Raw genomic sequence first — 42,463 nt, forward strand, 5'->3', positions numbered from 1 at the left:
GTGGTGTTTTTTGGGTTGGTTGGGGGGGGGTTGGTTGGTGTTTTTTTGTTTGGGTTTTTGGTTTCTTGTATTTGGTTTTGGGGGGGGGGGGGGTGGAAATATGTTTTTTTTGGTTTTGTGGGGTTGTGGGGGCGGGGGGCCGGCCCCCGCCCGGGGGGCGGCCCGCCCGCGGCCCACCAACCATCCCCCCCGCGGGGGGGGGGGGGCCCCCAAAAACCCCCGTTGGGGTTGGTGGGGGGGGGGCGCGCCGCGGGCCGGCCACTACCAGGATCAGGCCATGCCTCGCTGCAGGTTCACCGAAGCGCCGGCCAGCGGCCGGCACTACCGAACGCGCCCCCCGCCTTTCCGGCCAGGGGCGCAGGCGGATCAGTCGACGCTGATCCCGGCCAGGCGCTGCAGCGCCTCGGCGTACTTGGCGCGGGTGCGCTCGATGATGTCGGCCGGGATGTTCGGACCCGGGGCGGTCTTGCCCCAGTCCAGCGTCTCCAGGTAATCGCGCACGAACTGCTTGTCGTAGCTCGGCGGGCTGGTGCCCACTTCGTACTCGTCGGCCGGCCAGTAACGCGAGGAATCCGGCGTCAGCATCTCGTCCATGATGTACAGCCGGCCATCGGCGTCGGTACCGAACTCGAACTTGGTGTCGGCCAGGAGGATGCCGCGCTCGCGGGCGTAATCGGCGGCGAACTTGTAGATGCGCAGGGTGGCGTCGCGCACCCGCTCGGCCAGTTCCGCACCGACCTGCTTCACCATCGCGTCGAAATCGATGTTCTCGTCATGGTCGCCGACTGCGGCCTTGGTCGAGGGTGTGAAGATCGGCTCGGGCAGCTGTTCGGCCTGGCGCAGGCCGTCGGGCAGGTCGATGCCGCTGACCTTGCCGGTGCGCTGGTAATCCTTCCAGCCGCTGCCGATCAGGTAGCCGCGGGCGATCGCTTCCACCGGCACCGGCTTCAGCTTGCGGGTGACCACCGCGCGCTTGGCGTACAGCGCCGGATCCACGCCTTCGGGCAGCACGCTGGCCACGTCGATGCCGGTCAGGTGGTTGGGCATCAGGTGCGCGGTCTTGGCGAACCAGAAGTTGGAGACCTGGCAGAGCATCTCGCCCTTGCCCGGGATCGGGTCGGGCAGGACCACGTCGAACGCCGACAGGCGATCGGTGGCCACCATCAGCAGGTAGTCGCCCGGCGGGGTCCCTGCAGGCAGCCGCTCGCGCGGGATATCGAACACATCACGCACCTTGCCGCGATGGCGCAAGGGCAGGCCGGGGAGATCGGATTGCAACAGCGTGGTTGGCACGGGCACTCCTGGGGCGTTGTCGATACGGCTGCTGCCCAACGGACCCGGCGGGCCCGCTGACCAGCGGGCGGCCTAGTGTAAAGCCGTCCGGGCCCGCTGTGACGTAAAATGAGCGTCCATTTCGTCGGTCGACCCCGGAGCGCCATGCGCTGGTACGGAAAACTGCTCGGATTCATCGCCGGCGCCCTGCTGTTCCGGCCCAATCCGCTGTTCGGCGCGGTGGTCGGCCTGCTGATTGGCCACGCCTTCGACAGCGACTGGTTCCGCCTGAACAAGGAAAACCCGTACCGGGAGCTGGGGCTGACCTCCGAGGCCACCGACGCCGAGATCGAGCGCGCCTACCGCAAGCTGATCTCGCAGTACCACCCCGACAAGCTTGGCGGCGCCGCCCCCGAGCTGCAGCAGCAGGCCGAGCAGAAGTCGCGGCGGATCAATGCCGCCTACGACCGCATCAAGACCCTGCGCAAGCGCTGACCCACTTTCCCCTCGTTGCAAGGCCCGGCCATGTCCCACTGCCTCATCGCCCCCTCCATCCTGTCCGCCAACTTCGCCCGCCTCGGCGAGGAAGTCGACAATGTCCTCGCTGCCGGTGCGGACTGGGTCCACTTCGACGTGATGGACAACCACTACGTGCCGAACCTGACCATCGGCCCGATGGTCTGCCAGGCCTTGCGCAAGCACGGCGTCACCGCGCCGATCGACGTGCACCTGATGGTTGAGCCGGTGGACCGCATCATCCCGGACTTCGCCGAAGCCGGTGCCACCTACATCAGCTTCCACCCGGAGGCCAGTCGCCACGTGCACCGCACCATCCAGCTGATCCGCTCGCTGGGCTGCAAGCCGGGCATTGTGCTCAATCCGGCCACCCCGGTGGACATCCTCGACTGGGTGCTGGATGACCTGGACCTGGTGCTGCTGATGTCGGTCAACCCGGGTTTCGGTGGCCAGGCCTTCATCCCCTCGGCGCTGGACAAGCTGCGCGTGGTGCGCCAGAAGATCGATGCCAGCGGCAAGGACATCCGCCTGGAGATCGACGGTGGCGTGAAGGCCGACAACATCGGTGAGATCGCTGCCGCCGGCGCCGACACCTTCGTGGCCGGCTCGGCCATCTTCAACGCCAGGACCAGCTACCAGGACGTGATCGCGCAGATGCGCGCCAACGTCGCTGCGGCACGGGGCTGAGCCATGGGTACGGTGGCCGTGTTGAACATTCGTCCGGCCACCGCGGCCGATGCTGGCCTGATCCTGCATTTCATCCGCGAGCTGGCGATCTACGAGAAGGCCGAGCATTCGGTGCAGACCGATGAGATCGGCATCGCCGAGAGCCTGTTCGGCGCCGACGCGACCGCACGCGCGTTGATCTGCGAAGCCGACGGTGAGGCCATCGGCTATGCGGTGTACTTCTACAACTACTCCACCTGGCTGGGCCGCAAGGGCATCTACCTGGAAGACCTGTACGTCAGCCAGGAAAAGCGCGGTGCCGGTGCCGGCAAAGCGTTGCTGAAGTACATCGCACGCCAGGCCGTGGCCGAAGGCTGCGGCCGTTTCGAATGGTCGGTGCTGGACTGGAACACTCCGGCCATCGAGTTCTACACCGCCGCCGGTGCCAAGCCGCAGGACGAGTGGACCGTGTACCGGCTGCAGGGGCAGGCGCTGCACGATTTCGCCAACGGTTGACGTGAAATGCATCCACGCATGGCGTGGATCTACTGCCGGCAAAAAAAAGGCCACGCCAATCATTGGCGTGGCCTCGCTGCATGCGTGGGAGGCTGATCCTGCCTCCATCCGTCGTCCCTGCTATGGCCTTCCATTCTCCAGCAGCTGAATGACATCTGCGTGACATTCACCGCGGGCAAACAGCGCATTGCTAGCCTGTGCCACCGCATCCCTGGAAGCTCTGCATGACCACCCCGCGCTGGCGCCTGATCCTCAACGGCAAATCCGCCGGCAACGATGAGTTGCGCGACGCCGTCGGCCATTGGCGCGGACAGGGCGTGCAGCTGGAAGTGCGGGTGACCTGGGAGGACGGTGACGCCGAGCGCTATGTCGCCGAGGCGATCGATCATGGCGTGGATGTGATCGTGGCGGCCGGTGGCGATGGCACGCTCAGCGCGGTGGCCGAGACGTTGGCCCATCGTGAGGAACCGGCAGAAGTGCTGCCTTCGCTGGCGTTGATTCCGATGGGGACCGCCAACGACTTCGCCACGTCGGCAGGCATTCCCACCGAGCCCGCCGATGCCCTCGCGCTGATCGGCCAGGTGCCGGCACGGCCCATCGACCTGTTGCGCGTGGATGCCGATGGCACGCCCTGGTGGTGCGCCAACCTCGCCAGTGGTGGCTTCGGCACGCAGGTGACGGTGGAGACCGATGCCGGCTTGAAGAAGATGCTCGGTGGGCTGGCCTACGTGATCACCGGCATCGCCAAGCTGGGCCGCATCGAGCCGATCGCCGCGCGGCTGTCCGGCCCGGACTTCGCCTGGGAAGGTGACTTCATCGCGCTCGGCATCGGCAATGGCCGGCAGGCCGGCGGTGGCCAGCAGCTGTGCCCGCAGGCACTGATCGATGATGGGCTGCTGGATGTGACCGTGCTTCCGGAACTGGAAGGGGAGGTCACCGCCACCCTTGGCCAGATGCTGAAGGCGGGCACCCAGGCCGCACTGGAACAACTCGCCACGCGCGCGCGGTTGCCGTGGCTGCAGATGGAGTCCGAGCGTCCGTTGACGCTCAACCTGGACGGCGAACCGGTGCAGGCCCGTCACTTCCGCGTCGAGTGCGTGCCGGGCAGGGTGCGGATGCACCTGCCGGTCGGTTGCCCGTTGCTGGACGGGCAGGGGTAGAGTCATCGGTCCCCGTGGCCGCTGCGGGCGTCCCGTGGTTCAGTCTCCTGGGGTTCCCCTGCCGCGCAAGCTGCGATACAGTCGAGGGGTGTCCAGCCTGACGACCCCGCATACTCTTTCTTCCGCACGCCGTTGGTGGCGATGGTGGCCCGTTGCCGTCGTCCGCCCCCATAACGCTGTGTCCCGGAAGGAAAGTCGTCTTGAACTCGCACGCTCAGTTTCAGCAGCAGGCCGCTGAAGGCCACACCCACATTCCCGTCGTCCGCGAAGTGCTGTCCGACCTGGACACGCCGCTCTCGGTCTATCTGAAGCTCGCCGACGGCCCCAATACCTACCTGTTTGAATCCGTCGAAGGCGGCGAGCGCTTCGGTCGTTACTCGATCATCGGCCTGCCGGCGCGCCGCGTGTATGCCTTCCACGGCCACACGCTGACCGTGCGCGAAGACGGCCAGGTGGTGGACACCCGCGAGGTAGCCGATCCCTTCGCCGAAGTCGAGGCGCTGCGCAGCGCCCACTCGGTGCCCAAGCTGGACGGCCTGCCGGGCTTCACCGGCGGCCTGGTCGGCTGGTTCGGCTTCGAATGCATCGGCTACATCGAGCCGCGCCTGGCCCCGCCGGCTGGCCGTGATGAGCTGGGCACGCCGGACATCCTGCTGCTGGACTCCAACGAGCTGGCGGTATTCGACAATCTCAAGGGCCGGCTGTACCTGATCGTGCACGCCGACCCGCGTATCGACGGTGCCTTCGAACAGGCGCAGGCGCGCCTGGACGCACTGACTGCGAAGCTGCGTGCGCCGGGTGCCGGCTATCCGGCGCCGCTCAACAGCGACGTGCTGGACGAATCGGATTTCGTCTCCGGCTTCACCCGCGAAGGCTTCGTCGATGCGGTCCAGCGCAGCAAGGAATACATCCGCGCCGGTGACATCTTCCAGGTAGTGCTCAGCCAGCGCCTGAGCGTGCCGTTCAAGGCGCGCCCGGTGGATGTGTACCGCGCGCTGCGCGCGTTGAATCCCTCGCCGTACATGTATTTCCTCGATGTCGGCGACCTGCAGGTGGTCGGTTCCTCGCCGGAGATCCTGGTACGCCTTCAGGATGGCGAAGTCACCGTGCGCCCGATCGCCGGCACCCGCCCGCGTGGCGCCACGCCCGAGCTGGACCTGGCACTGGAAGCTGAGCTGCTGGCCGATCCGAAGGAACGTGCCGAGCACCTGATGCTGATCGACCTCGGCCGCAACGATGCCGGGCGCGTCTCCAGGGCCGGTACCGTGGAAGTGGGCGAGCAGTTCGTGATCGAACGCTACAGCCATGTCATGCACATCGTCAGCGAAGTGACCGGCCAACTGCAGCCGGGCCTGAGCTATGCCGACGTGCTGCGCGCTACCTTCCCGGCCGGCACCGTCAGCGGCGCGCCAAAGATCCGCGCGCTGGAAGTGATCCGCGAACTGGAACCGATCAAGCGCAATGTCTATGCCGGCAGCATCGGCTACATCGGCTGGCACGGCGATGCCGATACCGCGATCGCGATCCGCACTGCGGTCATCAAGGATGGCCGCCTGTACGTGCAGGCCGGCGCCGGCATCGTCTACGACTCGGACCCGGACAAGGAATGGGACGAGACGATGAACAAGGGCCGTGCGCTGTTCCGCGCCGTCGCCCAGGCCGCCAAGGGCCTGTGACGCTCCCCGTGCCGTGGCTTGCGCCGCGGCATCTTCCGCTGTTCCCATTGAAGACAAGGAGTACCGCATGAAGCTGCTGAGCGCATTGCTGTGGTCGTCGCTGCTGGCCACGATGGCCCCGTCTGCGTGGGCGCAGGCCAACACCATCCCCTCGCAGCCGCACCTGCTGGTGAAGGGGCAGGGTACCCGCACGGTGATGCCCGACCGCTTCGGCCTGCAGTTGAACATCGAAGAAACCGACATGGATGCCGACGCCGCGCGCCGCCGCGTGCAGGACAACGTGGCCCGCGTGCTGGCACTGTTCAAGCAGCACAAGGCGGTGGAGGGCAGCGTGCGCGCGGACAACCTGCGGATCGGCCCGGCGACGCGCTATGAGCAGAACCGGCAGGTCTTCATCGGTACCCGCGTATCGCGCCAGCTGCGTGCGAGCTTCGCCAGCGTGAAGGCGATGCAGGATGTGCTGGGTGCGTTGAAGGCCGACGAGAACGTACAGGTCAGCAGCCTGGCGCCAACCTATTCGGGTGAAGTGGCGCTGCGCCGCGAACTCAAGGGTGAGGCGGCGGCCCAGACCCGCGAGTCCGCGCAGGGCCTGGCCAAGGCCTACGGCACCCGGCTGCGCGGCCTGTACAGCATTTCCGACGTAGCGCCGAACTTTGCTTATGGCATCCAGGCCGGCAGTTGGCCGAGCAGTGGGGATCTGGTGACGCCGCCTTCGCCGCCCGCGCCCGAGGCACCGATGAACAGCATCGAGACCACGGGCTCCCGCCTGCCCGAGTCGGTCGAAGCCGGCCCCATCACCTACACCGAAAACGTGTACGCCATTTTCCTGATAAGCGACGGAACCTGACCATGTTGTGGATGATCGACAACTACGACAGCTTCACCTACAACCTCGTGCAGTACCTGCAGACGCTGGGCGCCGAGGTGAAGGTGGTGCGCAACGATGCGATGAGCGTGGACGAGATCGCCGCGCAGAAGCCCGAGCGCATTGTCATTTCGCCCGGCCCGTGCACGCCCAACGAAGCGGGCGTGTCGCTGGAGCTGATCCAGCGGCTGGGCCCGACCACGCCGATCCTCGGCGTGTGCCTGGGCCATCAGGGCATCGGCCAGGTCTACGGCGGCACCGTGATCCGCGCCGGCAACATCATGCATGGCAAGACCTCGCCGATCCGCCATGAAGGCAAGGGCGTGTTCGCCGGCCTGCCGGACCGCTACCAGGCTACCCGCTACCACTCGCTGGTGGTGGACAAGAACAGTCTGCCGGACTGCCTGGAAGTGACCGCCTGGACCGAGAACGAGGACGGCTCGATCGAAGAGATCATGGGCCTGCGCCACCGCCAGTTCCCGGTGGAAGGCGTGCAGTTCCACCCCGAATCCATCCTCACCGAACACGGTCACGCCCTGCTGCGCAATTTCCTGCAGCGCCCGGCGGCCTGATCCAAGGAGCATTCCCATGAGCTTCTCCCCCCAGGAAGCCCTGCAACGCACCATCGAGCACCGCGAGATCTTCTTCGACGAGATGGTCGACCTGATGCGGCAGATCATGCGCGGCGACGTATCGCCGATGATGACCGCCGCCATCCTCACCGGCCTGCGGGTGAAGAAGGAAACCATCGACGAGATCGCCGCAGCCGCCACGGTCATGCGCGAATTCGCGCTGGCGGTGCCGGTGGCCGACAGCACCCACCTGGTCGACATCGTCGGCACCGGTGGCGATGGCTCGCACACCTTCAACATCTCCACCTGCGCGATGTTCGTTGCGGCTGCGGCCGGTGCGCGCGTGGCCAAGCATGGCAACCGCAGCGTGTCGTCCAAGTCCGGCAGCGCCGATGCGGTCGAGGCGCTGGGCGCGGCCATCGAGCTGCAGCCAGCGCAGGTGGCCGCTGCCATCGAGCAGACCGGCATCGGCTTCATGTTCGCGCCGATCCATCATCCGTCGATGAAGGTCGTCGCGCCGGTCCGGCGCGAGATGGGGGTGCGCACCATCTTCAACATTCTCGGTCCGCTGACCAACCCCGCCAGCGCGCCGTCGGTGCTGATGGGCGTGTTCCATCCTGATCTGGTGGGTATCCAGGCGCGCGTGCTGCGCGAGCTGGGAACCGAGCGCGCCATGGTGGTCTGGGGCCGCGACAACATGGATGAGATCTCGCTGGGCGCCGGCACCCTGGTGGGCGAGCTGCGCGACGGCAAGGTGCGCGAGTACGAGATCCACCCGGAGGACTTCGGCATCGCCATGTCGGCCAGCCGCAACCTGCGCGTGGACAGCCCGGAGCAGTCCATCCAGATGCTGCGCGCGGTGCTGGACAACGAGCCCGGCCCGGCGCTGGACATCGTCGCGCTCAATGCCGGCGCCGCGCTGTACGTGGCCGGCGTGGCCAGCGACATCGGTGATGGCCTGGCCCGCGCCCGTGCTGCCATCGCCAATGGCAGCGCCCGCCAGCGCCTGCAGCAGTATGTGGAGACCACCCGCGCGCTGGTTGCCTGAGCGCGCGGTTCAGCCTGACCTCGTCGATGGCCGATAATGGCCGTCCTCAGCGCCCCCGCACCGAATCGAAGACGATGAGCGACATCCTGCAGACGATCCTGGCCCGCAAGGCCGAAGAAGTGGCCCAGCGCCGCGCCCAGCGCCCGCTCGAGGCGCTGCAGGCCGCCGTGGCCAGCGCCCCGCCGGTACGTGGCTTCGTACGCGCGTTGCAGGCGGCCGTGGCCAACGGCGACCCGGCGGTGATTGCCGAGGTGAAGAAGGCCAGCCCGTCCAAGGGCGTCATCCGCCCCGATTTCCGGCCGGCCGATATCGCGGTCAGCTACGAGTTCGGTGGTGCCAGCTGCCTGTCGGTGTTGACCGACGTGGACTTCTTCCAGGGCGCCGATACCTACCTGCAGCAGGCCCGTGAAGCCTGCACGCTGCCGGTGCTGCGCAAGGACTTCGTGATCGACGCCTATCAAGTGTACGAGGCGCGCGTGCTGGGCGCCGACTGCATCCTGCTGATCGTCGCCGCGCTGGACGACACCCAGCTGGCCACGCTGTCCGAACTGGCGCTGTCGCTGGGCATGGACGTGCTGGTGGAAGTGCACGACATCGACGAACTGGAGCGCGCACTGCAGGTGCCGGCGCCGATGATCGGCATCAACAACCGCAACCTGCGCACCTTCGAGGTGTCGCTGCAGACCACGCTGGACATGCAGCAGGCGGTGCCGCGTGACCGCCTGCTGGTCACCGAGAGCGGCATTCTCGGCCCGCAGGACGTGGCGCTGATGCGCGATGCAGGCATCCATGCCTTCCTGGTCGGAGAGGCCTTCATGCGCGTGGAAGAGCCGGGCGAGGGCCTGCGTCAGCTATTCTTCGCAACATGACAACGCACTATCCGACGCCGCGCGAGGATGCGCCGCTGGTGGTCTTCGACTTCGACCACACCCTCTACGACGGCGATTCGGGTACCCACCTGTTCGCCTCGCTGATCAAGCGCAACCCGTTGCGCATGCTGGCGGCGCTGCTGGTCACGCCGATTGCCGGGCCGATGGTGGCGATGCTGCCGACCCGTCGCGCGGGCATCTCGGTCTATGTGTGGATCGGCAGCTTCGGCCTGCACCGTGCGCGCGACTTCAACAAGGTGATCGACGCCTACGTGCTGCGCAACCAGGCGCAGATGCGCGCCAAGCTGCTGCCGCAGGCGCTGGAGGTGTTCGCCGCGCACCGCGCCAAGGGCGATCGCGTGGTGGTTGCCACCGGCGCGCCGCCGGAGCTGGCCCGCGCGATCCTGGCCTTCGTGGCTCATCAGGATGTGCCGGTGATCGGCACCGAGGTCGGCCCGCGGCTGGGCGGTGTTGGCCCGACCCGGCACTGCCACAACGAAGAGAAGATGCGCATGCTGCGCGAACGCGGCTATGGCGACATCGATATCGCCTACTCCGACAGCACCGCCGACCTTCCGCTGCTGCTGGCGGCCAAGGCGCCGGTGGTGGTGAACCCGAAGCCGGGGCGGGTGGCGTTCTTCCGCCGCGTGCTGCCGGCCGGCACCCGCATCCTCAACTGGGGATGCGTGGATCGCGGCGGCGACAAGGCCTGACCCGCACCTGTTGTAGAGCCGAGCCATGCTCGGCTGCTCTTCGTTGCGGGATCCGTGCGTCCTCAGCCGAGCATGGCTCGGCTCTACAGGGGATGCTTCAGCGGTAGAGGTGCCCGTACACCGCATGCCCGATCTGGAACAGGCTGATCCCCAGCACCAGCACGCCGACGGCCACCAGCACCCAGCGCTCCTTCACCCGCTTGACCAGGATCGCCGCCACCGGCGCGGCCATCATGCCGCCGATCAGCAGGCCGGCGACGATCTGCAGATGCTGCACGCCCATCGACAACAGGAAGGTCGCTGACACCGTCAACGTGACCACAAACTCGGCTGCGTTGACTGTTCCGATGGTGGTGCGCGCCTGGCCGCCGCGGGCGAGCAGGGTGGACGTCGCGATCGGCCCCCAGCCACCGCCGCCGCTGGCGTCGAGCAGGCCGGCGAAGAAGCCCAGCACCGGCACCCGGCGTATCTCGCCCTTGGGCATCCAGCGCCCAGCGGCGCGGGCCAGGATGAGGATCGCCAGCACCAGCAGGTACAGGTAGATCAGTGGCCGGATGATCTCGCCCGGGACCTGCGTGAGCACGTACGCGCCCACGGCACCGCCCACTGCGCCGGGCAGGGCCAGGCGCAGGAACAGGCGTTTATCGACATTTCCGGCTGCGAGGTGCGACACCCCCGAGGCGCCCGTGGTGAACACTTCCGCGGTGTGGATGCTGGCGCTGACCTGTGCCGGGGGCAGGCCCATGCTCAGCATCACCGACGAGGACACCAGGCCGAACGCCATGCCCAATGCACCGTCCACCAGCTGTGCGCCGAGGCCGATGAGGATGAACCACCAGAATTCGCTGCTCAGCTCCATGTACCGAGCCTAGCCCAGCGGGCCGCGCAGGGGCCGTGTAGAGCCGAGCCCTTGCGCGGCTGCCTTTGACGTACCGCAGCCGAGCGTCGGCTCGGCTCTACAGGATGGCTCGGCAGCGTTGGGTTGCCTTGCAATCAACGGGTGCCGTACAGCACCACGGTCTTGCCGCGGGCATGCAGCAGGCCGTCGGTCTGCAGCTTCTTCAGCACGCGGCCGGCCATTTCGCGCGAGCAGCCGACCAGTCGCGCCAGTTCCTGTCGCGAGACGCGCAGCTGGCTGCCCTGCGGGTGGCTCATCGCCTCCGGTTCCTGCGCCAGGTCGTGCAGGGTGCGCACGATCCGGTCGGTAACGTCCAGGAATGCCAGGCGGCTGGCCTTGCGGCTGGTGTCGAGCAGGCGCTTGGAAATCTGCTGGCCCAGCGCATACAGCAGGCGCGGGGCATCGGCCGACAGCGGGCCGAGGAACAGCTGATGCAGGCGCTCGTAGCTGATTTCAGCCAGCTCGCAGGCGGTACGGGTCCGCAGGATCACCTCGCGGCGGTCCGATTCGACGAACAGGCCCATCTCGCCGACGAACTCGCCCGCACCGAAGTAGCCCAGCACAAGCTCGCGATCGTCATCTTCCTCGGCCATGATCGAAACCGAGCCGCTGATGACGTAATACAGGGTTCCCGCCGGGTCTCCGGGCCGGAAGACGTCGGTACGGGTGGGATATCGCCGCCTGTGGCTGTGCGCCAGGAAACGATCGATTGTGGCGATATCCAGGGCCAGTGGACTGCTAGCTAGGCGCACGGTTGACACGATAGGAGCGCTCCCTCTGCGCATGAACGGATTCACGGGGTCGATAGCGGAGCTTAACCAGCGCAATTGTTAAGGGCAAACAGTGTGCCAGAACTCTTGCGTCTTCACGTTCCCCCCGGAGGCAGTTTGCCCCATAATTCCCCCTTTCCCTTCTTACACAGGAATCGACCGCCGTGGTCAAGCCGTTGCCTCGCCTGAGGCTGCAGGGTTTCAACAACCTCACCAAGGCGCTGAGCTTCAACATCTATGACGTGTGTTACGCGCGCACCGAAGAGGAGCGTCAGCGTTACATTGAATACATCGATGAAGAGTACAACGCCGACAGGCTGACTCAGATCTTGACCGATGTCGCCGAGATCATCGGCGCCAACATCCTGAACGTGGCCCGCCAGGACTACGATCCGCAGGGTGCCTCGGTGACCATCCTGATCTCCGAAGAACCGGTGATCGACAAGAAGCTGGCCGGCAAGGAGCTGATCTCCGACGCCGTGGTCGCGCACATGGACAAGAGCCACATCACGGTCCATACCTACCCGGAAACCCATCCGCAGGAAGGTATCGCCACGTTCCGCGCAGACATCGACGTGGCCACCTGTGGCGTCATTTCCCCGCTGAAGGCCCTGAACTACCTGATCGAGAGCCTCGAGTCGGACATCGTGATCATGGACTACCGCGTCCGTGGCTTCACCCGCGATGTGAAGGGCAAGAAGCACTTCATCGACCACAAGATCAACTCGATCCAGAACTTCCTGGCCAAGAACATCAAGTCGCGTTACGAGATGTTCGACGTCAACGTCTACCAGGAGAACATCTTCCACACGAAGATGCACCTGAAGGACTTCGACCTGGACCAGTACCTGTTCGAGGAAAAGGCCAAGAACCTGTCGTTCAAGGAACGCATGAAGATCGAAGCGCTGCTCAAGCGCGAGATCGAAGAGCTGTTCCACGGCCGGAACCTGTCCGAGTAAGCCCCATGTGCGATGCCCGCAGGCATCGCCACCCAGGCGGGACGACCCGCCCCGTGGAACCAGTGCCCCGCACGCGTTACAGTTCCACGGTGATGTACCGACCCACGGCCCGGTGTGAAAACACCGGGCCGTTTCGTTTTTCTCAAGAAAGGTAAGGAGCCCCCACCCATGCCCTGGATCTACCTGCTGCTGGCCGGCCTGTTCGAGATCGGTTTCGCCCTCGGAATGAAGTACTCCGAAGGCTTCAGCAAACCCCTGCCCACCGTTGCCACGGTGGTATCGGCCCTGATCAGCCTGTACCTGATGAGCCAGGCGATGAAGAGCATCCCGGTCGGCACCGCCTATGCGATCTGGACCGGCATCGGTGCCATGGGCGTGGCTGTGCTCGGCATCTACCTGTTCAATGACAGTGCGTCGCCGGCCCGCCTGGCCTGCGTGGGCCTGATCGTGGCCGGCGTGATCGGCTTGAAGCTGGTGTCGCCCAACTGATTGATGGCCCGACCAACGGTCGGGCCCCACCGTCGCCCCCCGCACCTCCTGGTAGGCCCACACCGTTGGTGCGGGCGACCCTTCAAATGCGGTAGGCGATGGTCTTCATCACCCTGGAGGCCAGCGCCATCACGCCCGGGATCGGGAACGGCAGGCGGCGTGCGCCGGCCTGCTCGGCGTGCTCCGCATGGCGGGCTTCGTCTTCCTTCATCACCTGGATGACCGCGCGGCTGCGCAGGTCGCTGGCCGGCAGGTCGACCAGGTGCTCGTCCAGATGGGCTTCCACCTGGCGCTCGGTTTCGACCACGAAGCCCAGGTTCCAGCCGTCGCCACGCAGCCCGGCCAGGGTGCCGATGGTGTAGCTGCCGGCATACCAGAGCGGGTTGAACAGGCTCGGACGGCTGTCCAGTTCGCCCAGCCGGGTGGCGCACCAGGCCAGGTGGTCGGTCTCTTCCTGGGCCGCTTCCAGCAGGTGTTCACGCGTGGCCGGGTCGCGGGCCACGGCGGCCTGGCCGAAGTACAGGCCCTGCGCGCAGACCTCGCCGACATGGTTGATCCGCATCAGCCCGGCCGCATGGCGGCGTTCAGTGCTGTCCATGCCCGGCTCGTCGGTGTCCGCAGCCGGGTAGGGACGGGCCGCCGGCGGGTTGCCGAACACCGTGTCCAGGGCGCGCTGCGCCTCGGTCAGCAGGTGGTCCAGCGGGGTGATCTGGCGGAGCACGGTCATGGCGGTACACGGTGGGGCGGAAGACCCCGCGATTCTCGCCCGGCCCCGTCCCCCTGCCAACCCGGTCAGGGGCCGGCTTGCAACGGGGGTCTGACCTGCGTACAATCCCGCCTCTTACGCTTCACCTTTTCACAACGCGTGGCAGAGTTCCGGTGAGCCTTTCGCCGCAATGAGCCCGACCTAACCTAGAGTTCTTCATGAGCACTTTCACTGCCAAGAACGAGACCGTCCAGCGCGACTGGTACCTCGTCGACGCCGAGGGCAAGACCCTGGGCCGTCTCGCCACCGAGCTGGCCCGCCGTCTGCGCGGCAAGCACAAGCCGGTCTACACCCCGCACGTTGATACCGGCGACTACCTGGTCGTCATCAATGCAGAAAAGATTGCCGTCACTGGCAAGAAGCTGCAGGACAAGATGTATCACCGTTTCACCGGTTACATCGGCAACCTGAAGACCGAATCCCTGGCACAGGCGCTGGAGCGCCACCCGGAGCGCGTGATCGAGATCGCCGTGAAGGGCATGCTGCCGAAGGGCCCGCTGGGTCGCCAGATGTACCGCAAGCTCAAGGTCTACGCCGGCACTGAGCATCCGCACGCCGCACAGCAGCCGCAGGTTCTGGATATCTAATCATGGCTATCACTCAAAACTACGGCACTGGCCGCCGCAAGTCCTCCACCGCTCGCGTGTTCCTGCGCAAGGGTTCGGGCAACATCACCGTCAATGGCCGTCCGCTGGACGAGTTCTTCGGTCGTGAGACTGCGCGCATGATCGTGCGCCAGCCGCTCGAGCTGACCAAGAACACCGAAAGCTTCGACATCCTGGTCACCGCCGCTGGCGGCGGCACCACCGGCCAGGCCGGTGCGATCCGTCTGGGCATCGCCCGTGCTCTGGTCGAGTACGACGAAACCCTGAAGTCCGAGCTGCGCAAGGCTGGCTTCATGACCCGTGACGCCCGTGAAGTCGAGCGTAAGAAGGTTGGTCTGCACAAGGCCCGCCGCGCCACCCAGTTCTCCAAGCGCTGATCTACCGCGCCTGGTTGGGCTCCTTCGGGAGCCCGCTGGATGGGAAAGCAAAAGCCCGGCTTCGGCCGGGCTTTTGTCGTTTCGGGGGGATGCATTTCCGGGTTGCCGGCCAGCGGCCGGCACTACCCGTGGTTTCGCATCTCGGAAGGGGTGGGGTCAGAGCCCTTTCCTTTGGAAAAGGATCCGACCCCGGGCCTCTCTCTGGAGAAGAGCCCCCTTGTTGTTCAAGGGGGCGCGCCGACAGGCGCGGGGATAAGGTGGAATGCGCGACCAAATTAAAAGCAAAAGGCCAGATCTTTCGATCTGGCCTTTTGCTTTTAATTTGGCTGCCCCGGATGGATTCGAACCACCGAATGCCTGAGTCAGAGTCAGGTGCCTTACCGCTTGGCGACGGGGCAAAACGTGCAACTATTTTCTCACTTTTCACACTGAAAAACAACTTGATTTTCAGTGTGGTGGCTATGGGTGGACTCGAACCACCGACCCCAGCATTATGAGTGCTGTGCTCTAACCGGCTGAGCTACATAGCCTTGGTGAGCCCGCTATTCTGCGGATGTGTATCGACCCTGTCAACACTTTTGTGTCGTGCTTGTGGGTCGACAGAGGGCATGGGATAGTCCCGACCAGTAGATTTTCTTAGGAGTCCGCATCGTGATCGATCCGGACGGCTATCGACCGAACGTCGGCATTGTGCTGATGCGGCAGGACGGCCAGGTGTTCTGGGCACGACGTGTGCGCCGGGACGGCTGGCAGTTCCCGCAGGGCGGCATGAACACCGACGAGACGCCTGTCGAGGCCATGTATCGTGAACTGCAGGAAGAGACCGGCCTGCTGCCTGAGCACGTGGAAGTGCTCGGGGCGACGCCCGGCTGGCTGCGCTACAAGCTGCCGGCGCGGGCCATCCGCCGCAATGAGCGGCAGGTCTGCATCGGCCAGAAGCAGGTCTGGTTCCTGCTGCGCCTGACCGGCGACGAATCGCATGTGCAGCTGGACCATACCGATTCGCCCGAGTTCGACCACTGGCGCTGGGTGGACTTCTGGTACCCGGTGGAGCACGTGGTGATGTTCAAGCGTGGCGTCTATGCGCGCGCTCTGCGACATCTGGCGCCGTTGGCGCGCGGGGTGGCCGGGCAGGGCGTCAGCGCCATGCCCAAGAGTGCCGCCGAGGCCTGGATGCCGGGCCACGCAGCCGGCCACGACAGGCCCCGGAAGCGCACGCCCAAGCGCGGCGGCTACTGGCCGCGCAAGGCCAAGGGGGAGTCCGGGGCGGTTTGAATGGGAGGCCACGCAGGCTGTGGGTCGATCCGTCACAACGCGTCCCCCGCCGGCTGTTTCCAGCAGGACCTGGCTGCCCGCCGGGCCGGTCAATCCGACTCTGAACGGTATCGAGAATGGTTCAGGTCTCTGATTGACAACCATTCTCGTTTCCATTGGAATACGCAACAGGCCGCTTCTGGCCTGTCAGCCCGGTTCCCGCCTGTGTACGTCTGCATCTGCAACGGAGTCACCGACCACCAGATCCGCGAAGCCGCCAGCCATGGCGTCAGCACGGTGGCCGAACTGACCATGCGTACCGGTTGCGGTGCCACCTGCGGTTCGTGCCTGGACATGGCCGGCGACCTGCTGGCCAAGGCACGCGCGACGCACGATCTGCCGCTGCCGGTCCTCGGTCTGGCCCAGGTCGCCTGACGTCTCTTTCGCGGCGCGCTGACGCCGCGCTTCCGCATCCTTCACGCGTGGCCGCATAGGCCAATGCGCACGATTCGCGTTCCTTCACGACCGCACGCAAGGCGTTAAAGTGCCTGCGTTTTCAGTGTGCAGGAGCATCCCCATGAAGGGCGACACCAAGGTCATCGAATTCCTCAACAAGGTCCTCTACAACGAGCTGACCGCGATCAACCAGTACTTCCTGCACGCCAAGATGCTGAAGAACTGGGGCATCAAGGAACTGGCCGAACATGAGTACAAGGAATCGATCGACGAGATGAAGCATGCCGACATGCTCGCCGACCGCATCCTGTTCCTTGAAGGCCTGCCGAACTTCCAGGCGCTGGGCAAGCTGCGCATCGGCGAGAACCCGACCGAGATCCTGCAGTGCGACCTGTCGCTGGAACGCGATGGCGTGGTCACCCTGCGCGAGGCCGTGGCCTATTCCGATTCGGTCGGTGACTACGTCAGCCGCCAGCTGTTCGTGAAGATCCTCGACTCGGAGGAAGAACACATCGACTGGCTGGAAACCCAGCTCGACCTGATCGAGCGCATCGGCGAGCCGAAGTACCTGCTGAGCAAGCTGGAAGAGTGAATCAGCGGTCCTGGCCGGCGCGATGCTGTGCCAGGTAGCCCGTCAGTGCAACGCGCGCCCGGGCGAATTCCGCAACCAGCAGCGCCACCGCCACTGCGGGGCGCTGCAGGCTGCCACTACGGGCTTCGTGCTCGATCCGCTGCGCGATCGCCGACAGCGACAACGCTCCCACGTTCGCGCTTGATGATTTCAGGCTGTGCGCGACGGCCTGCATGCGCGGTTCATCGCTGTTCCACGCGGCCAACTGCAACTGCTGCACCATCGCCGGCACATCTTCAAGAAACACCGTGACGATCTGGGTGGCAGCATCGCCGATCACCGCGTGCAGTTCATCCAGCACATCGCGGTCGAGCACCGGTTGTGGTGCTGGCGCCACCTGCTTTTCCGGATTCGGTAGAGCCGAGCCATGCTCGGCTGAAGGCGTGCGACTGCAATTGGCCGTCAGCCGGGCATGGCCCGGCTCTACAGAAGGCCGTGCAGGTGATGCCGCTTTACCGCCACCCCAGCGCTGCAGCAGCGCATGCAGCGTTGCGCGCGCGATCGGCTTGGACAGGTAATCGTCCATGCCGGCCTGCAGGCAGCGCTCGCGGTCGCCGGCCATCGCATTGGCGGTCATCGCGATGATCGGCAGTCGCGCACGCCCGGTTTCCGCTTCTTCGGCGCGCCAGCGGCGCGTGGCGGCGTAGCCGTCCAGCACCGGCATCTGGCAATCCATCAGCACGATGTCCAGCCCGCCTTCGCGAAGGGCGGCCAGGGCCTGTTCGCCATCGGCGGCGTTGCGCACCTCGCACTGGAACACCCGCAGCAGCTGCTCGGCCACCATCCGGTTCACCGTATTGTCCTCCACCACCAGCACGCGCAGATGCAGCGGCGGCAGCGTGGCAGCCGGTTGCTCGTGTTCCGCGCTGGCCAGCAGCGCAGCGGGGCGGGCAGAGGCGACCGGTGCCGCCAGCAGTGCATGCAGGGCGGCGTCGTCGAAGTGAGAGGGCAGCTGGCGCTGGCGGGGGCGTTGCGCAATCGCATCCTCCTGCAGCCACAGTACCTGCAGTGCATCGTCGTCGCCGCGTTCTCCCAGTGCAAGCTGCAGCGTGGCCTCGCCATTGCGGCGTGCGCGCGCATCGACCAGCAGCCAGGCGGGTGCCGGTTTTCCGGGCCGCGCGGGAGCGCGCAGGCGCTCGACCACGCTGTCCAGTTGCGCCAGCACCTGCACCTGCAGTCCATGGTGGGCAGCGATGCGCTCGATGCGTGCCTGCAGCGTTGCATCGGCACTGAACAGCAGCAGCGGTGCCGGCGCGCGCGTCATCGCCGGCAGGTCGCCAGGAACCTTCAGCAGCGGGATCTCGAACCAGAACGTAGCACCCTGGCCGGGCGTGGACTGCACACCGATACGCCCATGCATCAGGTCGATGATGCGCTTGCAGATGGCCAGGCCCAGACCGGTGCCGCCGTAGATGCGCGTAGTGGATGCGTCGGCCTGGCTGAAAGACTGGAACAGGCGTGCCTGCAGCGTGTCGTCGATGCCGATGCCGGTATCGATGATCTCGAAGCGCAGCTGGTGCTGCGCGGCACCTTCGCCCAGGCGCAGCACACGCAGCTGCACCTGGCCGCGGGCGGTGAACTTGATCGCATTGGCCAGCAGGTTGCTCAGCACCTGGCGCAGGCGCACCGGGTCGCCGCGCACCGGCAGGCGCACCGATGGATCCAGCTGCAGGCCCAGTGCCAGGCCCTTGGCGTCGGCGGCGCGCTGCATCAGCTGCACCACGCCATCGAGCAGATCGCGGAGGTTGAAGCTGGTGATTTCCAGCTCCAGCGCCTGTGCTTCCAGCCGGGAGTAGTCGAGGATGTCGTCGACGATGCGCAGCAGCTGCTGCGAGCTGGCCGAGGCGGTGGCCAGCATCTGCCGCTGGTCCTCGCCCAGTGGCCCGCGTGCGATCAGCTCCAGCATCGGCAGGATGCCATTGAGCGGGGTGCGGATCTCGTGGCTCATCGTGGCCAGGAACTCGCCCTTGGCCAGCACGGCCGCCTCGGCGGCCTGCTTGGCCTGCAGCAGCTGTTGTTCCAACTGGCCCTGGCGTTCAGTGGTATGGCGTAGCTGGTCCCGTTCAGCGGCCAGCGCGCCGTGCGTGCGCTGCAGCTGCGCCAGCGCACGGTCGCGCGCACGAAGCCGCAGGCCCAGCACCATCAGCGCGATGGTGGCCGCGGCGAGGGCAACCAGCAGCACGCCCCACAGCGGCACGTCAGAGCACCGCGTTGTGGAAGTCGAAGTTCAGGTCGCTGCCGGCCGACTGCACCATGTTGCCCTGGATGTAGTCGACGCCGCCGACCCACATCGCCGCCGCAGCCTGCGGATCCTCGATCTGCTGGCCGATGATCTGCAGCCCGGCGGCATGGGCCTGATCGATCGCCTTGCGCAGCTCCTCGCGCGTGGCCGGATTGGCATGGCTGCTGGAAAAGCGCGCAGCCATGCGCACGAACGACAGCGGCAGCTGGTTCAGCAGGGCATCGGCCTCGCCGCTGGGTTCGAACTGGCTCAGGCAGAAGCGCACCCCGGCACTGGCCATGCGCTGGCAGAACTGCTGCAGCGGCACGGTGTGGATCAGTGCGTCCGGCAGGCGCACGTCGATCACCAATGCACTGCCCGGCAGGTCACGCTGCTGCAGTGATTCCAGCAGCCAGTCGCCAAAGGCATCGCGCTGCAGCGTGCGCAGCGACTGCGAGACGAACAGGTTCAGCGGCTGCGTTGCGTGCCGGTACAGGTCCAGCAGGCCCAGCGCATGGTCCATCACCTGCTGGTCGAGGTCGGCGATGCGGCCTGCCGCCTCGGCGGCGGGAATCACCTGGCCGGCCGCCAGCACCGTGCCATCGGCCTGGCGCAGGCGCAGCAGCAGCTGGTACTGCGCGGTGTTGCCACCGGCGACGGCGACGATCGGCTGATAGGCCAGCTCCAGCTGGCCTTCCAGCAGTGCCAGGTGTTCCTGTTCGGTGACGGCCTGGCGGTGCACGTGGCCCGCCACGCCGGCGCTGAGCAGGCGTGCCTGCAGGGTGGTGCGCTCGACCGCTTCCAGTGCAGCGTTGGCATCGTCGAAGCCCGGCGACAGCGGCGCGTAACCCACCACGCCGCGCAGGTGCACCGATTCATCGTCGCGGATCACGAAGGCGCGCGCCGAGAGCTGCTCACGCAGGGTCGCGGCGATGCTTTCCAGGCTGTCTTCATCGGTATTGCGGGCCAGCAGCAGGAAGCTGTTGTCGTTCAGGCGTGCCAGCAGGTGCGGATGGCCGGCTTCGGCCAGGCGCTGCCCGGCCTGCACCATCAGCCGTTCAAACGCGGCATAGCCATAGCGTTCGCGCAGGCCCAGCGCGCTGGCCACTTCGATGAAGAACACGCCGCCCTGATCGCGGTGGGCGAGTGCGGTGTTGAGCTGCTGCAGCACGTGGTGGCGCGTCGGCAGGCCGGTTTCCGGATTGCTGGTGGCCGGTGCGCCGGTGGCGCCGGGGAGGGTGGCGGCCTGGGCTCGTGCGCGGCGGATGCGGTTGGCCACCGCTGCGATCAGGTGGCGGGGCCGGATCGGCTTGCTCAGGTAGTCGTCCGCGCCGCTGTCGAGGACTTCGAACTGGCGCTCCGGATCCGGATCACCGCTGAGGAACACGATCGGAAGCAGCTGCAGGCCGGGCTGCTGGCGGATCAGCGCGGTCAGGCGCATGCCGTCCAGGCCGGGCAGATGAAGATCCATCAGGATCAGGTCGGGGCGGTGCTCCTTGATGGCCTGCAGCGCGGCATCGGCATCGTTGTGGACGATCGCCTGCATGCCGGCGCCGTGCAGCACGCTCTGCGCGAACAGGGCCTGCGCGCGATCATCCTCAACGATCAGCACGCGGTAGGGCGAGTCCGATGGCGACGGGGCCAGATCGTTGTTGCCGGCGTCGGCCAGTGCGACCGGGCCGGGCAGCGGCGGCGGCGCGCTGTTGGCCGGCGTGGACGCATCGGCCGCGACAGGAGATGGGGTCGCCGCCATCGGTGGGTCCACGGCCGGAGGTGCCGTCTCGGGGGCCCAGCGTTGCCAATGGTCGGCCGGAGGGGTTTCAGCGCGTCCCGGGCGGGCGCCCGCGGGGGATTCGTTTGCGGCCATCGGTGCTCCTGGTGTTCGCGTCCATTATGCGACAAGCCCGGCGCTCAGCCGGTACCGGTGTGCCCTGGCGGTGCTGCCGATGCACCGCGCGCCAGCCAGCGCACGCCCTTCCACAGGGCGCGCCAGACCAGCCACACCAGCAGCGCACCGGCCAGGCTGCAGGCCAGCACCACGATCAGCGCGATCCACGGGTGTGCCAGGGCGAGGGCCAGGCCACCGATCACGACGGTGTCTTCGGCCGCAGAGGCGACCCAGTTGCTGGCCGGTTCCGGCGAGGTGTTGAGCAGGGCGCGGGTACCGGCCTTCAGGCCATGGCTGGCCAGGGCGACGCCGGCACCGGCGGCGAGCGCACCGGTGCCCAGCTGGCCATCCGGCGACAGCGTGGCCGCCGCGAGGAATGCGCCGGCGGGTACGCGCGCGAGCGTCTGCACCAGGTCCCACACCGAATCCACGCCAGGGATCTTGTCGGCGAAGAACTCGGCCACCGCCAGCGTCGCCGAGGTGCCCAGCACCCACCAGGATTCGGTGGCCTGCAGGGCGGGGGGCAGGTCGACCCAGCCAAGCAGCCCGGCCAGGCCGACACCGAACACGGTGAGGTAGACGCGGATACCGGCCAGCCAGGCCAGCAGGATGCCGATCACGAACAGGTGGGCTTCGGTCATGGCGGTGCTCCGGCGACGGAACTGTGCAGGGGGCCACACTATCGACGATGGCGTGCCTGAACGCCACAGACCGTGGCCGGCCACTGCGCAGGAAACCCACCCGTCCTGTCATACACTAGCCCGTCGTTTGCCACAGGGGCCGTACCGGTGTCGCCCTTGCGATACCCCGGAAACCACCCATGACCAACCGTCCTCCCATGCGCGTGCAGGTCCGCCTGCCCGGCGCGCCGCAACCGCCTGCCGACCGTCGCCGCCTGCTGGTGATCGGCGGCATCTGGCTGCTCAGCCTGGTGCTGGCGGTGCTTGGCGGCTGCTGGATGGCCACCCCGCGCGATGCCCAGGGCCAGCGCCTGCAGGCCGCCGAGAAGCGTGCCGAGGCGCTGCAGGCGCAGCTGACCGAGCTGCGCCAGAAGCAGGCCACGCTGGAAGCCTCCGACCGCATCAGCCGTGCCGCCAATACCGAGGTGCAGTCCTCGTTGGCCGAGCGCGATGAGGAAATCGCCGGGCTGCGCGCCGATGTTGCCTTCTATGAGCGGCTGGTCGGCTCGACCAGCCAGCGCAAGGGCCTGAACACCCATTCGATCGAGTTCAGCCCGGAAGCGGCCGGCACCTGGCAGTACACCGCCGTGCTGACCCAGAACCTCAACCGTGGGGCCATCAGCCAGGGGCAGATGCGCTTCACCGTGGAAGGCGTGAAGAACGGCAAGCTGGCCACGATCAGCTGGGATGATCTGCACCAGCGCAGCAAGGTGCCGGGACAGGACTACTCGTTCCGGTACTTCCAGCAGCTCACCGGCAGCGTGATGCTGCCGGCTGACTTCACCCCGCAACGCGTGCGGGTGACATTGGGGAGTGGTACGGGGGGTACCACCCAGGTATTCGACTGGAAACAGGCCGGTGCGCCGGCCAGCAAAGGGGAGTAGGCAGATGTTCGGAAGCAGCAAATCCAACCGTGAAGGCCAGCTGGTGGTGGACGCCCTGATCGGCAACCAGGTGGTGATCCGCGGTGATGTGGAATTCAGTGGTGGCCTGTATGTGGAAGGCCGCATCCACGGCAAGGTGATCGCCGCCGAAGGCGCCAGTGGTGCGACCCTGACGGTTGCCGAGCACGGCGTGATCGAAGGTGAGATCCGGGCCCAGGTGGTGGTCATCAGTGGCCGCCTGGACGGCGATGTACACGCTACCGAGAAGGTCGAGTTGACCCCGAGCGCACGGGTCAATGGCAACGTCCATTACCAGGTGGTGGAGATGAACGCGGGCGCGCAGCTGAACGGCCGCCTGATCCATGCCAGCGCCCCGATGGCAGCCTTGCCGGCTCCGGAAGGCGAAGACGCCCCGGATGGCAAGGGCGATACCGCCGCGCGTCGCAAGCTGGCCGAGGCGATGGCTTGAAAGCCGTCGTCGGCACCCCCATGCTGGCAGCATGAGCACGCTAGTCTCCCTGCCCGGCGCCACCCCGGTTGCCGCGCCCGATTACCAATCGCTGGAGCGCCCGCTGAACTTCACCGAGTCGGCGGCCGCCAAGGTCAAATCCCTGATCCAGGAAGAGGGCAACCCCGACCTGGCCCTGCGTGTGTACATCGAGGGAGGCGGCTGTTCGGGCTTCCAGTACGGGTTCGAGTTCGACGAGAACCGTGCCGACGATGACCTGGCGGTACAGACCAGCGGTGTGACCCTGCTGGTCGACCCGCTGAGCCTGCAGTACCTGATGGGCGCGGAGGTGGATTACACCGAGAGCCTGACGGGTGCCCAGTTCGTGATCCGCAACCCGAACGCAAAGACCACCTGCGGCTGCGGCAGCAGTTTCAGCATGTAAGCAGGGCGCGGGGCCTGTGTCCCGCGCGACAAGGTGTGTGGAGCAAGCTCCACACCCACAGGCGGTTTCCGCAAAGCCTGCGGCTTGCCACCTGCATCGATTGGCGGCACGCTTGGCGGATGCCCAATACTCCTTCGCCGCTTTCCGGTTTTGCCTTCGTTGGCGAACCGTTGGAGCGCGCCGATGCCCTGCGCGAAGATGCCGATGCACTGGCGCGCCTGTGGCCGGGCGCGCGCATCCTCGTCCTCGATCACGATGGCAGCGCCTTCACCGGCGATGACGACCAGCCGCTGGCGCTGACCGGCGCCGACGTCGGCGGTGGCCCGGGCGCCGCAGTTTTCCTGGGGCTTCGCGGTGATCAGGCATGGTTCTCGGTCGAAGCCACCAATGTCACCGTGAGCGCGCCACGCCGACTGGATCTGCGCCAGGCTGCGTTGTTGTGGCCGATGGCCGATGCCACCGCTTTCAGCTATGCCCGTGGCATGTCCTACTGGCACTCGCGCACCCGCTTCTGCGGCGTATGCGGCGGCGCGGTGGCGTTTGCCCGTGGCGGCTTCGTCGGCCGTTGCGCGCAGTGTTCCACCGAACACTATCCGCGCGTCGATCCGGCGGTGATCGTCGCCGTGGAAAACCAGGGCCGGCTGCTGCTGGGCCGACAGTCGAACTGGGCCCCGCGCCGTTACTCGGTGCTGGCCGGCTTCGTCGAACCTGGCGAGACCTTCGAGCAGACCGTGGTGCGCGAAGTCCATGAGGAGAGCAAGGTGCGGGTGACCGCCTGCCAGTACCTCGGTTCGCAGCCGTGGCCGTTCCCCGGCGCGCTGATGGTCGGCTTCCGTGCACAGGCGCATGACGACCTGCCGACCGTGGATGGCGAGCTGGAAGACGCGCGCTGGTTCAGTGCCGACGAGGTCGGCGCCGCGTTGGCGCGCGATGTGGAGGACGACGGCCAGGGCATCCGCCTGTCGCCACCGATCTCGATTTCGCGGAGCCTGATCGAACACTGGTACCGCCAGCAGCGAGGCTGAGCCGGCGTTTCGGCCGGGCCGATCGTGGCAGCTGTATTGCCGCCACCTGAACACGGCCCGGGTTACAGTCCGGTTCACCCGCGAGGGCACCGCTGCGACAGGTAAGGTAGCGGCGCCGAGCGTTCTGTTTCGTAGGGAGACCTGCCATGTTCACCACTCTGGCCGCCGTGCTGGTGGCGCTGGCCCTGGGCCACGTTGCCCCGGCCGCTGCCGCCTCGATGCGCCGTTTCGACGGCTTCCGGCGCTGGCTGGGCTGGCTGGATGCGCGTGGTGGCAAGGCCTGGCAGGGACCGGCTGGAGTGGCGCTGGCGCTGCTGCCGCCGCTGCTGCTGATGGGGCTGCTGGCGTGGCTGCTGCGCGGAGTGCTGTTCGGCCTGCCGTCCCTGCTGCTGGGCGTGGCCGTGCTGGCCTGGTGCTGGGGGCCGCGCGACCTGGATCGCGATATCGAAGCGATCATTGATGCGGACGACGCCGCGACGCGGCAGGCAGCCGTGCGCAACCTGCAGGCCGCCGGTGGCAGCCTGCGCGAAGACGTGCCGTCGCTGGTCGAAGCGACCGTGCTCAATGCGCTGCGTCGCTGGTTCGCGGTGCTGTTCTGGTTCCTGCTGCTGGGCCCGGCCGGTGCGTTGGGCTACCGCTTGCTGGCGCTGATGGCGGAAAGCCCGATGCGTGCACGCGTGCCGGTGGAGCCGCTGGCGCTGGCCCAGCGCCTGCTGGGCTGGATCGAGTGGCCGGTAGCGCAGCTGATGGCGTTCTCGATGGCGCTGGTCGGCAACTTCGATACGGCGTGGAAGGCCTGGCGCCAGGCCCATGGCGAACGCCTGGTCGGCACCATCGGGTTTCTGGGCGCGGTGGCGCGGGCCAGCGTCAACGCCGAGCTGCGCGAGGACGCGCACGATTACACCGAGGCGGGGCTGTTGCCGGTGTGGCAGCGGCTGCCGGACCTGCGTGATGCGATGAGCCTGGTGTGGCGGATGCTGCTGCTGTGGCTGGCGATCCTCGCGTTGCTGGTGATTGCAGGCTGGGTGACGTAGGTGTTCTGGCAGGGCTTGCAGCCCTGCACCTGCAGAGGCCAACGCCAAAGCCAAAGCGGCTCTGGGTTGCTGAGGGTTGGGCGGGGCGGTGTGGGGCTGCAGGACACGCCGTAAACCCCTCCCTGGGGGCTCGATGGCGCCATCCATGGCGCCAACGGTCCTGCAGCCCCACACCGCCCCACCCCCGACAGTTTCCCGATGACGGATGTTCTGTAGAGCCGAGCCATGCTCGGCTCCGAGCGAGCGCAGCGAAGCGATCCGCTTTCGCTTTTGATCTTCTTTTTCTTTTCCGTGGTGGACGCACACGGAAACTGTCCGTGGCCGGGCGGGATGGGTTTGCGGGGGTGTCCGCGGCATGGATGCCGCGGCCAAGCCTCCACGGACGGATTCACGGCGTCCCCCGCAAACCCATCCCGCCCGGCCGACCCCAAGGCTTCTGCCTTCAAACGCCGCCCACCACGAGGGGCTGCGCCGTTGGCTGGAAACTAGACCGGTGCCAGCGCCGTGAACGGTGCCCACGGCAGGTTACGCAGCAGCGCATACCCGGGCAGTACCCAGAGCCAGAACGTGGGATTGGCCAGCACCCGCATCAGCGGGTCCAGCAGGCGCGGACGGATGCCGGCGACGTTCAGCAGCATCAGCAGCAGGAAGGGCAGGCTGATGACCAGCAGCGGGTTCATCGCCATCGCGCCGGGCAGGTCGAAATGGACCAGCGAATACAGGCAGCGGGTGCTGCCACAGCCCGGACAGTACAGGCCGGTCAGCGCGTACAGCGGGCAGCTCGGCAAGGGATTACCGGCGACATACGGATTGACGTTGCGCAGCACCAGCGCGGCACCGGCGGCCAGGCCGGTGGCGGCCAGCAGTGGTGCCCAGCGGGCCAGTCGGGATCGGGTGGGCAGGGCGGACATGCAGCAACGGATCCGGCGCAGGCGCCGGATCCGTCCACGCGGATCAGTAGCCGCTGTTGCTCATCGCACCCATGCCGCCGAGAGCGACGATCAGGATGCCGTACAGCACGCCGACCACGACGGCGGCAATGGCCGACCAGATGGCCCACTTCTTGGCCTTGGCCGAGGATTCCTGGGCACCGGCGATGTCGCCAGCGGCCAGCTTGCCGTTGACCTGGGCGGCGTAGACGATCGACACGATGCCGGCCGGCAGGCAGCAGAACAGGGTGCTCAGGATGGCCCAGACCAGATTGTTCGGGACCTGCGGAGTGGCGGTATTCATGGGTTCAAGCTCCTTGATGGGTGGTGGTGGTGAATCATTGGTCGGAAAGAGCGCCCAGTACGGCCAAGCCGCCGAACAGCCCGAACCACAACAACAACAGGACCGGCAGGGCCACGGCCGAAGCCACCGCCCACCAGCCCGCCTTGCGCGACGCGCTGTAGGCCCCCGGCAGGTCGCCGGCCGCGCGGCGGCCATCGACCTGGGAGGCATAGACGATCGACACCACGCCCAACGGCAGGCAGCAGAACAGCGTCGTCAGGATCGCCCAGACCAGATGGTTGGGGATGTAGACCGGACGGCTGAGCGGTGGCGGTTGATTCAAAGCAAGACTCCATTCCTTGGTGGCCGGCCTTGGTGCATTGGCCGAACCTCCCCCCTGTGGGTGCGTAATCTACCTCAACCTGCGCTGCATGTATGCGTTTACAGTCAGATGGTGGCGTGTATGGCCCTTGACTGGGCGCTATTTGACGGGCCTCTGTCATGAGACAGAGGCCGTCATTCCGGGGATTGGGGCTATCGCTTGGAAGCGCTACCGGCGGCCGCCGGGCCGATCAGGCGTGATCGCCACGCAGGGCCCGCACCTGCGCCTCCAGCACCGGGGCGCGGGTGGCGTGGCCATCGACGGCCGGTGCCGCCACGACCTCGACGGTAGCGCGGAAACGGCGCGGCACCCGCATGCGGCCGAGGCGGCTGTCGCGGCGACTCCACATGCTCGACCACATGCCGCGCAGCGCCATCGGCACCTCCGGCACCGGCCGCCGCTCGAGGATCTTCTCGACGCCGGACTTGAACGGCGCCATCTCCCCGTCGCGGGTCAGCGCACCCTCGGGGAAGATGCAGACCAGTTCGCCTTCGGCCAGCGCAGCGTCGATCTCGTCGAACGCGCGCTGCATCAGTGCCGGGTCTTCGCGCGCACCGGCGATCGGGATTGCCTTGGCGGTCCGGAAGATCCAGCGCATTACCGGGATGTTGAAGATCCTGTAGTACATGACGAAGCGCACCGGGCGCGGAATCGTCGCCGACAGGATCAGCGCGTCCATGTAGCTGACGTGGTTGCAGACCAGCAGTGCGGCGCCTTCGTCGGGCACGTTGGCCTCGATGCCATGCGGGCGCAGCCGGTACAGGGTGCGCACCATCAACCAGCTGAGGAAGCGCATCAGGAATTCGGGGACGATGGTGAAGATGTAGATCGCCACCAGCGCGTTGGCGATGGCCAGCGCCAGGAACTGCTGCGGAATGGTCCAGTGCAGCAGCTTGTGCGCGGCCAGCGACAGCAACGCCGCAGCGACGATGAAGCCCGAGTTCTGGATGTTCAGTGCGGCGAACACGCGCGACATCTGCGCCTTCGGCGTGCGGCTCTGGATCAGTGCGAACAGCGGCACCACGAAGATGCCGGTGAACAGGCCGATGCCGATCAGGTCGATGACGATGCGGATGCTGCCGGGCTGCTGCAGGAACGGCGCGATGGTCAGCCCGTGCACCGTCGCTTCGCCGCTGCGGGCGAAGTACAGGTCGAGCAGGAACGCGGTCATGCCGAACGCCCCCAGCGGTACCAGGCCGATTTCCACCGTACGGGCTGACAGCTTCTCGCACAGCAGCGAGCCGACGCCGGTGCCCACCGAGAACAGGGCCAGCGCGAAGATGTACAGGGTCGGCTCGCCGCCCAGGTTGGTCACTGCGTAGGCCGGTAGCTGCGAGGTCAGCACGGTGCCAACGAACCAGAACCAGGACACGCCCAGGATCGAGTTGCGCACGGCCTTCTGCTGGCGCGCCATGCGCAGTACCGCCAGCGATTCCGGCAACGGGTTCCAGTTGATCTTCAGGGTCGGGTCGCCGGCATCGACCCTGGGAATCAGGCGCGCGGCGATGTTGCCGCAGACCGCCAGGGCGATGATCGCGCACGCAGCCACCACCGTACCGTGGCTGCCGGCCACGGTGAACACCAGGCCGCCGACGATCATGCCGGAGAGGATCGACATCGAGGTCCCCATCTCGACCAGGCCGTTGCCGCCGGTCAGTTCCTCGGGCCTGAGCACCGACGGCAGCACCGAATACTTCACCGGGCCGAACAGGGTCGATTGCATGCCGGTGCAGAACAGGGCGACCAGCAACACCGGCAGGCTCTGGGTGAGGAAGCCGGCGGCCGCCAGCGACATGATCACGATCTCCATGGTGGTGGTGATGACGATCAGCCGCGATTTTTCCAGTTTGTCGGCGATCTGCCCGGCCAGTGCCGAGAACAGGAAGTACGGCAGGATGAAGATGGCCGGTGCCAACGTGGCGTACAGCCCGAGTTCCTCCTCTGGCACGGCCATGAACAGCAACATGCTGATGATCGCTTGCCGGTACACGTTGTCGTTGAAAGCACCGAGCGCCTGTACCACGAAGAACGGCAGGAAACGGCGCTGGCGGAGCAGGGCAAACTGGTTGTGACCGGACATGGAACCTCCTTGACCGGCGCAGCCTAGCATTCCTGCCCATCCGCTGTGGGTGCGGACCTGTGGGTGCGGACCGTTGGTCCGCACGCCTGCCGTCGGACTCAGACGATATCGTCGACTACGCCGCCATCCACGCGCAGTGCCGCACCGGACGTGGCCGAAGCCTGCGGCGACGCCAGGTACACCACCATGTTGGCCACTTCCTCGACCGTGGCAGTGCGCTGGATCACCGAGGACGGCCGGTGTGCCATCACGAACTCGCGGCCGATCTGCTCCAGCGGCTTGCCGCTGCGCCGGCGTTCATCCTCGAACATCGCCGCGAAGCCATCGGACAGGGTCGGGCCAGGCAGCACCGCGTTGACGGTGACGCCGCTGCCGGCCACGCGCTTGGCCAGGCCGCGCGACAGTGACAGCTGCGCGGTCTTGCTGACCCCGTAATGGATCATGTCGGCCGGGATGTTGCGCGCCGATTCGGACGAAATGAACAGCACGCGGCCCCAGCCGGCATCGACCATCGCTGGCAGCAGCGCACGCGACAGGCGTACGCCGGACATCACGTTGGTCTGCCAGTAGCGCTCCCAGGTGGCGTCATCGGTCTGGAAGAAATCCTCTGGGCCGAAGATGCCGGCGTTGTTGACCAGGATGTCGATCTTCGGCAGCCCAGCCAGCAGCGTATCGACACCGGCCGCATCGGAGAGGTCGGCGGCGACACCGAGTACGTCGGCTCCCGGCACGGCCGCGAGCAGATGCTGGCGGGCGCGCTCGACGCTGCTGGTGCTGCGGCCATTGACAATGACCCGCGCACCAGCGCTGGCCAGGCCTTGGGCGATGGCCAGGCCGATGCCGGCGGTGGAGGCGGTCACCAGCGCGGTGCGGCCGCTGAGTTCGATTTTCATGGTGATGATCCGGGGCGGGAGCTGCCCAGTATCCGCGTGGCGGCGTGATCGAACTGCATCGCCCGGTGCAACGCGCCGTTGCACGCAGCGCAGCAGATCCACGCCGTGCGTGGATGGGACGCCCGATCAGCGATGAGGGATCAGGTCAGGTTGGTCACCGCCTCATTGGCCGCTGCACGCACCTTCGGCAGCATGCGCAGCACCAGCGCCATCTGGGTACGGATCAACTGCAGTTTCGGCGGCATCGCCTCGTCGATCTGCTCCAGCTCGGCGGCCACCGCGCGGTCGGCGTCGTTGTCATCGTCCGCGACGGGTTGCCGCGCGGTCAGCGCCGTCGCCAGCTGCTGAAGTGCCTTGCGCACGCGATCGCCCGCGGCCAGCGCCAGTGGATCGCCTGCGTAGCTGTCCACCTGGTCGCGGTGCGCACCCAGCGCCGACAGATGCCCCAGCAGCGTGTTGGACAGCGCCAGGAAGCGGAAGCCGGCATCCAGGTTGCGGCGCACGTGGCCGGGTTCGCGCAGCATGTTCGACAGTGCGGTGGACAGCGCGGCGTCGGCGTTGTGCATGTCGCGGCGGGCGATGCGGTAGGCCAGGTCGTCGCGCATGCCGCTGCGGTACTGGCCCAGCACCGAATCCAGGTAGCGAGCGGCGGTATCCAGCACGCGTGCCAGGACGAGATGCAGCTGGCGGCCCTGCCAGTCGGGCAGGATCAGGAACGCGGCGGCGGCGGCGATCGCGCAGCCCAGCAGCGTATCGACCATGCGCGGCACGATCAGCACGAAGCCATCGCCGATCAGGTTGAAGCAGGTCAGCGCCATCACGGTGATCGCGGCTGATGCCACCAGGTAGCGGTCGGTGCGGGTGAAGAAGAACAACAGTGCCGACAGCAGTGCGATCAGCAGCTGTACGTGCAGCTGCGGGAACAGCTGCAGCAGTGCCCAGGTCAGCACCAGTCCGGCGACGGTGCCGACGATGCGCTGTGCCAGGCGCTGGCGGGTGGCGCCGAAGTTGGGCCGGCACACGAACACGATGGTCAGCAGTACCCATGAACCATTCTGCGCATTGAACAGCCGGATCGCTGCAAAGCCGGCGATCAGCGCCAGTGCCATGCGCAGGCCATGGCGGAACAGCACCGAGCCGGGCGTGAGCTGCTGGCGGATGCGCACGCCCATCTCGCGCAGGGTATGCGGGTTGCTGTCGCGCAGGCGGGTGTCGACGTTGTCCAGGCTGGCTTCGGAACGTTCGGCATCCAGCAGGCGGCGCTCGATGCTGCGCAGGTTGTGAACCAGCAGGTCCAGCGAGCCGAGCAGGCGCTGCCACTGCGGGCGCTGCTGGTCACGCAGGTAGGCCAGCGCGTCGGCCAGGTCGCGCCCGGCCTGCTGGTTGCTTTCGCCGTATACGAACGGACGACGCAGCCGGATCGCCTCGCCCAGGCGGGCACAGGCCTGGCCCTGCAGATCGAGCAGGCGCTGGCAGCGGTAAAGCACATCGCTGTGGAAGAAGGCGTCCACCAGCGCGCCATACGGGTAGTGCGAGGAACTGGCGCGCTCGTGGAAATCCTGTGCCATGTAATACAGGCGCAGGTACAGGCCGGAGTTCACGCCCGGCCGCCCGGAACGGCCGAAGCGGGCCAGGATCGCGGTCTTGGCCTCGTTCAACGCACCGACCACGCGCCGGTTCTGTTCGGCCAGGTCGAGTTGGCGACGTTGCAGGTCGGCTTCGCGCACCGGCTCGAACAGCGCAGCCTTCAGCTGCAGGTAGCGGCCCAGCTCAACGTACAGCCGCGCCACGCGTTCGCGCACCGGCCGGTTGGCGAACAGCGCAGTCCACAGGATCGACAGCAGCCCGTACCAGGCTGCACCGGCCAGCAGATGGCTGACCGCGTCCAGCGCGCTGTGCAGGTCGCTGGCGCCATGCTGCTCCAAGCCGATCATCGTGTAGATCGCCAGCGTCACCGTGGCCTGGGCAATGGATGCGTAGCGCTCACCGAGCGCGCCAAGCAGTGTCAGGCCGAAGGTGGACAGTGCCAGCGCACCGATGAAGATCCACGGCCACGGGAACAGCCAGATCACCGAGGCCGCCGCAATGCAGAAGCACAACAGTGACAACACCACGGCCTTGATCCGGCCCCACCAGTTGTCGTCCGTTTCTGCGATGGCGCTTGCGATGATGCCGAGGAACACGCCGGGCAGGGCGGTCAGCGCCTCGAACTGCCAGCACACGGCCACGGCCGCGGTCAGCGCGATGAACACGCGCAGGCCGTAGCTGGCCTTTTCGTGGGCCCACAGGCGGCTGAGGCGGGATTGGCGGGCGGACATGCAGGCTCGGTGGAAGGGTCTTCCACCATTATTGCGGGTGCGGGGTGAAGGGGACAGCCTGCGCAGGAATACCGGTAGTGCCGGCCGCTGGCCGGCAGATTCGCAGCACCTAGAAGTAGATCCACGCCATGCGTGGATGGGCTCTACTACGCCTGCTGCGCGCGCTTGAGCAGCTTCGCTTCGCGCCTGCGCGCGCGACGGGTGCGCCAGCGCTCGGCCAGGCAGGAGAAGATCACGTACAGCGCCGGCGTACTGAGCAGGGTCAGGCTCTGCGAGAACAGCAGGCCGCCGATCATCGCGATGCCCAACGGGCGGCGCAGCTCGGACCCTTCACCCAGGCCGATCGCCAGCGGCACTGCGGCCAGGATCGCGACCATCGTGGTCATCATGATCGGGCGGAAGCGCACGATGCTGGCCTCGCGTGCGGCATCGCGCGGCGCCAGCCCATGCTCGCGCTGCGCCACCAGTGCGAAGTCGATCATCATGATCGCGTTCTTCTTGACGATGCCGATCAGCAGCACCAGCGCGATCATCGAGATCACCGACAGCTCGGTGTTGGTGCCGAACAGGGCCAACAGCGCACCGACACCGGCCGCCGGCAGCGTGGACAGGATGGTGACCGGGTGGATCAGGCTCTCGTAGAGCATGCCCAGTACCAGGTACACGGTCAGGATTGCGGCGAACACCAGGATCAGCATGTCGCTGGGATCGGAGTTGAAGCCGAAGCCCGCATCGTCGGCCAGGCGGATGTCGCCGGGCATGCGCATGCCGGCCACGGTCGCGTCGATGATCGCCTTGGCCTCGCCCATGCTCACGTTGGGAGCCAGGTTGTAGCTGAGGTCCATCGTCGTGTACTGGTTCTCGTGGGTGATCTGCGATGGGGCCAGGCCAGGCATCTGCGTAGCCACCGCGGTGATCGGCACCATGTCGCCGTTGCGCGCACGCACGTACACCTCATCCAGCGCCGCCGGGGTGGCGGTCTGCGAGGGCAGGGCATTGACCACCACGCTGTACTGGTTGATGTCCGAATAGATGGTGGAGATCTGGCGCTGGCCGAACGCCCCGTACAGCGCGCCGTCGATGGCGCCCACCGTGATGCCCAGGCGCGCGGCCTTTGCGCGGTCGATCTGGATGTTCTGGCGCAGGCCGGCATTGTCCACGTCGGTGCCGACGTCGCGCAGCTTCGGGTTCTTCTTCAGTTCCGCCTGCAGCTTGGGCAGCCATTCCTGCAGTGCGGCCAAGTCGTTGCCCTGCAGCGAGATGCGGTACTGCGCGCCCTGGCTGGAACCGCCGCCATCGTTGCTGGGCAGGTCCTGGATCGCGCGCAGGCGCAGCTGCAGGTCGGGATAGCGATCGGCCTTGGCGCTGAGGCGCGCCAACGCATGCGCGGTGGTTTCGCGGCGGCCGTCGCTGCGTGATTTCAGCTCGATGTTGAACTGTGCACTGGAGCCCTGGCGGCCGCTGCCCAGGCGTACACCCACCGTCTTCACCGCCGGGTCGGCCATCAGCATGTCGGTGATGCGGCGCTGGCGCGCGACCATGTCCTCGAACGACACGGTGGCACTGGAGTTGGCGCGGCCCCAGATCAGGCCGGTGTCCTGCGGCGGGAACGCGCCCTTCTTCACCGCGCCGAACAGGAAGATGGTGACGCCGATCAGGATCAGTGGCGTCAGCGACAGAAGCAGCGCGTGGCGCAGCGAGAAATCGAGGAACACGGTGTAGATGCGCAGCATGCGCTCGTGGCCGGCGTTCAGCCAGCGGCCGAAACGCGACGGCGGCGCGCTGTGGTCGTGCGCGCTGAGGAAGCGGCTGCACAGCGCCGGGGTCAACGTCAGCGAGACGATCATCGAGACCACGATGGCCGCCACCAGGGTGACGGTGAACTCGCGGAAGAACGCGCCCATCATGCCGCTGGCGAACAGCAGCGGGATGAACACCGCCACCAGCGAGGCGGTGATCGAGACGATGGTGAAGCCGATCTCGCGCGCACCGGTCAACGCCGCCTGCATGCGCGGCATGCCTTCGTCGAGGTGGCGCATGATGTTCTCGATCACCACGATCGCATCGTCGACCACGAAGCCGATCGCGATCACCAGCGCCAGCAGGCTCAGATTGTTCAGGGTGAAGCCCATCACGTACATCACCAGCGCGGCGCCGGCCAGCGACAGCGGCACGGTCACCGCCGCGATCAGGGTGGGGGCCAGCCGGCGCAGGAACAGCGCCATGGTCAGCACCACCATCGCCAGGCTGATCAGCAGGGTGACCTGCACTTCATGCAGCGACGAACGGATGGTCGGCGTACGGTCGAAGTACGGCGTCATCGTGGTGCCCGGCTGCAGGTAGTCGCGCAGGGTGGGGATCTGCGCCTTGACCCGGTCCACGGTCTCCACGATGTTGGCGCCGGCGCGGGTGAACACGTACATCACCACCGCCGGCTTGTGGTCGAACCACGCCGCCTGGTAGGCATCCTGTTGGCCGTCGTAGACGTTGGCGATATCCTTCAGCCGGATCACCCGGCCGTCGCCCTGGGTCTTGACCACCAGGTCGGCGAAGTCGGCGGCGCGCGCCACCGAGTCGTTGGCGATGATCGCCGTGGTGGTGTTGCCATCGCTGAGGAAGCCGGTGGGCGAGGTCACGTTGGCCGCGCGCACTGCGTTGCGCAGGTCATCGGCGGTAAGGCCCAACGCGTTCATCAGGCGCAGGTTGACATCCACGCGCACCGCCGGCGTCGACGCGCCAGCGATGTCGACCGAGGCGACGCCGCTGATCTGGCGGATGCGCTGCGCCAGCAGCGAGTCGGCCACGTTGTAGAGCTCGTCGGCCGACTGCGTCTGCGAGGTCAGCGCGATGGCGATCACCGGGTCGTCGTTCGGATTCGCCTTCTGGTACATCGGCGAGCCCATGCCCGAGGGCAGGTCGGCCTGGGCCGAGTTGATCGCCGTTTGTACATCCAGTGCCGCCGAATCGATGTTGTGGCCGCTCTGGAAGATCATGAACACCAGCGAGCTGCCTTCCGAGCTCGACGAGCGCATGCGATCGATGCCCGGCAGCTGGCCGAGATGGCGTTCCAGCGGCGCGGTGACGGTCGAGGCCATGGTCGCCGCGTCGGCGCCGGACTGGCTGGCATGCACGAAGATTACCGGGATCTCGATGTTCGGCAGCGCCGATACGCCCAGGCGCAGGTAGCAGATCAGGCCGACCATGAACAGGCCGATGGCCAGCAGTGCGGTGCCGATCGGGCGGCGGATGAAGGGACCGGACAGGTTCATCGCGCGGCCCCCCACGGCAGTGGGGCGTGGATCATGCCTGCGGCTCCTGCAGCGAACCGTCGCGCAGCGCACGCTGTTCGCGGCGGCGCGCCAGCCACTCAGAGAAGCGCTCCATGTACAGGTAGATCACCGGCGTGGTGTACAGGGTCACCAACTGCGACAGCAGCAGGCCGCCAACGATGGCGATACCCAGCGGGCGGCGCAGCTCCGAACCGATGCCGGTGCCGAGCGCCAGCGGCAGTGCGCCGAGCATGGCCGCAGCGGTGGTCATCATGATCGGGCGGAAGCGCAGCAGGCAGGCGCGGCGGATCGCCTCGTGCGCGTTGGCGCCGGCGCGGCGGGCTTCGATGGCGAAGTCGACCATCATGATGCCGTTCTTCTTGACGATGCCGATCAGCAGCACGATGCCGACGATGCCATCCACCGACAGGCTCAGCCCGCACAGCATCAGCGCCAGCAGCGCGCCGACACCGGCCGGCGGCAGCGTGGAGATGATCGTGATCGGGTGGATGTAGCTCTCGTAGAGCACGCCCAGCACGATGTAGATCACCACCAGCGAGGCCAGCAGCAGCCACACCACGTCGGTCTGGCTGCCGGTGAACTCAGCCGCCTTGCCGATGAACTCGGCATGCAGGTGGGTGGGCATGTCCAGGCTGTCCTTGGTCTCCTGGATCGCTCGCACCGCTTCGGACAGCGAATAGCCCGGCGCCACGTTGAACGACACGGTCAGCGCCGGCAGCTGCTGCTGGTGGCTGACCACCAGCGGTGCGCTGCTGACCTTGCCTTCGGCCAGCGCCGACAGCGGGATGATGTTGCCGGCGCCGACGGTGATGCCGGTGTTCTGCGCGCCGATGCCGGTGGCGGTGGACGAGTTGGAGGAGGTGACCTGGCCGAAGCTGGTGGCATTGGTGCCGGTCAATGCGCCGGCGCCGTTGGAGGCGACGGCCAGCTGTTCCATCAGCGCGGTGCTGGTGCGGAACTCCGGTGCCACTTCCAGCACCACGCGATACTGGTTGAGCTCGGTGAAGATGGTCGAGATCTGGCGCTGGCCGAACGCATCGTAGAGCGTGTCGTCGATGGTCTGCATCGGCACGCCCAGCACGCTGGCCTTGTCGCGGTCGATGTTCAGCTCCAGGGCGCGGCCCTGGTTGGACAGGTTGTTGTCGACGTCGGCCAGTTCCGGGCGCTTGCGCAGCGCTTCGGTCAGGCGCGTGGCCTGGGTCGCCACCGTCGCCGAATCCACGTCCGACAGCGAGTACTGGTACTCGGTGGCGGCCACGCGGGTATCCAGGGTCACGTCCTGCACCGGTTTCAGGTACAGCGCCACGCCCGGAATGCCGGCCACCGCCTTCTGCAGGCGCGGCAGGATCTCATCCAGGCCATCGCGCTCGCCGCGTTCCTTCAGCACGATCGACAGCTGGCCCTGGTTGAGCGTGGGATTCATGCTGCCCGCGCCAATGAAGGCCGACACGCCGGTCACATCCGGGTCCTGGCGCAGCGCTTCGGCCACCTGCCGGGTGCGCTGCTCCATCTGCGGGAAGGCGATGTTCTGGTCGGCCTGCACCACGCCGGTGATCAGGCCGGTGTCCTGTTCGGGCAGCAGGCCCTTGGGGATCAGCACGTACAGCAGCACGGTCAGCACCAGCGCGCCACCGGCCACGGCCAGGGTCAGGCGCTGGTGGCCCAGCACCCAGTCCAGGCTGTGCTCGTAGAGGCCGACGGTGCGCGTCCACAGGTTCTGCTTGCCGGCCGCTGCCGCGCGCTCATGCGCGTCCTCGCCCTCGGGCAGGGCGTCGGGCTTGAGCAGGTAGGCGCACATCATCGGGGTCAGCGTCAGCGAGATCAGCATCGACAGCACCACGGCGATGCTCAGCACCCACGCGAACTCGTGGAACAGGCGGCCGGTGACGCCGGGCATCAGCAGCAGCGGCAGGAACACCGCCACCAGCGAGACGGTCAGCGACAGCACGGTGAAGCCGATCTGGCGTGCGCCGATCTCGGCCGCTTCCTTGCCGCTCTTGCCCTGCTCGATGTAGCGCACGATGTTCTCGATCATCACGATCGCGTCGTCGACCACGAAGCCGGTGGCCACCACCAGCGCCATCAGCGACAGGTTGTCCAGCGACATGCCGGCGAAGGCCATCACCGCGAAGGTACCGGCCAGCGAGAGCGGTACTGCCACCGACGGGATGATCGTGGCCCACAGGCGGCGCAGGAACACGAAGATCACCGCCACCACCAGGCCGATGGTGAGGATCAGGGTGAACTGCACCTCATGCACCGAGGCGCGGATGGTCTCGGTGCGATCGTTGAAGATTTCCAGGTGCACGTCGGCCGGCAGCACGCCCTGCAGCTGCGGCAGGATCGCGCGGATGCGCTCGACGGTCTGCACGATGTTGGCACCGGGCTGGCGGCGCACTTCCAGCAGCACCGCCGGCTTGCCATCGGCCCAGGCGGCCAACTGGTCGTTCTCCACGCCATCGATCACCTCGGCCACGTCCGACAGCCGCACCGGGCGGCCGTTCTTGTAGCTGATGATGGTGTCGCGGTACTCGGCGGCGCTGGCCAGCTGGTCGTTGGTGCCGATGCTGTAGGACTGGGTCTTGCCGTTCAACGAACCCTTCGGCGCGTTGACGTTGGCCTGGGTCAGCGCGCTGCGCAGCTGTTCCAGGGTCAGCCCCATGTTCGACAGCTGCGCCGGATTGACCTGGATACGCACGGCGGGCCGCACGTTGCCGGCAATCGAGACCAGGCCCACGCCCTGCACCTGCGACAGGCGCTGGGCCAGGATCGAGTCGGCGTAGTTGTTGACGTCGCGCAGCGGGCGCGTGTCAGAGGTCAGCTTCAGGGTGACGATGGCCGCGTCGGCCGGATTCACCCGGTTGTAGACCGGCTGGTAGGGCAGCGATGAGGGCAGGGTGGCCTGGCGGATCGCCGCCTGCACGTCCTGCGCGGCGATGTCGATGTCGCGGTCCATCGAGAACTGCAGGATGATCGTCGACAACCCGGCCGACGAGTCCGACGTCATCAGTTCCAGCCCGGAGATCTGCCCGAACTGGCGCTCCAGCGGGGTGGTGACCAGCGAGGCCATGGTGGTGGCGTTGGCGCCGGGGTACTGGGTGGTGACCACCAGGCTGGGCGCATCGATTTCCGGCAGCGCCGACACCGGCAGCTTGCGGTAACCGAGGATGCCCAGCAGCAACAGGCCCGCCATCAACAGCGAGGTAGCGATCGGGCGGCGGATGAAGATCGTCGAAAAGCCCACGGACTGATCCTTGCTGGCACTTCAATGTCGGCGCCGGCAGGTCCGCCGGCGCGAGGGAGAACCGTGGCCTGCGCTCAGCGCGGGCCACCACCGCGACGGCCACCGCCGCCCGCGTTCTTCTGTTCGGCCGCCTTCAGTTCGGCCTCGGTCGGCGCGGCCGGGGTCTCGCCCGGCTTCAGCGCGGTGACCTTGCTGCCCGGCTTCAGGCGGAACTGGCCTTCGCTGACCACCCGCTCGCCGCCCTTGAGGCCTTCGGCGATCTGCACCTGGCTGTCGCCCACTTCCACGCCGCTGCGCACGGTCTGCATCTTCACCGTGTTGTCGCCCTGCACGACATAGACGTACTCGCCGTCCGGGCCACGCAGCACCGCCTGGGTCGGAATGACCACGCCGCCGCCGATGGTGCGCAGCTGCATGCGCACGTTGACGAACTGGCCCGGCCACAGGCTGTTGTCGGTGTTGTCGAAGACGGCGCGCGCCTTGAACGTGCCGCTGTCCGCACTGATCAGGTTGTCGACCACATCGAGCTTGCCGTCGCCGGACAGCACGTGCGAATCGGCGCGGTCCAGCGCCGCCACCGGCACCGTGCCGGCGGCCTGCGCCTGGCGCACATCGCCGAGCTGGCGCTCGGGCAGGTTGAACAGCACGTGGATCGGATGGATCTGGGTCAACGTGACCAGCGCGGTACCGGCGTTGACCACGTTGCCGGCATCGACCGCACGGATGCCGGCGATGCCGGAGATCGGTGCGGTGACCCGGGTGTACTGCAGCTGCACCTGCGCCGAGCGCATGCTGGCCTCGTTGGCGGCCACGGCGCTTTCGTACTGTGCCACTTGGTTTCGCTGTGTATCCAGATCGGTCTTGGCGACGTACTGGCGATACTCCGGCGCGTTCGAGCGCTGGTAGTTGGAGCGCGCGGTGGCCAGCAGGGCCTCGTTCTGGCGCTTGGCTGCCGCGGCCTGGTCGTAGCTGGCCTGGGCGGTGCGCGGATCGATCACCGCCAGCACATCACCCTGCTTCACTTCCTGGCCTTCACGGAAATTCAGGCTCATCAGCTGGCCGCCGACCTGCGGGCTGACGGTGACGGTGTTCATCGCGGTCACCGTACCCAGCGCGCTGGCATACACCGGCACGTCCTGGCGCGTGGCCTCCACCACGGTCACCGGCACTGGACCGGCACTCGGATCTTCGCCGCCCTGGCGCGCGCCCGCAACAGGTTTTCCAGCCTTGTCCTTGCCCCCGCCGATGACGCGCAGGCCGACCACGGCCAGCACCAGGATCGCCACGACCAGCAGCACGATCTTCCAAACACGTGACATTACGAGGACTCCGAGAGGGCTGGACCGGACGGGACGCCGGGACAATGCGCAAAGCATACCTGTGCCACATCACGTTTCCTGCATGACGGATGGGACGGGCGCTAAGACCGGATGCGGCGCCGGAGGTTCCCGTGGCGCCGGTGTTGCCCTACATTCAGCTGGAACCCTCTTGCTGTGGAGATTGCGATGCGCCGTTCGCTGCTGCTGTCCGCCCTGCTGCTGGCCCTGCCGGCGCTTGCCCATGCCCAGGACGGGCAACGCCCGGAAGTGACCGCCGCCGCGCAGCGGCTGCAGGCCCGGGTGGTCGAATGGCGTCGTGACTTCCACCAACATCCGGAGCTGTCCAATCGCGAGGCGCGCACCTCGGCCGAGGTCGCCAAGCGCCTGCGGGCGATGGGCCTGAAGCCGAAGACCGGCATCGCCCACCACGGCGTGGTGGCGATCATCGAAGGCGGCAAGCCGGGTCCGAAGATCGCGTTGCGTGCAGACATGGACGCGTTGCCGGTGACCGAGCAGACCGGCCTGCCGTTCGCCTCCAAGGCCACCGACCAGTACCGCGGGCAGACCGTGGGCGTGATGCATGCCTGTGGCCACGACGCGCACACCGCGACGCTGCTGGGCGTGGCCGAAGCGCTGGTATCAATGAAGAAGGACCTGCCGGGCCAGGTGATGCTGATCTTCCAGCCGGCCGAGGAAGGCGCGCCGCCGCCGGAAGAGGGCGGTGCCGCACTGATGCTGAAGGAAGGGCTGTTTGCCGACTTCAAGCCGGAGGCAGTGTTCGGCCTGCATGTGTTCTCCAGCGTGCAGGCCGGCCAGATCGCGGTGCGCGGCGGCCCATTGATGGCTGCCTCTGATCGCTTCGGGATCAAGGTGATCGGTCGCCAGACGCATGGCTCGGCACCGTGGAACGGTGTTGACCCGATCGTCGCCACCGCCGATCTGGTCGGCACCGCGCAGACCATCGTCAGCCGCCGCGCCAACCTGTCCAAGCAACCGGCGGTGCTGACCTTCGGCGCAATCAACGGCGGCATCCGCTACAACATCATTCCCGATGAAGTGGAGATGGTCGGCACCATCCGCACCTTCGACGAAGGCATGCGCCAGCAGATCTTTGCCGACCTGCGCAATGTGGCCGAGCACACGGCCGCCGCGCACGGTGCGAAGGCGGTGACCGACATCTACGAATCGGAGGGCAACCCGGCCACGGTGAACGACCCGGCGCTGACCGCGAAGATGCTGCCGAGCCTGCAGGCGGTCGTGGGCAAGGACAACGTGTACGAGCCGCCGCTGCAGATGGGCGCGGAGGATTTCTCGCTGTACGCGAAGGAAGTGCCGGGCATGTTCTTCTTCGTCGGGTCCACCAGCGTGGGCATCGATCCGGCGACGGCGCCGGCCAACCATTCGCCGAAGTTCCTGCTGGATGAGAAGGCGCTGGATGTGGGATTGCGCGCGTTGCTGCAGGTGAGCCTGGATTACCTGCACGGTGCCGGCTCGCCTGCGGGGTGAGGGTTGCCGGCAGGGCTTGCAGCCCTGGGTACGCGACATCGCATGCGCGCTGTCGCTCCCACAGTTCGCTGCGCGAACAGTGGGCCCCCCTTACCAGCTTCCAGACCCCTGCCGCTTCGCGGCCGCCCCCTGACTCAGGGGGCTTTCCTCCAGACCCGATCCCGTGGCTTGCCGGTAGATCCACGCCATGCGTGGATGGCAGACATCGAAAATGTCCGAAGGATCGGATTTTGACTTTCTGATCTTTCCCGTGGTGGATCGGCGGCAGAAATGTGTCGGGGGGCCGGGCGGGTGGGGGTGGCGGGGTATCCGCGCCATGGATGGCGCGGCGAAGCCGCCACGGACGGCGTCACGGCGTCCCCGCCCGCCCCCACCGCCCCGCCCCCACCCCGGAATACAGGCTTTAGACGCCCCAACACCCCACCACCGAGGGGCTCCCCCGTTGGCCCGCCAGGCCGAAGGCCCCCCCACCGCGCGATAAAAAGCGTCCCATGAACACCCCACATAGGAAGAGCG

Annotated in this window: 39 protein-coding genes and 2 tRNA genes; 23 read left to right on the forward strand and 18 right to left on the reverse strand. The window is 67.0% G+C overall.

Annotated elements, in window-relative coordinates; genetic code table 11:
• Positions 1–366 precede the first annotated feature (366 nt).
• A complete protein-coding gene (locus RCF13_RS11090) occupies positions 367–1,293 on the reverse strand; it encodes a phosphoribosylaminoimidazolesuccinocarboxamide synthase (RefSeq protein ID WP_061478205.1) in 927 nt (308 codons plus the stop codon).
• Positions 1,294–1,437: 144 nt separating this feature from the next.
• Here RCF13_RS11090 and RCF13_RS11095 point away from each other — a divergent pair, with 144 nt between their 5' ends.
• The 10 genes from RCF13_RS11095 to RCF13_RS11140 all read left to right on the forward strand — a co-directional run bounded on the left by RCF13_RS11095 (position 1,438) and on the right by RCF13_RS11140 (position 9,873).
• Positions 1,438–1,767, forward strand: coding sequence for a DnaJ domain-containing protein (locus tag RCF13_RS11095; RefSeq protein WP_008265098.1), 330 nt, complete (start codon positions 1,438–1,440; stop codon positions 1,765–1,767).
• Between the two features lie 30 nt (positions 1,768–1,797).
• Complete coding sequence (gene rpe / locus RCF13_RS11100; RefSeq protein ID WP_134968154.1) at positions 1,798–2,475, forward strand: ribulose-phosphate 3-epimerase; 678 nt, start codon at positions 1,798–1,800, stop codon at positions 2,473–2,475.
• Between the two features lie 12 nt (positions 2,476–2,487).
• The gene (locus RCF13_RS11105) at positions 2,488–2,970 is read left to right on the forward strand and encodes a GNAT family N-acetyltransferase (RefSeq protein WP_132863895.1); all 483 of its coding nucleotides are present in this window, start codon (positions 2,488–2,490) and stop codon (positions 2,968–2,970) included.
• A 224-nt stretch (positions 2,971–3,194) separates the two neighbouring features.
• A complete protein-coding gene (gene yegS, locus RCF13_RS11110; RefSeq protein ID WP_134968153.1) occupies positions 3,195–4,130 on the forward strand; it encodes a lipid kinase YegS in 936 nt (311 codons plus the stop codon).
• A 200-nt stretch (positions 4,131–4,330) separates the two neighbouring features.
• Positions 4,331–5,806, forward strand: coding sequence for an anthranilate synthase component I (trpE, locus tag RCF13_RS11115; protein WP_134968152.1), 1,476 nt, complete (start codon positions 4,331–4,333; stop codon positions 5,804–5,806).
• Positions 5,807–5,873: 67 nt separating this feature from the next.
• Entirely contained in the window at positions 5,874–6,653 is a 780-nt protein-coding gene (locus tag RCF13_RS11120) for an SIMPL domain-containing protein (RefSeq protein WP_134968151.1), read from the forward strand.
• A gap of 2 nt (positions 6,654–6,655) precedes the next feature.
• Positions 6,656–7,243, forward strand: coding sequence for an aminodeoxychorismate/anthranilate synthase component II (locus tag RCF13_RS11125; protein WP_005419831.1), 588 nt, complete (start codon positions 6,656–6,658; stop codon positions 7,241–7,243).
• A 16-nt stretch (positions 7,244–7,259) separates the two neighbouring features.
• On the forward strand, positions 7,260–8,291 hold the full coding sequence (gene trpD / locus RCF13_RS11130) for an anthranilate phosphoribosyltransferase (RefSeq protein WP_049443905.1): 1,032 nt from the start codon (positions 7,260–7,262) through the stop codon (positions 8,289–8,291).
• A 74-nt stretch (positions 8,292–8,365) separates the two neighbouring features.
• Positions 8,366–9,160, forward strand: coding sequence for an indole-3-glycerol phosphate synthase TrpC (gene trpC, locus RCF13_RS11135; RefSeq protein ID WP_061478198.1), 795 nt, complete (start codon positions 8,366–8,368; stop codon positions 9,158–9,160).
• Positions 9,157–9,873, forward strand: coding sequence for a haloacid dehalogenase-like hydrolase (locus tag RCF13_RS11140; RefSeq protein WP_005419826.1), 717 nt, complete (start codon positions 9,157–9,159; stop codon positions 9,871–9,873). The genes trpC and RCF13_RS11140 overlap by 4 nt, the downstream gene beginning before the upstream one ends.
• A 97-nt stretch (positions 9,874–9,970) precedes the next feature.
• On the opposite strand, the gene RCF13_RS11145 is transcribed toward RCF13_RS11140, so the two are convergent.
• Together RCF13_RS11145 and crp are read right to left on the reverse strand one after the other, a co-directional pair.
• On the reverse strand, positions 9,971–10,732 hold the full coding sequence (locus tag RCF13_RS11145) for a sulfite exporter TauE/SafE family protein (protein ID WP_061478197.1): 762 nt from the start codon (positions 10,730–10,732) through the stop codon (positions 9,971–9,973).
• Positions 10,733–10,866: 134 nt separating this feature from the next.
• Positions 10,867–11,556 carry a cAMP-activated global transcriptional regulator CRP gene (gene crp, locus RCF13_RS11150; protein WP_010482649.1) on the reverse strand — a complete coding sequence of 230 codons (690 nt, stop codon included), beginning with the start codon at positions 11,554–11,556 and terminating at the stop codon, positions 10,867–10,869.
• A 149-nt stretch (positions 11,557–11,705) separates the two neighbouring features.
• On the opposite strand from crp, the gene speD reads away from it, so the two are divergent.
• Positions 11,706–12,500, forward strand: a complete 795-nt coding sequence (gene speD / locus RCF13_RS11155) for an adenosylmethionine decarboxylase (RefSeq protein ID WP_005411315.1) — start codon at positions 11,706–11,708, stop codon at positions 12,498–12,500.
• A 168-nt stretch (positions 12,501–12,668) separates the two neighbouring features.
• On the forward strand, positions 12,669–12,989 hold the full coding sequence (gene sugE, locus RCF13_RS11160) for a quaternary ammonium compound efflux SMR transporter SugE (RefSeq protein WP_005419816.1): 321 nt from the start codon (positions 12,669–12,671) through the stop codon (positions 12,987–12,989).
• Between the two features lie 82 nt (positions 12,990–13,071).
• Here the strand turns inward: sugE and coq7 are convergent, their stop codons facing one another.
• Positions 13,072–13,716 carry a 2-polyprenyl-3-methyl-6-methoxy-1,4-benzoquinone monooxygenase gene (gene coq7, locus RCF13_RS11165; protein ID WP_053443613.1) on the reverse strand — a complete coding sequence of 215 codons (645 nt, stop codon included), beginning with the start codon at positions 13,714–13,716 and terminating at the stop codon, positions 13,072–13,074.
• 197 nt (positions 13,717–13,913) lie between these two features.
• Between coq7 and rplM the strand changes: the two genes are divergently transcribed.
• Positions 13,914–14,342, forward strand: coding sequence for a 50S ribosomal protein L13 (gene rplM / locus RCF13_RS11170; RefSeq protein ID WP_005414692.1), 429 nt, complete (start codon positions 13,914–13,916; stop codon positions 14,340–14,342).
• Positions 14,343–14,344: 2 nt separating this feature from the next.
• Positions 14,345–14,737: a 30S ribosomal protein S9 gene (gene rpsI, locus RCF13_RS11175; protein ID WP_005411311.1), complete on the forward strand. Its 393-nt coding sequence runs from the start codon at positions 14,345–14,347 to the stop codon at positions 14,735–14,737.
• A 323-nt stretch (positions 14,738–15,060) separates the two neighbouring features.
• Here rpsI and RCF13_RS11180 read toward each other — a convergent pair.
• A tRNA-Gln gene (locus tag RCF13_RS11180) sits at positions 15,061–15,135 on the reverse strand.
• A 55-nt stretch (positions 15,136–15,190) separates the two neighbouring features.
• Positions 15,191–15,267: transfer RNA gene (locus RCF13_RS11185), tRNA-Met, on the reverse strand.
• Between the two features lie 121 nt (positions 15,268–15,388).
• On the opposite strand from RCF13_RS11185, the gene RCF13_RS11190 reads away from it, so the two are divergent.
• The 3 genes from RCF13_RS11190 to bfr all read left to right on the forward strand — a co-directional run bounded on the left by RCF13_RS11190 (position 15,389) and on the right by bfr (position 17,039).
• Positions 15,389–16,012 (forward strand): RNA pyrophosphohydrolase, encoded by a 624-nt coding sequence (locus RCF13_RS11190; RefSeq protein WP_005419809.1) that lies wholly within the window; start codon positions 15,389–15,391, stop codon positions 16,010–16,012.
• Between the two features lie 204 nt (positions 16,013–16,216).
• A complete protein-coding gene (locus RCF13_RS11195) occupies positions 16,217–16,426 on the forward strand; it encodes a bacterioferritin-associated ferredoxin (protein ID WP_005411309.1) in 210 nt (69 codons plus the stop codon).
• Between the two features lie 142 nt (positions 16,427–16,568).
• Positions 16,569–17,039 carry a bacterioferritin gene (gene bfr, locus RCF13_RS11200; protein WP_005419804.1) on the forward strand — a complete coding sequence of 157 codons (471 nt, stop codon included), beginning with the start codon at positions 16,569–16,571 and terminating at the stop codon, positions 17,037–17,039.
• 1 nt (position 17,040) lies between these two features.
• On the opposite strand, the gene RCF13_RS11205 is transcribed toward bfr, so the two are convergent.
• Genes RCF13_RS11205 through RCF13_RS11215 form a run of 3 tightly spaced genes read right to left on the reverse strand, consistent with a single transcriptional unit; the run spans position 17,041 to position 21,828 of the window.
• On the reverse strand, positions 17,041–19,275 hold the full coding sequence (locus RCF13_RS11205; protein WP_134968150.1) for an ATP-binding protein: 2,235 nt from the start codon (positions 19,273–19,275) through the stop codon (positions 17,041–17,043).
• A gap of 1 nt (position 19,276) precedes the next feature.
• Positions 19,277–21,166 (reverse strand): EAL domain-containing protein, encoded by a 1,890-nt coding sequence (locus RCF13_RS11210; protein WP_154351523.1) that lies wholly within the window; start codon positions 21,164–21,166, stop codon positions 19,277–19,279.
• 44 nt (positions 21,167–21,210) lie between these two features.
• A complete protein-coding gene (locus RCF13_RS11215; protein ID WP_061478194.1) occupies positions 21,211–21,828 on the reverse strand; it encodes a DUF4126 domain-containing protein in 618 nt (205 codons plus the stop codon).
• A 179-nt stretch (positions 21,829–22,007) separates the two neighbouring features.
• On the opposite strand from RCF13_RS11215, the gene RCF13_RS11220 reads away from it, so the two are divergent.
• From RCF13_RS11220 to ampE, 5 genes are all read left to right on the forward strand, one after another.
• Positions 22,008–22,751 (forward strand): DUF6776 family protein, encoded by a 744-nt coding sequence (locus tag RCF13_RS11220; RefSeq protein WP_005419791.1) that lies wholly within the window; start codon positions 22,008–22,010, stop codon positions 22,749–22,751.
• A gap of 4 nt (positions 22,752–22,755) precedes the next feature.
• Positions 22,756–23,220, forward strand: a complete 465-nt coding sequence (locus RCF13_RS11225; RefSeq protein ID WP_049415389.1) for a polymer-forming cytoskeletal protein — start codon at positions 22,756–22,758, stop codon at positions 23,218–23,220.
• A 31-nt stretch (positions 23,221–23,251) separates the two neighbouring features.
• Positions 23,252–23,644 (forward strand): iron-sulfur cluster insertion protein ErpA, encoded by a 393-nt coding sequence (gene erpA, locus RCF13_RS11230; RefSeq protein ID WP_134969324.1) that lies wholly within the window; start codon positions 23,252–23,254, stop codon positions 23,642–23,644.
• 119 nt (positions 23,645–23,763) lie between these two features.
• On the forward strand, positions 23,764–24,669 hold the full coding sequence (gene nudC, locus RCF13_RS11235) for an NAD(+) diphosphatase (RefSeq protein ID WP_061478193.1): 906 nt from the start codon (positions 23,764–23,766) through the stop codon (positions 24,667–24,669).
• Positions 24,670–24,815: 146 nt separating this feature from the next.
• The gene (ampE, locus tag RCF13_RS11240; RefSeq protein ID WP_072168916.1) at positions 24,816–25,703 is read left to right on the forward strand and encodes a regulatory signaling modulator protein AmpE; all 888 of its coding nucleotides are present in this window, start codon (positions 24,816–24,818) and stop codon (positions 25,701–25,703) included.
• A 485-nt stretch (positions 25,704–26,188) separates the two neighbouring features.
• On the opposite strand, the gene RCF13_RS11245 is transcribed toward ampE, so the two are convergent.
• The 9 genes from RCF13_RS11245 to RCF13_RS11285 all read right to left on the reverse strand — a co-directional run bounded on the left by RCF13_RS11245 (position 26,189) and on the right by RCF13_RS11285 (position 40,441).
• Positions 26,189–26,614, reverse strand: coding sequence for a DUF2752 domain-containing protein (locus tag RCF13_RS11245; RefSeq protein WP_005419786.1), 426 nt, complete (start codon positions 26,612–26,614; stop codon positions 26,189–26,191).
• Positions 26,615–26,657: 43 nt separating this feature from the next.
• The gene (locus tag RCF13_RS11250) at positions 26,658–26,936 is read right to left on the reverse strand and encodes a CD225/dispanin family protein (protein ID WP_005419785.1); all 279 of its coding nucleotides are present in this window, start codon (positions 26,934–26,936) and stop codon (positions 26,658–26,660) included.
• Positions 26,937–26,970: 34 nt separating this feature from the next.
• On the reverse strand, positions 26,971–27,258 hold the full coding sequence (locus RCF13_RS11255; protein WP_005419784.1) for a CD225/dispanin family protein: 288 nt from the start codon (positions 27,256–27,258) through the stop codon (positions 26,971–26,973).
• A 229-nt stretch (positions 27,259–27,487) separates the two neighbouring features.
• Positions 27,488–29,377, reverse strand: coding sequence for an MFS transporter (locus tag RCF13_RS11260; RefSeq protein ID WP_308141185.1), 1,890 nt, complete (start codon positions 29,375–29,377; stop codon positions 27,488–27,490).
• Between the two features lie 98 nt (positions 29,378–29,475).
• The gene (locus tag RCF13_RS11265) at positions 29,476–30,270 is read right to left on the reverse strand and encodes an SDR family oxidoreductase (protein WP_061478213.1); all 795 of its coding nucleotides are present in this window, start codon (positions 30,268–30,270) and stop codon (positions 29,476–29,478) included.
• A gap of 140 nt (positions 30,271–30,410) precedes the next feature.
• Positions 30,411–32,588: a YccS family putative transporter gene (gene yccS, locus RCF13_RS11270; protein ID WP_154351520.1), complete on the reverse strand. Its 2,178-nt coding sequence runs from the start codon at positions 32,586–32,588 to the stop codon at positions 30,411–30,413.
• Between the two features lie 146 nt (positions 32,589–32,734).
• On the reverse strand, positions 32,735–35,857 hold the full coding sequence (locus RCF13_RS11275; protein ID WP_231352355.1) for an efflux RND transporter permease subunit: 3,123 nt from the start codon (positions 35,855–35,857) through the stop codon (positions 32,735–32,737).
• Positions 35,858–35,888: 31 nt separating this feature from the next.
• Positions 35,889–39,122, reverse strand: coding sequence for an efflux RND transporter permease subunit (locus RCF13_RS11280; RefSeq protein ID WP_134968342.1), 3,234 nt, complete (start codon positions 39,120–39,122; stop codon positions 35,889–35,891).
• 74 nt (positions 39,123–39,196) lie between these two features.
• Positions 39,197–40,441, reverse strand: a complete 1,245-nt coding sequence (locus RCF13_RS11285; protein WP_134968343.1) for an efflux RND transporter periplasmic adaptor subunit — start codon at positions 40,439–40,441, stop codon at positions 39,197–39,199.
• 186 nt (positions 40,442–40,627) lie between these two features.
• Here RCF13_RS11285 and RCF13_RS11290 point away from each other — a divergent pair, with 186 nt between their 5' ends.
• Positions 40,628–41,947, forward strand: a complete 1,320-nt coding sequence (locus tag RCF13_RS11290) for a M20 family metallopeptidase (RefSeq protein ID WP_088496586.1) — start codon at positions 40,628–40,630, stop codon at positions 41,945–41,947.
• Positions 41,948–42,463 lie beyond the last annotated feature (516 nt).

The sequence above is a fragment of the Stenotrophomonas maltophilia group sp. RNC7 genome (genome assembly GCF_030910085.1).
Taxonomy (GTDB): Bacteria; Pseudomonadota; Gammaproteobacteria; order Xanthomonadales; family Xanthomonadaceae; genus Stenotrophomonas; species Stenotrophomonas sepilia.

Coding starts and splice junctions, on each gene's coding strand:
- RCF13_RS11095 (WP_008265098.1), top strand. CDS start 1,438: ATGCGCTGGTACGGAAAACTGCTCGGATTCATCGCCGGCGCCCTGCTG.
- rpe (WP_134968154.1), top strand. CDS start 1,798: ATGTCCCACTGCCTCATCGCCCCCTCCATCCTGTCCGCCAACTTCGCC.
- yegS (WP_134968153.1), top strand. CDS start 3,195: ATGACCACCCCGCGCTGGCGCCTGATCCTCAACGGCAAATCCGCCGGC.
- RCF13_RS11120 (WP_134968151.1), top strand. CDS start 5,874: ATGAAGCTGCTGAGCGCATTGCTGTGGTCGTCGCTGCTGGCCACGATG.
- RCF13_RS11125 (WP_005419831.1), top strand. CDS start 6,656: ATGTTGTGGATGATCGACAACTACGACAGCTTCACCTACAACCTCGTG.
- trpD (WP_049443905.1), top strand. CDS start 7,260: ATGAGCTTCTCCCCCCAGGAAGCCCTGCAACGCACCATCGAGCACCGC.
- trpC (WP_061478198.1), top strand. CDS start 8,366: ATGAGCGACATCCTGCAGACGATCCTGGCCCGCAAGGCCGAAGAAGTG.
- RCF13_RS11140 (WP_005419826.1), top strand. CDS start 9,157: ATGACAACGCACTATCCGACGCCGCGCGAGGATGCGCCGCTGGTGGTC.
- RCF13_RS11145 (WP_061478197.1), bottom strand. CDS start 10,732: ATGGAGCTGAGCAGCGAATTCTGGTGGTTCATCCTCATCGGCCTCGGC.
- crp (WP_010482649.1), bottom strand. CDS start 11,556: ATGCGCAGAGGGAGCGCTCCTATCGTGTCAACCGTGCGCCTAGCTAGC.
- sugE (WP_005419816.1), top strand. CDS start 12,669: ATGCCCTGGATCTACCTGCTGCTGGCCGGCCTGTTCGAGATCGGTTTC.
- coq7 (WP_053443613.1), bottom strand. CDS start 13,716: ATGACCGTGCTCCGCCAGATCACCCCGCTGGACCACCTGCTGACCGAG.
- rplM (WP_005414692.1), top strand. CDS start 13,914: ATGAGCACTTTCACTGCCAAGAACGAGACCGTCCAGCGCGACTGGTAC.
- rpsI (WP_005411311.1), top strand. CDS start 14,345: ATGGCTATCACTCAAAACTACGGCACTGGCCGCCGCAAGTCCTCCACC.
- bfr (WP_005419804.1), top strand. CDS start 16,569: ATGAAGGGCGACACCAAGGTCATCGAATTCCTCAACAAGGTCCTCTAC.
- RCF13_RS11210 (WP_154351523.1), bottom strand. CDS start 21,166: ATGGCCGCAAACGAATCCCCCGCGGGCGCCCGCCCGGGACGCGCTGAA.
- RCF13_RS11215 (WP_061478194.1), bottom strand. CDS start 21,828: ATGACCGAAGCCCACCTGTTCGTGATCGGCATCCTGCTGGCCTGGCTG.
- RCF13_RS11220 (WP_005419791.1), top strand. CDS start 22,008: ATGACCAACCGTCCTCCCATGCGCGTGCAGGTCCGCCTGCCCGGCGCG.
- RCF13_RS11225 (WP_049415389.1), top strand. CDS start 22,756: ATGTTCGGAAGCAGCAAATCCAACCGTGAAGGCCAGCTGGTGGTGGAC.
- erpA (WP_134969324.1), top strand. CDS start 23,252: ATGAGCACGCTAGTCTCCCTGCCCGGCGCCACCCCGGTTGCCGCGCCC.
- nudC (WP_061478193.1), top strand. CDS start 23,764: ATGCCCAATACTCCTTCGCCGCTTTCCGGTTTTGCCTTCGTTGGCGAA.
- ampE (WP_072168916.1), top strand. CDS start 24,816: ATGTTCACCACTCTGGCCGCCGTGCTGGTGGCGCTGGCCCTGGGCCAC.
- RCF13_RS11245 (WP_005419786.1), bottom strand. CDS start 26,614: ATGTCCGCCCTGCCCACCCGATCCCGACTGGCCCGCTGGGCACCACTG.
- RCF13_RS11250 (WP_005419785.1), bottom strand. CDS start 26,936: ATGAATACCGCCACTCCGCAGGTCCCGAACAATCTGGTCTGGGCCATC.
- RCF13_RS11260 (WP_308141185.1), bottom strand. CDS start 29,377: ATGTCCGGTCACAACCAGTTTGCCCTGCTCCGCCAGCGCCGTTTCCTG.
- RCF13_RS11265 (WP_061478213.1), bottom strand. CDS start 30,270: ATGAAAATCGAACTCAGCGGCCGCACCGCGCTGGTGACCGCCTCCACC.
- yccS (WP_154351520.1), bottom strand. CDS start 32,588: ATGTCCGCCCGCCAATCCCGCCTCAGCCGCCTGTGGGCCCACGAAAAG.
- RCF13_RS11275 (WP_231352355.1), bottom strand. CDS start 35,857: ATGAACCTGTCCGGTCCCTTCATCCGCCGCCCGATCGGCACCGCACTG.
- RCF13_RS11285 (WP_134968343.1), bottom strand. CDS start 40,441: ATGTCACGTGTTTGGAAGATCGTGCTGCTGGTCGTGGCGATCCTGGTG.
- RCF13_RS11290 (WP_088496586.1), top strand. CDS start 40,628: ATGCGCCGTTCGCTGCTGCTGTCCGCCCTGCTGCTGGCCCTGCCGGCG.